General features: G+C 64.9%; 59 protein-coding genes and 2 tRNA genes (2 of these 61 cut by a window edge). 29 read left to right on the forward strand and 32 right to left on the reverse strand.

The annotated features are described in order from the left end of the window. Positions 1-630, forward strand: partial view of an imidazole glycerol phosphate synthase subunit HisH gene (hisH, locus tag FIU85_RS04675; RefSeq protein WP_152496030.1) — the 3' portion only. It extends 9 nt beyond the left edge of the window; only the last 630 of its 639 coding nucleotides appear in the window; the start codon falls outside the window, past its left edge; its stop codon occupies positions 628-630. Positions 631-633: 3 nt separating this feature from the next. On the opposite strand, the gene FIU85_RS04680 is transcribed toward hisH, so the two are convergent. Together FIU85_RS04680 and FIU85_RS04685 are read right to left on the reverse strand one after the other, a co-directional pair. Continuing rightward, positions 634-1017 carry a DUF2147 domain-containing protein gene (locus FIU85_RS04680; RefSeq protein WP_172978794.1) on the reverse strand — a complete coding sequence of 128 codons (384 nt, stop codon included), beginning with the start codon at positions 1015-1017 and terminating at the stop codon, positions 634-636. Positions 1018-1178: 161 nt separating this feature from the next. Next, on the reverse strand, positions 1179-1565 hold the full coding sequence (locus tag FIU85_RS04685) for a DUF2147 domain-containing protein (protein WP_152491848.1): 387 nt from the start codon (positions 1563-1565) through the stop codon (positions 1179-1181). A 139-nt stretch (positions 1566-1704) separates the two neighbouring features. On the opposite strand from FIU85_RS04685, the gene hisA reads away from it, so the two are divergent. Further along, a complete protein-coding gene (gene hisA, locus FIU85_RS04690; protein ID WP_152496032.1) occupies positions 1705-2427 on the forward strand; it encodes a 1-(5-phosphoribosyl)-5-[(5-phosphoribosylamino)methylideneamino]imidazole-4-carboxamide isomerase in 723 nt (240 codons plus the stop codon). 25 nt (positions 2428-2452) lie between these two features. Here the strand turns inward: hisA and FIU85_RS04695 are convergent, their stop codons facing one another. The 3 genes from FIU85_RS04695 to FIU85_RS04705 form a co-directional block, all read right to left on the reverse strand. Next, positions 2453-3595: a beta-lactamase gene (locus tag FIU85_RS04695; RefSeq protein ID WP_254703004.1), complete on the reverse strand. Its 1143-nt coding sequence runs from the start codon at positions 3593-3595 to the stop codon at positions 2453-2455. A gap of 163 nt (positions 3596-3758) precedes the next feature. Continuing rightward, positions 3759-4211: a DUF302 domain-containing protein gene (locus tag FIU85_RS04700; RefSeq protein WP_152496034.1), complete on the reverse strand. Its 453-nt coding sequence runs from the start codon at positions 4209-4211 to the stop codon at positions 3759-3761. A gap of 177 nt (positions 4212-4388) precedes the next feature. Next, positions 4389-5081, reverse strand: a complete 693-nt coding sequence (locus FIU85_RS04705) for a hypothetical protein (RefSeq protein ID WP_152496035.1) — start codon at positions 5079-5081, stop codon at positions 4389-4391. Positions 5082-5252: 171 nt separating this feature from the next. Here FIU85_RS04705 and hisF point away from each other — a divergent pair, with 171 nt between their 5' ends. Genes hisF through FIU85_RS04720 form a run of 3 tightly spaced genes read left to right on the forward strand, consistent with a single transcriptional unit; the run spans position 5253 to position 6612 of the window. Next, positions 5253-6017 carry an imidazole glycerol phosphate synthase subunit HisF gene (gene hisF, locus FIU85_RS04710; RefSeq protein ID WP_152491843.1) on the forward strand — a complete coding sequence of 255 codons (765 nt, stop codon included), beginning with the start codon at positions 5253-5255 and terminating at the stop codon, positions 6015-6017. Then, a complete protein-coding gene (locus FIU85_RS04715) occupies positions 6014-6325 on the forward strand; it encodes a phosphoribosyl-ATP diphosphatase (RefSeq protein ID WP_152491842.1) in 312 nt (103 codons plus the stop codon). Before hisF ends, FIU85_RS04715 begins: the two co-directional genes overlap by 4 nt. Next, on the forward strand, positions 6322-6612 hold the full coding sequence (locus FIU85_RS04720) for a Dabb family protein (protein ID WP_152491841.1): 291 nt from the start codon (positions 6322-6324) through the stop codon (positions 6610-6612). Before FIU85_RS04715 ends, FIU85_RS04720 begins: the two co-directional genes overlap by 4 nt. 15 nt (positions 6613-6627) lie before the next feature. Here the strand turns inward: FIU85_RS04720 and FIU85_RS04725 are convergent, their stop codons facing one another. The 3 genes from FIU85_RS04725 to rlmB all read right to left on the reverse strand — a co-directional run bounded on the left by FIU85_RS04725 (position 6628) and on the right by rlmB (position 8427). After that, on the reverse strand, positions 6628-7101 hold the full coding sequence (locus tag FIU85_RS04725; protein WP_152496036.1) for a CoA-binding protein: 474 nt from the start codon (positions 7099-7101) through the stop codon (positions 6628-6630). A gap of 195 nt (positions 7102-7296) precedes the next feature. Continuing rightward, the gene (locus tag FIU85_RS04730) at positions 7297-7623 is read right to left on the reverse strand and encodes a hypothetical protein (RefSeq protein WP_152496037.1); all 327 of its coding nucleotides are present in this window, start codon (positions 7621-7623) and stop codon (positions 7297-7299) included. Positions 7624-7641: 18 nt separating this feature from the next. Beyond that, positions 7642-8427, reverse strand: a complete 786-nt coding sequence (rlmB, locus tag FIU85_RS04735) for a 23S rRNA (guanosine(2251)-2'-O)-methyltransferase RlmB (protein ID WP_152494423.1) — start codon at positions 8425-8427, stop codon at positions 7642-7644. 113 nt (positions 8428-8540) lie between these two features. On the opposite strand from rlmB, the gene FIU85_RS04740 reads away from it, so the two are divergent. The 6 genes from FIU85_RS04740 (at position 8541) to FIU85_RS04765 (ending at position 14453) form a co-directional block, all read left to right on the forward strand. Further along, positions 8541-8624: transfer RNA gene (locus FIU85_RS04740), tRNA-Tyr, on the forward strand. Positions 8625-8840: 216 nt separating this feature from the next. Next, on the forward strand, positions 8841-10394 hold the full coding sequence (locus FIU85_RS04745; RefSeq protein ID WP_152496038.1) for a PAS domain-containing methyl-accepting chemotaxis protein: 1554 nt from the start codon (positions 8841-8843) through the stop codon (positions 10392-10394). Positions 10395-10414: 20 nt separating this feature from the next. Continuing rightward, positions 10415-11266: a protein-glutamate O-methyltransferase CheR gene (locus FIU85_RS04750; protein ID WP_152496039.1), complete on the forward strand. Its 852-nt coding sequence runs from the start codon at positions 10415-10417 to the stop codon at positions 11264-11266. Beyond that, positions 11263-11748 (forward strand): chemotaxis protein CheD, encoded by a 486-nt coding sequence (locus FIU85_RS04755; protein WP_152496040.1) that lies wholly within the window; start codon positions 11263-11265, stop codon positions 11746-11748. Before FIU85_RS04750 ends, FIU85_RS04755 begins: the two co-directional genes overlap by 4 nt. Continuing rightward, complete coding sequence (locus FIU85_RS04760; RefSeq protein WP_172978795.1) at positions 11748-13382, forward strand: chemotaxis protein CheW; 1635 nt, start codon at positions 11748-11750, stop codon at positions 13380-13382. Before FIU85_RS04755 ends, FIU85_RS04760 begins: the two co-directional genes overlap by 1 nt. 168 nt (positions 13383-13550) lie before the next feature. Next, positions 13551-14453 (forward strand): hypothetical protein, encoded by a 903-nt coding sequence (locus tag FIU85_RS04765; protein WP_152496042.1) that lies wholly within the window; start codon positions 13551-13553, stop codon positions 14451-14453. A gap of 22 nt (positions 14454-14475) precedes the next feature. Here the strand turns inward: FIU85_RS04765 and FIU85_RS04770 are convergent, their stop codons facing one another. From FIU85_RS04770 to FIU85_RS04810, 10 genes are all read right to left on the reverse strand, one after another. Continuing rightward, a complete protein-coding gene (locus FIU85_RS04770; protein ID WP_152496043.1) occupies positions 14476-15138 on the reverse strand; it encodes a DUF1523 family protein in 663 nt (220 codons plus the stop codon). Between the two features lie 13 nt (positions 15139-15151). Then, positions 15152-15418 carry a hypothetical protein gene (locus FIU85_RS04775; RefSeq protein WP_152491832.1) on the reverse strand — a complete coding sequence of 89 codons (267 nt, stop codon included), beginning with the start codon at positions 15416-15418 and terminating at the stop codon, positions 15152-15154. Positions 15419-15421: 3 nt separating this feature from the next. Further along, positions 15422-16834 (reverse strand): DUF6638 family protein, encoded by a 1413-nt coding sequence (locus FIU85_RS04780; RefSeq protein ID WP_152496044.1) that lies wholly within the window; start codon positions 16832-16834, stop codon positions 15422-15424. Positions 16835-16988: 154 nt separating this feature from the next. Further along, a complete protein-coding gene (locus FIU85_RS04785) occupies positions 16989-17357 on the reverse strand; it encodes a hypothetical protein (RefSeq protein WP_152496045.1) in 369 nt (122 codons plus the stop codon). Between the two features lie 21 nt (positions 17358-17378). Then, entirely contained in the window at positions 17379-19322 is a 1944-nt protein-coding gene (locus FIU85_RS04790; protein ID WP_152496046.1) for an ATP-binding protein, read from the reverse strand. Between the two features lie 76 nt (positions 19323-19398). Further along, positions 19399-20523, reverse strand: a complete 1125-nt coding sequence (locus FIU85_RS04795; protein WP_152496047.1) for a hypothetical protein — start codon at positions 20521-20523, stop codon at positions 19399-19401. After that, positions 20520-20771 carry a hypothetical protein gene (locus FIU85_RS04800; RefSeq protein ID WP_152491827.1) on the reverse strand — a complete coding sequence of 84 codons (252 nt, stop codon included), beginning with the start codon at positions 20769-20771 and terminating at the stop codon, positions 20520-20522. Before FIU85_RS04800 ends, FIU85_RS04795 begins: the two co-directional genes overlap by 4 nt. 36 nt (positions 20772-20807) lie before the next feature. Continuing rightward, positions 20808-20969 (reverse strand): hypothetical protein, encoded by a 162-nt coding sequence (locus tag FIU85_RS21910; RefSeq protein WP_172978044.1) that lies wholly within the window; start codon positions 20967-20969, stop codon positions 20808-20810. Between the two features lie 3 nt (positions 20970-20972). Continuing rightward, complete coding sequence (locus FIU85_RS04805) at positions 20973-22049, reverse strand: hypothetical protein (protein ID WP_152491826.1); 1077 nt, start codon at positions 22047-22049, stop codon at positions 20973-20975. 130 nt (positions 22050-22179) lie between these two features. Further along, positions 22180-22671 (reverse strand): hypothetical protein, encoded by a 492-nt coding sequence (locus FIU85_RS04810; protein ID WP_152496048.1) that lies wholly within the window; start codon positions 22669-22671, stop codon positions 22180-22182. Positions 22672-22778: 107 nt separating this feature from the next. Between FIU85_RS04810 and FIU85_RS04815 the strand changes: the two genes are divergently transcribed. The 5 genes from FIU85_RS04815 to FIU85_RS04835 all read left to right on the forward strand — a co-directional run bounded on the left by FIU85_RS04815 (position 22779) and on the right by FIU85_RS04835 (position 30872). After that, complete coding sequence (locus FIU85_RS04815) at positions 22779-23780, forward strand: hypothetical protein (RefSeq protein WP_152496049.1); 1002 nt, start codon at positions 22779-22781, stop codon at positions 23778-23780. After that, a complete protein-coding gene (locus FIU85_RS04820; RefSeq protein ID WP_152496050.1) occupies positions 23780-24181 on the forward strand; it encodes a hypothetical protein in 402 nt (133 codons plus the stop codon). Before FIU85_RS04815 ends, FIU85_RS04820 begins: the two co-directional genes overlap by 1 nt. A 101-nt stretch (positions 24182-24282) precedes the next feature. Continuing rightward, positions 24283-25584 carry an O-acetylhomoserine aminocarboxypropyltransferase/cysteine synthase family protein gene (locus FIU85_RS04825; RefSeq protein WP_152496051.1) on the forward strand — a complete coding sequence of 434 codons (1302 nt, stop codon included), beginning with the start codon at positions 24283-24285 and terminating at the stop codon, positions 25582-25584. A gap of 130 nt (positions 25585-25714) precedes the next feature. Continuing rightward, positions 25715-28738, forward strand: a complete 3024-nt coding sequence (locus tag FIU85_RS04830) for a hypothetical protein (RefSeq protein ID WP_152496052.1) — start codon at positions 25715-25717, stop codon at positions 28736-28738. A 205-nt stretch (positions 28739-28943) separates the two neighbouring features. Next, positions 28944-30872 (forward strand): cation:proton antiporter, encoded by a 1929-nt coding sequence (locus tag FIU85_RS04835; RefSeq protein ID WP_152496053.1) that lies wholly within the window; start codon positions 28944-28946, stop codon positions 30870-30872. A gap of 129 nt (positions 30873-31001) precedes the next feature. On the opposite strand, the gene FIU85_RS04840 is transcribed toward FIU85_RS04835, so the two are convergent. The 5 genes from FIU85_RS04840 to FIU85_RS04860 form a co-directional block, all read right to left on the reverse strand. Beyond that, positions 31002-31511: a CarD family transcriptional regulator gene (locus FIU85_RS04840; protein WP_103762416.1), complete on the reverse strand. Its 510-nt coding sequence runs from the start codon at positions 31509-31511 to the stop codon at positions 31002-31004. Positions 31512-31822: 311 nt separating this feature from the next. Then, the gene (fdxA, locus tag FIU85_RS04845; protein ID WP_152491821.1) at positions 31823-32161 is read right to left on the reverse strand and encodes a ferredoxin FdxA; all 339 of its coding nucleotides are present in this window, start codon (positions 32159-32161) and stop codon (positions 31823-31825) included. Positions 32162-32245: 84 nt separating this feature from the next. Further along, positions 32246-32623 carry an RNA-binding S4 domain-containing protein gene (locus tag FIU85_RS04850; protein WP_152496054.1) on the reverse strand — a complete coding sequence of 126 codons (378 nt, stop codon included), beginning with the start codon at positions 32621-32623 and terminating at the stop codon, positions 32246-32248. A 1-nt stretch (position 32624) separates the two neighbouring features. Beyond that, positions 32625-35465, reverse strand: coding sequence for a helicase-related protein (locus FIU85_RS04855; protein ID WP_152496055.1), 2841 nt, complete (start codon positions 35463-35465; stop codon positions 32625-32627). Between the two features lie 26 nt (positions 35466-35491). Then, on the reverse strand, positions 35492-36043 hold the full coding sequence (locus FIU85_RS04860; protein ID WP_254703005.1) for a tetratricopeptide repeat protein: 552 nt from the start codon (positions 36041-36043) through the stop codon (positions 35492-35494). A 78-nt stretch (positions 36044-36121) separates the two neighbouring features. On the opposite strand from FIU85_RS04860, the gene FIU85_RS04865 reads away from it, so the two are divergent. Together FIU85_RS04865 and FIU85_RS04870 are read left to right on the forward strand one after the other, a co-directional pair. Beyond that, on the forward strand, positions 36122-36409 hold the full coding sequence (locus FIU85_RS04865) for an SCP2 sterol-binding domain-containing protein (RefSeq protein WP_152496056.1): 288 nt from the start codon (positions 36122-36124) through the stop codon (positions 36407-36409). 5 nt (positions 36410-36414) lie between these two features. Next, positions 36415-37434 carry an alpha/beta fold hydrolase gene (locus FIU85_RS04870; protein WP_368372978.1) on the forward strand — a complete coding sequence of 340 codons (1020 nt, stop codon included), beginning with the start codon at positions 36415-36417 and terminating at the stop codon, positions 37432-37434. Here the strand turns inward: FIU85_RS04870 and FIU85_RS04875 are convergent. Beyond that, positions 37358-38188, reverse strand: coding sequence for a fumarylacetoacetate hydrolase family protein (locus FIU85_RS04875; RefSeq protein ID WP_152496057.1), 831 nt, complete (start codon positions 38186-38188; stop codon positions 37358-37360). The two genes, FIU85_RS04870 and FIU85_RS04875, sit on opposite strands and share 77 nt — an antisense overlap. A 102-nt stretch (positions 38189-38290) precedes the next feature. Between FIU85_RS04875 and FIU85_RS04880 the strand changes: the two genes are divergently transcribed. From FIU85_RS04880 to FIU85_RS04890, 3 genes are read left to right on the forward strand one after another with little or no spacing between them, the layout of a single operon-like run. After that, on the forward strand, positions 38291-39313 hold the full coding sequence (locus FIU85_RS04880) for a ligase-associated DNA damage response exonuclease (RefSeq protein ID WP_152496058.1): 1023 nt from the start codon (positions 38291-38293) through the stop codon (positions 39311-39313). Beyond that, complete coding sequence (gene lepB / locus FIU85_RS04885) at positions 39310-39960, forward strand: signal peptidase I (protein ID WP_152496059.1); 651 nt, start codon at positions 39310-39312, stop codon at positions 39958-39960. The genes FIU85_RS04880 and lepB overlap by 4 nt, the downstream gene beginning before the upstream one ends. Continuing rightward, on the forward strand, positions 39957-41552 hold the full coding sequence (locus FIU85_RS04890; protein WP_152496060.1) for an ATP-dependent DNA ligase: 1596 nt from the start codon (positions 39957-39959) through the stop codon (positions 41550-41552). The genes lepB and FIU85_RS04890 overlap by 4 nt, the downstream gene beginning before the upstream one ends. A gap of 56 nt (positions 41553-41608) precedes the next feature. Here FIU85_RS04890 and FIU85_RS04895 read toward each other — a convergent pair whose 3' ends face one another. Further along, positions 41609-42895 carry a Xaa-Pro peptidase family protein gene (locus tag FIU85_RS04895; RefSeq protein ID WP_216647054.1) on the reverse strand — a complete coding sequence of 429 codons (1287 nt, stop codon included), beginning with the start codon at positions 42893-42895 and terminating at the stop codon, positions 41609-41611. Positions 42896-42961: 66 nt separating this feature from the next. Here FIU85_RS04895 and FIU85_RS04900 point away from each other — a divergent pair, with 66 nt between their 5' ends. The 3 genes from FIU85_RS04900 (at position 42962) to FIU85_RS04910 (ending at position 46015) form a co-directional block, all read left to right on the forward strand. Beyond that, complete coding sequence (locus tag FIU85_RS04900; RefSeq protein ID WP_152496061.1) at positions 42962-43846, forward strand: LysR family transcriptional regulator; 885 nt, start codon at positions 42962-42964, stop codon at positions 43844-43846. A 105-nt stretch (positions 43847-43951) separates the two neighbouring features. Next, positions 43952-45772: a M3 family oligoendopeptidase gene (locus FIU85_RS04905; RefSeq protein WP_152496062.1), complete on the forward strand. Its 1821-nt coding sequence runs from the start codon at positions 43952-43954 to the stop codon at positions 45770-45772. A gap of 57 nt (positions 45773-45829) precedes the next feature. Continuing rightward, the gene (locus FIU85_RS04910) at positions 45830-46015 is read left to right on the forward strand and encodes a hypothetical protein (RefSeq protein WP_254703006.1); all 186 of its coding nucleotides are present in this window, start codon (positions 45830-45832) and stop codon (positions 46013-46015) included. A gap of 89 nt (positions 46016-46104) precedes the next feature. Here FIU85_RS04910 and FIU85_RS04915 read toward each other — a convergent pair whose 3' ends face one another. The 4 genes from FIU85_RS04915 to FIU85_RS04930 all read right to left on the reverse strand — a co-directional run bounded on the left by FIU85_RS04915 (position 46105) and on the right by FIU85_RS04930 (position 49664). Further along, on the reverse strand, positions 46105-46374 hold the full coding sequence (locus tag FIU85_RS04915) for a DksA/TraR family C4-type zinc finger protein (protein WP_152496064.1): 270 nt from the start codon (positions 46372-46374) through the stop codon (positions 46105-46107). Positions 46375-46421: 47 nt separating this feature from the next. Next, positions 46422-47447, reverse strand: coding sequence for an alpha/beta hydrolase (locus FIU85_RS04920; RefSeq protein ID WP_254701806.1), 1026 nt, complete (start codon positions 47445-47447; stop codon positions 46422-46424). Between the two features lie 109 nt (positions 47448-47556). Then, positions 47557-48453: an RNA polymerase sigma factor RpoH gene (gene rpoH / locus FIU85_RS04925; protein ID WP_152491809.1), complete on the reverse strand. Its 897-nt coding sequence runs from the start codon at positions 48451-48453 to the stop codon at positions 47557-47559. Positions 48454-48620: 167 nt separating this feature from the next. Beyond that, positions 48621-49664 carry an RluA family pseudouridine synthase gene (locus tag FIU85_RS04930; RefSeq protein WP_152496065.1) on the reverse strand — a complete coding sequence of 348 codons (1044 nt, stop codon included), beginning with the start codon at positions 49662-49664 and terminating at the stop codon, positions 48621-48623. On the opposite strand from FIU85_RS04930, the gene FIU85_RS04935 reads away from it, so the two are divergent. After that, a complete protein-coding gene (locus FIU85_RS04935) occupies positions 49663-49971 on the forward strand; it encodes a DUF6476 family protein (protein ID WP_152496066.1) in 309 nt (102 codons plus the stop codon). The two genes, FIU85_RS04930 and FIU85_RS04935, sit on opposite strands and share 2 nt — an antisense overlap. Positions 49972-50005: 34 nt before the next feature. On the opposite strand, the gene FIU85_RS04940 is transcribed toward FIU85_RS04935, so the two are convergent. Then, positions 50006-50082: transfer RNA gene (locus FIU85_RS04940), tRNA-His, on the reverse strand. Between the two features lie 127 nt (positions 50083-50209). On the opposite strand from FIU85_RS04940, the gene FIU85_RS04945 reads away from it, so the two are divergent. After that, entirely contained in the window at positions 50210-50395 is a 186-nt protein-coding gene (locus tag FIU85_RS04945; RefSeq protein ID WP_172978797.1) for a DUF6324 family protein, read from the forward strand. 82 nt (positions 50396-50477) lie between these two features. Here the strand turns inward: FIU85_RS04945 and FIU85_RS04950 are convergent, their stop codons facing one another. After that, complete coding sequence (locus FIU85_RS04950; protein WP_254703007.1) at positions 50478-50927, reverse strand: MmcB family DNA repair protein; 450 nt, start codon at positions 50925-50927, stop codon at positions 50478-50480. A 157-nt stretch (positions 50928-51084) separates the two neighbouring features. Here FIU85_RS04950 and FIU85_RS04955 point away from each other — a divergent pair, with 157 nt between their 5' ends. Together FIU85_RS04955 and FIU85_RS04960 are read left to right on the forward strand one after the other, a co-directional pair. Beyond that, complete coding sequence (locus tag FIU85_RS04955; protein ID WP_152496068.1) at positions 51085-52380, forward strand: hypothetical protein; 1296 nt, start codon at positions 51085-51087, stop codon at positions 52378-52380. Beyond that, on the forward strand, positions 52377-53159 hold the full coding sequence (locus FIU85_RS04960) for a hypothetical protein (protein WP_152496069.1): 783 nt from the start codon (positions 52377-52379) through the stop codon (positions 53157-53159). Before FIU85_RS04955 ends, FIU85_RS04960 begins: the two co-directional genes overlap by 4 nt. Positions 53160-53555: 396 nt before the next feature. Here the strand turns inward: FIU85_RS04960 and FIU85_RS04965 are convergent, their stop codons facing one another. Further along, entirely contained in the window at positions 53556-53891 is a 336-nt protein-coding gene (locus tag FIU85_RS04965; RefSeq protein ID WP_152496070.1) for a hypothetical protein, read from the reverse strand. Between the two features lie 219 nt (positions 53892-54110). Between FIU85_RS04965 and ribB the strand changes: the two genes are divergently transcribed. Beyond that, a protein-coding gene (gene ribB / locus FIU85_RS04970) for a 3,4-dihydroxy-2-butanone-4-phosphate synthase (protein ID WP_152491802.1) crosses the window boundary here: on the forward strand, positions 54111-54402 show its 5' portion. It continues 860 nt past the right edge of the window; the window shows 292 of its 1152 coding nt (coding positions 1-292); it begins with the start codon at positions 54111-54113; its stop codon lies off the right edge, out of view.

Genomic DNA, 54402 nt, shown 5'->3' on the forward strand with positions numbered 1-54402 from the left:
GTCATCGTCGATTACGAATCCGGCAACCTGCATTCGGCCGAAAAAGCATTTCAGCGCATGGCGTCCGAGGCCGGTGCCGGCAAGGTCGTCGTGACCTCGGACCCCGAGACCGTACGCACGGCCACGCGCATCGTGCTGCCCGGCGACGGCGCCTTCCCGGCCTGCCGGAACGAGCTTTATGACCATCGCGGCCTCTTCGAGGCGATGAAGGAGACGGTCATCGACAAGGGCCGCCCCTTCATGGGCATCTGTATCGGGATGCAGATGCTGGCCACGCGCGGGCTGGAATATACCGAGACGGATGGGTTTGACTGGATTGCCGGGACGGTCGTTTCGGTCGCGCCGTCGGATCCGTCGATGAAGGTTCCGCACATGGGCTGGAACGACCTTGTGATCGACACGCCCCATCCCGTGCTTGACGGCGTCAGCACCGGCGACCACGCCTATTTCGTGCATTCCTACCATTTCGAGGTCGCGGACCTCTCCCAGCGGATCGCCCACGTGGATTATGGCTTGCCGGTGACGGCCGTGGTGGGCCGCGACAACCTCGTCGGCACCCAGTTCCACCCGGAGAAAAGCCAGGCCACCGGCCTGCGCATCATCCGCAATTTCCTGGCCTGGACGCCCTGAGGCCTATTGGATGCGGGTCCAGTTCTGCGACATGCAGACCGGCCCCATGCAGCCCCGGACCGTCATCCGGTCGCCCCGAAGGGTCATGCCCGCGGGATATTCGCGCTGATGGGCCGGGATCCAGGCGCGCCCTTCGTATTTGCCATTGCCGGTCGGCGTGGCGTTCCGGATCACCTTGTGCCCGACGCTCGCGGCCGCCACCTCCTGCCCTTGCGAATTGAAGGTACGCGTGATCTTGCCGCAGACGGCGTTGCCGCAGTCGTACACATTCACATGGGCAATGATGCCCTTCTTGTCGGGCTCGGTCTGCCACGTGCCCGTCGCCGGATCGGCCAATGCCGCACCCGTGGTTCCGATTAACAGTGCAAAAGACATAGCCATACGCATTGGCCGGGCCTCCTTCCTACCTGATTTCAACATATTACAGGTAAGACGTGCGGCCCGGCCAATTCGTTCAATCACAGTTCCGTATCAGGCGGAAAAGGGCTTATTTCACCTTTGTCCACGTGCCGCCGTCGCGGCCTTCGCAACAAACTATGCCATGGACCTCAGTTGACCCGTTTCCAAGTCTGTTTCGCACAAATAAGCCCGCCGGCGACACATCCGCGCAGTTGCAACGTGTTCCCGTTCAAATCAAGCTTTCCAATGTAAACCTTGTTGTTGGACGGGCGCCAGACCTTGCCTTCGTAACGTCCATTGCCTGCCGGCTTCATCTGACGCACGACCTGCTTGCCGATATTCGGTGACTTGTATTCGCCGTTCTCATTGAAGGTCCGCGTGAACACGCCACAAATCGCGTCGCCGCATTTCTGCATTTTGACATGTGCGAAAGAGCCGTCGTCGGGTTCTGTCTGCCAAGTTCCCAGAACAGGGTCAGCCAAGGCGGCGCCGGCACTCATCAAGGTGGCCACGAAGGCCAGTGTCATCGTTCTCATGCGTATCTCCTCCCGCAAATGATGCCACGCAGCATGCGGCCACCGCCCGGCCCCTATCAAGCCTGACGCCACGTCGCGTTGCAAACGCCGTCCCGTTATGGCACATCGCGGCAAAGCCCTTTGCCCGGATGACCCACCCATGATCCTCTACCCCGCCATCGACCTCAAGGACGGCCAGGCCGTACGCCTCTTCAAGGGCGAAATGGAGAAAGCAACAGTGTTCAACGACGACCCCGCCGCGCAGGCGATGGAATTCGTGAACGCGGGCTGCGAATGGCTGCACCTCGTCGACCTCAACGGCGCTTTCGCCGGTGAGCCGGTGAACGCCGCCCCGGTCGAGGCGATCCTGGAACGCACAAAGGTGCCCGCCCAGCTTGGCGGCGGCATCCGCGACATGGCGACGATCGACCGCTGGCTCGGCAAGGGCCTCGCCCGCGTCATCCTCGGCACCGTGGCGGTCGAAAATCCTGCCCTCGTGCGCGAGGCGGCACAGGCCTTCCCCGGCCAGGTGGCCGTGGGCATCGACGCCCGCAACGGCCGCGTGGCGACCAAGGGCTGGGCCGAGGAAACCGATGTCATGGTCACCGACCTTGCCCGGTCATTCGAGGACGCGGGCGTCGCCGCGATCATCTACACAGACATCAACCGCGACGGCGCCATGCAGGGCCCGAACATCGAGGCGACGGCGGCACTCGCCAACGCCGTCTCGATCCCGGTCATCGCCTCGGGCGGTGTGTCGTCCCTCGACGACCTCGTCGCGCTGAGGGATTGCGGCGCCCCACTGAACGGCGCGATCTCGGGCCGGGCGCTCTACGACGGGGCATTGGACCTGAAAGTGGCCCTGCGCACCCTCTCCGCCTGACGCGAGACCGGCACGACGACCCGTGTCACTGTCCTTCAAGAAGGTCCGTCACGAATCCGTGCATCGCCCGCACACGCGCCTCGTTCGGGATGTTGCGATTGGCCAGGTAGACCACGCCAAGATCCTGCGCCGGCAGCAATACGACATAGGCCCCGAAGCCGAAAGTCGCCCCCGTCTTGTTCAGGATCACGTCCTGTCCCGGCGCCCGGGCCGGAGTGATGCGCTCCATCGGCTGCGGCTCCAGTATGAAGTCATAGCTGTTGCCTCGGACCATCCGGTCCGCATCGACCGGCCAAGGATACTCTTCCCAGATCAGGTTCTGTACATAAGCTTCGGTCGTCCCGAACCCTTCACGCGTCCGCGCCAAGGCTTGCGTCAGATCATCACCCGCCTGAGCATGTCCCAGGTAGAGGTCCAGCAGCCGCACCAGATCCCGAGCCGAGGACTTGACCCCGTAAGCCTCGTCACCAAGCACACCGGGACCGACGCGGATCGCCTCTCCCGTATCGCGATCCACTCCATACGCGTAGCGCGGCATCACCGCCTCTGGCACGTCCACAAACGTGTCCCGCAACCCCATCTCGGCAAACAGGCCCTGCTCCATCAGTTCGGCATAGCTCCTGTCGGCGATCCGCGATTCGATATGACCCAGCAAACCGATACTTATGTTCGAATAACTGCGCGCACCCCTCATCGACAGGGCCCAGTCTTTCAGCCAGGAAATCAGTGCATCGATGTCACTTACCCCGTCCGGCACCTGAAGGGGCAAGCCACCGGAATGGTGCGTCGCAAGGTCAGCGAGCGACAGAGCGCCGAACGCGCTTCCCTTCAGCGGTTCAATGTAGGCTGACACCGGATCATCCAGGTCAAGTTCGCCCCGCACCTCCATCAACGCCGCCTGGGTTGCCGTGAAGAGCTTGCTGATTGATCCCAACTCGAACAGGGTATCCGGCGTCACCGCCACGCCGTCGTCCCGCGCCGCAAGCCCGATCGTAAAGAACTGGCTGTCCCCGCCATGGGTTATGCCCAGGGCAATACCCGGAATGTCGTGCGTCTCCATCAGCGGGCCGAAATGCCGAGCCGCCAGGGCATCGATGTCGGACTCCTCGGCCACTGCCGCACCGCAAGCCAAAACGGCGACAAACGCCCCCATCAGTTTTTTCATCATTTTCTCACTCACTGCCTCGATACTGTTGCCGCCCGTCAGTACCCGGCTTTCCCGCTACCGCCAATCCGCGTCTTGCCGCGTGAGCGGGTATTCACTCCGCCACCCGGCCGAATCAGCAAAGGCCGCACGAAGCGGCCCTTGTCATTGCAATTCGAACGCCGGTTTAGCCGCCCGCCGCCTTCTCGGTCAGCTTGCCGAGCGCGCCGGTCATCTGCTGGATATACTCCGCGTCGTCGTCGATCCTGTCCAGTTCGTCGAACATTTCCTCGGGGTCCTCGTAGGCCAGCCAGACCTGCCCATCCGCATCTTCGTACACCAGCACCTTCATCGGCAGGAACAGCCCCGCCAGCGGGTCGGCCTGCATCGCCGGCGTGCCCAGCTTGGGGTTGCCGAAGATCAGAACCTCCGAGGGGGCCAGTTGCATCCCGACACCTTCGGCCCCGCCGGCATGATCGACGCGGGCAAAGACCGTGGCACCGGCACCTTCCACCGCCGCTTCCAGCGCGTCCATCGTGCTGGCCACGTCGCTGCTGGACTGCACCTTCATCAGATCGTCATCTGCGAATGCGGGGCCGGCCAGCGCGGTCACGGCGGCAAGTGTCAGAAATCGTTTCATCTCGAATATCTCCTGCAAGGGGTCCGTCCACCCTTATAGCTAAGCCGACCGCACCGCGTGGAAACAGGTATTCGCGGAATCGGCTCGATCCCGCCGGGCCCCGCCTTCACGCACGCCAACACCCGGCCGAGGACCGGGTGCTGACTTTCCATTGAAGGCGGGCCATTGAAGGCGGGCCTACTGCCAGGTCGTATAGCCAAGCGACAGCGTCTTGGGCGATCCGCCCGACACGGCGTTCACGCGAAACTGGCTGATCCGCCCTTCGTTGGTCTTGGCGCAGATGTAGGACCCCACCGGAATATCCCGCAGCGACACCCGGTTCGCGCTGTACCGCGCAGCTCGACAGCCGTCAAAGCCCCGGTTGCGCCGGTCGCCCACACCCAGCTGCGCGCCATTGCGCGGCGCCAGGTACAAAAGCTCCGCCGTCTCGGCCTGGAACCAGATGTCCACGCCACTGCCGCGGCCCACCGCCCCACGGTCAAGATCCGCGGTCCAGGTCTGCGGGATCTCCAGCGGTCCGGTCGAGAAGGTCCGCGCCCCTGCGCCCGAGGCCGACCCGCGGCTGCACTCGAACTGCCGACCGCGCACCCGGCAGGTCGCTCCGTCCGGCGCATAGCGCTGGATCGACCCTGCGGGTCCGTAGATGCACTGCAGCGCCGCGCGCCCGCCGATATTGGTGACCCGCGCCTCGGTCAGCGAGTTGACGATCGGCGTGTTCCACCAGCCTCCCGGAAGGCCCGTGGTCACCTCGCGCCGGATCTGGCTGTGCGGGCAGGTGATGGTCTCGGCCTGCGCCGGTGCGGCCGGCGCGGCGACGGCGGCGGTCATGGCCAGCGACAGCATGGCGAGGGTGGATTTGAAAGACATCATGGCGTGGTCCTTTCGCAAGGGTTGGAGTAAGGCGCAGAACCGCGCCGACACCTGTCCGTCGCCCATCCCCCCGGCGGGGTTCAAAAATCGCCGCCTGGAGATGCGCGCGCCCAAAGCCCCATTGGCACCGCCCGCCGCCCGCGCTAGAAGGCAGGCGCGAAAGGACGGCCCATGCTCAAGATCCGCATCATTCCCTGCCTCGACGTGGCCGATGGCCGCGTGGTCAAGGGTGTGAACTTCGTCAACCTGCGCGACGCGGGCGACCCCGTGGATGCGGCCCGCGCCTATGATGCCGCGGGTGCCGACGAGCTGTGCTTTCTCGACATCCACGCCACCCACGAAAACCGCGGGGTGATGCTCGACGTGGTCACCCGCACCGCCGAGCAATGCTACATCCCGCTCACCGTGGGCGGCGGTGTCCGTACCGTCGCGGATGTGCGTGCACTGCTGCTGGCGGGGGCCGACAAGGTCTCGTTCAACTCCGCCGCCGTGGCCGACCCCGACGTGGTTCGCCTTGCCGCCGACCAGTTCGGCAGCCAGTGCATCGTGGTGGCCATCGACGCCAAGACGGTCAGCCCCGGCAAGTGGGAGATCTTCACGCATGGCGGGCGCAAGCCCACCGGCATCGACGCCATCGAGTTCGCCAAGCTGGTCGAGGACAAGGGCGCCGGGGAAATCCTGCTGACTTCGATGGACCGCGACGGCACCCGTTCGGGCTTCAACCTGCCCCTCACCCGCGCCATCGCGGACGCGGTCTCGATCCCGGTCATCGCCTCGGGCGGCGTCGGCACTCTCGACCACCTCGTCGACGGCGTCACCAAGGGCGGCGCCTCCGCCGTGCTGGCCGCCTCCATCTTCCATTTCGGCGATCACACCATCGCCGAGGCCAAGGCTCACATGGCCGCGGCCGGCATCCCGATGAGGATCGGCGCATGACCCTCGAAGAGCTGGAACAGATCGTCGCCACCCGCGCCAGCGCCTCGCCCGAGGACAGCTGGACCGCCAAGCTGCTGGCCAAGGGCCCCGAGAAGGTCGCCGAGAAGTTCGGCGAGGAAGCCATCGAGGCGCTGATCGAAGCGGTCAGGGACGACAAACCGCGCTTGACGTCAGAGGCCGCCGACGTGCTCTTTCACCTGCTCGTCATGCTGCACAGCCGCGGTGTCTCCGTGGATGACGTCATGACGGAACTCGCCGCCCGCCAATCGCAGTCCGGCCTCGCCGAGAAAGCCGCCAGGTCCGAATGATTCGCCACATCGTTTTCTTCACCGCCAAGGATCCCGCCGACCTGCCCGAAATTCGCGCCGGTCTGGAAATGCTTGGCCAGATCCCCCACAGCACCCATTTCGAGGTCGGACAGAATATACATGCCGACACCCTGACCGGCGCGGAAGTCGATCTCGTGGTCTATGTGGAATTCCCCGACGAGGCCGCGCTCGCGGCCTACAAGGCCCACCCGATCTATTCCCGCGCCATCGCCCGCGTCAAACCGCTGCGCGAAATGCGCATCGCCGCGGATATCCCCGCCGCCTGAGCGCCGTCATGGCTCCTACAATTTCGATGAAATCACGCCGGTATTGAACCCGCCCATCCGCAACTCGCCGAACAGGCGCTGGTATTCGATCTTCGGACAACGGTTCATCACCACGTCGACGCCCCGTGCCCGCGCCTTTTCCGCGGCCTCTTCGTGCGATACGCCGATCTGCATCCAGATCGTCTGCAGCGCCGGGAACCGCTCCAGCGCCTCGTCCACGATCGCGGGCACATGCTCGGGCCGGCGAAAGATGTCGATCATGTCGAACTCGCCCTCGATGTCGCTCAACGATCCCAGCACCATTGCCCCGAACGCGGTCTTGCCAGCGTGGCCGGGGTTGATCGGAACCACTTCGTAGCCCTTCAGCTTCAGATAGCGCGCCACGTAGAAGCTCGGGCGCACCTCGTTCATCGACACGCCGACGACCGCGATGCGCTTGGTGCGCTTCAGGATATTCCGCAGATGGGACTCTGTGTACCGTTCGTTCATGGCACCACCCTAAAGCGCTTGCGAAAAAGAAAAAAGCGCCCGGGATAACCCGGGCGCCAGTCGCGGAACGAGGGACAGTGAAGAGAAACGCCGGAGTTCCAGTTCGGCGCTTCTGACATGTGAGATAGGTACTGATTTTTAGATAAAAAGAGGTTGTAAAATACGTGTGAAGAATCGGTAAGAATCCGCCGGATCTCAGTCGATGATGTCTTCCACCACGTCCCAGACCTCCTCCAGCAGCCGTCCGAACATCGGCTTGCGCCGCTTTTTCGATTTCTTCTTGCGCCGCCTCGGGTCGGCTCCACCATGCCACTCGGGCTTTTCGGCCACGGGCCGTCCCGTGCGGCGATCCACCGGCGCCTTCTTCTGTCGGACATCCTGCGCCCGGGGGGATCGCGGCATCATCTTCATGTCGTGCAACGGCGCACCGCATGCCCGGCAGGTCAGTTCATGCAGCGTCTCGTCGAACACCAGAACAGCCCGCGTTCCGCAGTAACAGCACGTGGCGATCTTCCGGCCCATCAGCCCCCCGTCGGTTGGTCAGTCGGTTTGTCCTCTCGATGCATATAGGGCCACGGCAGCCGCATTTGAGACATTGAGCGACCCGAACGCGCCGGAAAAGCCGATCCGCACCAATTTGTCGCAGGTCTCGCGAGTCTTCTGCCGCAACCCGGGCCCTTCCGCCCCCAGCACCAGCGCCACGGGACGGTCCTGTACGCCGACCAGCGCCTCTTCGATCGTTTCCCCGGCCGTGCCGTCAAGCCCAAGCACGATGTACCCCATGCCCTGAAGCGCCGCGATGGCGTCCGACAGGTTGCGCACGCGCAGGTACGGCTGCCGCTCCAGTGCCCCGCTCGCCGTCTTGGCCAGCGCCCCGGTCTCGGGCGCGGAATGGTGGCGCGGCGCGATCACGGCCGAGGCGCCGAAGACTTCCGCCGACCGCAGGATGGCGCCCACGTTATGCGGGTCCGTCACCCGGTCCAGCATCATCACGCGCGGCGGCCGGGTTCCGTCGCCCAGGCAGACATCCTCCAGCGTTCCCCAGTCCAGCGGCTTAACCTCCAGCGCGGCGCCCTGGTGCACCGATTGCGGATCCAGCGGCGCGCTGAACTTTCGCGGATCGGCCATCTCCGCCGTCATGCCCGACGTTGCGATGGCGTCCGCCAGTTTGTCGGCGGCGTTCTTCGTCACCACCAGCCGCAGCTTGTGGCGCCGTGGATTCTCCAGCGCATCGCGCACCGCGTGCAAGCCGAACAACCATACCGTTTCCGACGCGGCGGCCTTCTTGGCCTGTTCCTTTTCCACCACCCACTTGGGTTTCTTCATCGCCATCCGGGGGCCTCCTTCACAGGCGCCGGACAATGGCCCCGCACCACCGCAATCGCAAGCGATTTTCCGGTTGACGGGGCAACGGCCCGCTTCTAAACACGCGCCTCAGTGGGCGACAGGCCGCAAGGTGTGGCAGGGGACTGTAACTCCCTCGCGGAGACGCACGCTAGGTTCGATTCCTAGGTCGCCCACCATTTTTCAGGACGCAACACCAAACTTTCGAACGTCGCGGTTGCACTGGAGATCCCCACGGGTCCGCTCCACCTGTGCCCGCCCCTCATCCCCGCGCCTGGATCGACGGTATTTAAGGCATATCCACCGCAATCTGCCTGTTGCGGAAAGGAAAACATTAATCTCCAGCGCGTACGACCTTACCCGAGTGAAGGGACCATTGCGTGTGAGGATGTGCCGTGACCAAGACCAGTACCACCGTGAAAGACGACGCTTCAGGCGACGTTCAGGATGACCGAAACCACCTGACGCAGCTCGAAGGCCTCGCCGACGCCCTGCACCGCGTGCAGGCGGTGATCGAGTTCGAGCTTGACGGCACGATCCTGACGGCCAACGACAATTTTCTCTCCACGCTCGGCTATTCGCTGGACGAGATCGTGGGCAAGCACCACCGCATGTTCTGCAACAGCGACTACGTGCGCTCCGATGCCTATCGCGATTTCTGGATGAACCTTGCCATGGGCAAGTTCGAGGCGGGCGAATTCAAACGCATCACCAAGGACGGCAGAGAGATCTGGATCAACGCCTCCTACAATCCGATCTTCGACGCCACCGGCAAACCGATCAAGGTCGTCAAGTTCGCCACCGAAATTACGAAAAGTAAGCTGGATGCGCTGGAACAGACCGCCAAGCTGGCAGCCGTCAGCCGCGTACAGGCCATGATCGAGTTCACGCCCGATGGCAAAATACTGGACGCGAACGAGAATTTCTGCGCCGCGACCGGCTACACCCTGAACGAAATCCGCGGCAAGCATCACCGGATCTTCTGCGACGATGCATACAGCGCCTCGAAAGACTACACGCGTTTCTGGGAAAAGCTGGCGTCGGGCGAACACGATGAAGGCAAGTACCGCCGCATCGACCGCGACGGCAAGGACCTGTTCCTGCGCGCCACCTACACTCCCATTATCGACGACGACGGCAAAGTCCTGAAGGTGGTCAAGTTCGCCTTCGACATCACACCCGAGGTCGAGCTCGAACAGAACGTGACCCGCATCTCGGGCCAGTTCGCCGAGAAATCCGCAAGCATCACCGAACAGGCTCAGAAAGTGGCGGCAGGCGCTCAGACGCTGGGATGCACCACAGAGGAAATCAGCGCCTCGGTCGAGGAACTCAGCGCCTCGATCGATTCCATCGCCCAGAACAGCCGCCTGTCCGACGACATCGCCCAACGCACCAAGCAGGAGGCCGATATCGGCGCCGGCGCCATCGACCGCTCGATCGAGTCCATGGACCTGATCAACGCCTCGTCCGAGCAGATCAACGAAATCGTGAAGGTGATCAGCGAAATCGCGGGGCAGACCAACATGCTGGCCTTCAACGCCGCCATCGAGGCCGCGCGCGCCGGTGAACACGGGCTCGGCTTCTCGGTCGTGGCCGACGAGGTACGCAAGCTGGCCGAGCGGTCCTCGCAGGCGACGAAGGAAATCACCAAGCTGATCAACGAAACGGTCAAGCGGGTCTCGCAAGGAAGCGACGTCTCGCGCGAGGCCGGAGCGGCCTTCAAGAAGATCCTCGAAGGCATCGGCGAAACCACCGACTCCATTTCCCAGATCACCGTGGCCGTCACCGAACAGCAAACCGCCGCACGCGATGTGGCGGACTCGGTTCAGCAGATCGTCGAAGCCTCCGAGGAGGCCGTCATCGCCTCCGACAACATCGCGGCCGCCACCAACGAACTCAGCACCGGCGCGGAAGACCTCAAGACCGAAGTTTCCAAACTGGGCGTGTGATCAAGGACAGGTGATACACCATGACAGCAGAAAGAGAACTTTCGCTCAGCGAGTCGCAATTCAACAAGATCAGGGGCATCATCCACGACAGCACCGGCATCACGATCGGGGACAATCGCACGTCTCTCCTGCTCAGCCGGCTGCGTAGCCGCTTGCGTGAAACCAGGGACGAGGACTTCAAGGCGTATATCGCGCGCGTGACCTCCGACAAGGCCGAGCTTCAGGAACTGATCAACCGGGTCACGACGAACAAGACGTTTTTCTATCGAACGCCCCGCATCTGGCAACATTTCCGCGATGTCGCCATCCCGGCCTTCATGGAACGCAACACAAGACGCCCGATGCGCATCTGGTCCGCGGCCGCCTCGACCGGCGAAGAGGCCTATACCGCGGGCATGATCCTTGAGCACACGCGCAGCACGCAGGAGGGGTTCGACTACAGGTGCACGGGCACCGACATCTCGTCGAAGGTCCTGAAACAGGCCGAGGCCGGTCTTTACGCCGTGCCGGCCCTCACCCAACTGCGCGCGGATGGCGCGGACCTCTTTGATCGATTCATGGGCGGCGACGATACTGCCGGGTACAAGGTCGACACCCAGATAAGGGGGCGCACCACGTTCAAGCTGCACAACCTGCTGAAACCCTTGCCGGGCGGTGCCAGTTTCGACGCCGTTTTCCTGCGCAACGTTCTGATTTACTTCACCCCCGAGGATCAGGAGGCCATCCTGCGAAACGTGCACACCGCGATGGCACCCGATGCCTTTCTCTATATCGGCGAAAGCGAAAGCATCGCCCGGCTTCGGACCGATTTCGCGATCATCGAACCCATGATCTATCGCCCCGCGCCCAAGCGTGGAAAGCCGCTGACATGATTGGTGAAGATCAGCTCCATGTCCAGATCGGCCAGGTCAAGATCGGTCGCCCGGGACAGACACTGAACGCCATACTCGGCTCCTGCATCGGCCTTGGTTTTGTGGACAAGAAAAACGGCATCTGCGGTCTCGCCCATGCCTTGCTGGCCAAGTCCGAAGGCCCTCCCAAAGCCAAGGGCAGCGGGCGCCATGTCGATCACGCGATCGAGGCGCTTCTGCGCCAGATGAACGTCGCCGACACCGAGCGCCGCAAGATGCGCGTTTTCATCGCCGGCGGCGCAAACATGACCCTGCCCCACGAGACCGAGCCCGAACGCCTGGTCGGCCAGGTCAACGCCGATTTCGCACGCGCCGCACTGCGCGACGCCGGGCTTCGCATCGTGCATGACGATACCGGGGGCACACACGGTCGTCGCGTGGCGATCGACTGCACTACCGGCGATTTCACGATCACGCCCATTCCGCGCCTTGGAGAGGGATGATGTCGCACCCGCCTGAAACGCCCCCCAACGCGACCGCGCCGGGTGGTCCGGCCCCCATACCCGGCGCGTCCTGCAAGGCCGACGCGCCGGCCGCGGCCATGGAAACGGCGCCCGGCGTGCATGCCGCGCGCAACGTCGTCTATGGCTCCTTCTGGCTTGACGAGACCGAGTTCGCGTTGCCCGTCGATGTCATCCAGGAGGTCGTGAACGCCCCCGACAGCTATTCCGAGGTCCCCCTGGCCGCGCCGCACATGGTCGGGCTCTTCTGCCTGCGCAACACGATCGTCCCGGTGATCGACCTGCGTCACCTCCTGGGAATTGCGCCCGCATCCGAAACCTCCGTGCGCAAGGTGGCCATCATCGAGAACGGGGACCTCTGCGTCGGGCTTCTGTTCGACGATACCGGCGCCATCATTCAGGGCATGAATGCCACGCGGGTCAATTTCCTGCGCGACCCGCAGGGATTGAAGGACATCATTGTCGAAGGCGTGCTGAAGCTGGACGACGGCGCCCGCATGGTGCAGCTTCTCGACCCCTACGAGATCCTGCAGATCGAGAAGATCCCGCGCGTCGCCCGGATCGATCACGCTCAGCAACGCAAGACCCATCTGGGCCAGCGCTTCAACTGCATTTCCTTTCAACTCGGTCACACGACCTGCGCCCTGGACCTGCGTTTCGTACAAGAAATCACCGATATGCCGCCGCTGCAGACCTCCCAGCTCGCCCACGGCTACGTCATCGGAAACGTGGAATTGCGCGGACGCACCCTGCCGGTGGTCGATTTTCGCGGGATGATCGGCAACGAGACGCCCTACAAATTCAAGGCCGGCATGCTGGAGAAGCGAAAGCTCCTTGTCCTCGACCTGCCCGCAGGCCGGATCGGCCTGCTGGTCTACTCGATCGACAGCATCATGACGTTCTATGAAAAGGACATCCTGCCCTTCGCGAACGTGGGCCTGCCGCGGCACGACGTCGTGTCCGGCTGCCTCGTGCGCCAGGACGAAACGATCGTCATCCTGCTCGACCATCACAGCCTGCTGAAGGACGAGATGCTGGCGCTCGCCGCGCGCTCCTGCCAGGAAATCTATCCCTCGACGGATGTCGAGACCAAGCCAAAGAACTTCAGGACGGAACGCGGCCGTTCGACCTTTATCCTGTTCTCCGTGGATATCGAGATGGGCTTCGACATCTCCGGCGTCAACGAGGTCATCGACCGCCCCTCGTCGCTTTTGAAACCGCCCTACGCGCTCGCCTTCGTCGACGGTATTCTCAACCTCAGGGGCGAGTTGATCACCCTCATCAACCTGCGTGTCCTCTACGGTTTTCCCGAGACCGGAGCGCAGGCGCACAAGGTGCTGATCTTCGAAAATGGCGGGCGGAAATACGGCATCACCGTCGACTCCATCGACGAAATCGTGACGACCGGCCCCGAGGACCTTTTCGAGGTGCCCACGATCCGCGATCCGGAAGCGGCCCGGCTCGTGTCAGGCGACCTCGCGGGATGCCTGCGGGTTCCCTCACGCCCGTCACACAGCAACCCGGTCCTCGTGCTGGATCAAGCATCGGTTGTCCGCCGCTGCATCGCCGACGCGAGATTCGAAGCGGCAGCACCCGACGTCGCAACGGAAACCTGACCGGCGTTTCCGGCCTGTTCGGTCACGGCCCCTGTCACAACGATCCGTGCACGCGCGCCCGCGCACGGATGCGGGTCTTCGCACCCGGCGAATCAGCGGAATCTTGCGCGGCTGCACCGAATGCGGTAGGATTATTGCATAAAAACAAAACAGGCACCGGGCAGGTCCATGAAATACGTGATCCATCTGGGCGTCCACAGGACGGCGTCCCTGCTGTTGCAGCAAAATCTTTCCTTCAATCGTGAGCAATTGCGGGCACAACGAGTCTTCTACGTGAATGCCGAAATGCCCAAGGCCGTGCAAAGGCAGGTCCGCATGATCCGCCGACGGCACAAGCCCGGCTCCACGCCGCAGGACTATGGCGCTTTCGCCGAGTTGAACGCCGCCATCACCAGCGCTGCCTCGAAGGCCGGCGCGGAAACCGTTCTGATTTCCGACGAAAACCGGCTTGGCCCCACGATGACGCAATCCCTGCTCTGGAACGAGACGAACCCCGCGTTCTATCCGCAGGCTGCGACCAATCTGCGATATGCCCAGGCTGGTCTGCCGCTGGAGGATACCCGGCTGCTGCTCTATACGCGCAACGCCGAAAGCTATCTCGTCAGCCTGTATTCCGACGCCATTCGTCAGAACCACACGACGCTGACCTTGGAACAGTTCTGCCGCAGCGTGAATTTCAACTCCATCGACTTCTCCGCCCTGGAACAGACGCTATGCGCGCTCGCCCCCGGGCTGCAGGTCAAATCGCGCCAGTTCGAGCGCATCAAGCTTGGTCCGGAAACCTATCTGCGCAGCTTCCTGCGCGACATCGGGCTCGACCCCAAGCCGTTCGTCCTGCATCCCGCCGCGCCGCGGCCGCAGCTTGACGCGATGCAGGTCGAGGCCCTTTTGCACATCATGTCCGGACGTCAGTCGAAGCGCGGCGAAATGATCTCCGCCTTGCGCGACCAGGTTCTGAATGGCGCTCCCAACCCGCTGGCTCCGCTGGTCCTGCCGGCTTGGGTGACGGACTCCATGCGCGTGACAGACCAAGGCCGTGTCCTCGACGCCCCCGAGGCAAGAAGCGCCTGACCGGGGTCTCATCCAGGGGGCGTCAGTCCCGGCGCTTGTCCTTCGGCCGCCAGGTATCCAGCCAGCGCCGGACGCGCCCGCGTCGGTCCTCTATCGCATTCCCGGCAGCGTCGAAACGGGCCTCGACCCCGTCCCAGACCGGGTCGAGCCGCCTGGCCCGGAACCCGCGCCAGACCCGCCAGGTGCCGAAGGCCACGATGGCAAAACCCGTCAGGATCAGCAGGTTCAGCCACGGGAAGGGCTTGCCCGCATCCGGCCCCGCAACCGGCCAGATGCTCACACCGTTGGGAAAGATCGACAGGAACTCGTTGCGCCAGCCGTAATGTTTCAGCGCCGCCCATCGCGGCGCCTCGGCGGTGGATTTCAGATCGGCCGCCTCGGCCTGCAGGTTGGACGTGTCAAACTTGAAGTAAGGCGGCCAGCCCCACCCGGTATCCTCGTTGCGATAGACCATCGTGCTGCCATTCGCCCGCACCGTCTGGATGAAAAAGACGTCGCGGTTGATCGGCGTCATGTCGTTGCCGGCATCCGGACTGGCCCAGAACAGGCTGTTCTCGCCGAAATCTATGCGCTTTTCATAGGTGTCCGTCACCCGCACGATATCGGTCTGTGGCAGGGTGTAGTGGAAAAAAGCGGCCACCAGCACCCAGAAGACACTCCAGAACAGCCATTTCAAGTAAACCAACGTCCCACCCCCTTCAGTGAAAATTCGTGAAGTAGATGATCGCCGCCACGATGCTGAACGGGACGACATAGACCCCGAGGATCAGCTTGCGCCGGAGCGATCCGTCATACGCCTCCAGCCCCTTTTCGATGTAGGCGTCCAGGTCGCCGGGCCGGCCTTCCTCCTCCCACCATTCGCGCAGCTTGCCTTTTCGCACGCTCCGGGAATAGATCGACAGGACGACATATAGGATCGTGCAGACGATGAACCCGATGATCAGAAGTCTCGCCAGTGCCGCCATGTCCTATCTCCTCGTCTTCCTGTCCGCCGAATAGGGCGTGCCCTTGCCAGCCCGGCGCGTCACAGGCCCCCAGGGGCCGACCCGCCGCACAACCGCCTCGATCTCCGGCTCGGGCTCGGGCGGTCTCGGCGGCGCCGGCTCTTCCATCGGGGCTTCGTGCCCGAACAGCGCCGCGCGCGTGCCCATCTTGTCCACCTGGTATTCGTTCAGCAACAGGTCCACCACATAGGCCCTCTTGGTGTCCGCCCATGTCTCGTAACGGCGGTAGAAAAGGCTCTTGTGGCAGATGAACAGCTGCCTCACATCCTTCGGCGCCAGCTCCGCCAGAAGCATGTTGACCAGGTCCGCATCCTTGTTCGCCGCGGCCCGCAGCGTGTAGAAATACGCCGGATTGTCCGAGCTTATCACCGGCCAGGGGCCGCCATTCTCGGCCCAGTTCAGCAGCGCGTTGAGCGTGTGAAACTCCTCCGGCAAAAGGTCCGAGTGCCGCCGCGCCAGCCGGCGCATCTCGGCCCGGCTGCGGCCCGCGAACTCCACGCCTTCATCCGCCAGCGCATCGACCAGCATGAAATCCATCTTCTGCCGCAGGATCGCCGACGCATCTATGCCGCGTGCCTTGACGATCGGCTCCACCAACCCGTTGAGATCGAGGAAACTGGCAATCCGGTTCCGCTCGTCGATGCCAAAGACATACTCGATCCGCTCGCCCTCGAAGGGGGTCTTGTCCGAGACGCAGATCACACCCGGCAGTTCGAGGTCCTGAAACAGGTACACGCCGCCGAAATGATCGGTCCAGTAATTGCGCTGCTCGAAACTCATCTCCTTCAGATCGATGGGATTGCGCAGCACGTCCCCGGTCTGCCCGGCCAGCTCGATCATCTCGGCGATCAGCACGTCGTCGAACCAGGCGTCCTCTTCCGACATGAACCGCTCGACCTTTTCATCCAGCTTCTCGGCCTGCCGAAGCGCCCCGTTGGTGGTGTCCGCCTCGATGGTGATACGGCGGATATCGAACAGGCGCGCGGGGCTAGACATGTCATAGACCGAATTGACCAACTCGCCCGCCACCGCGTCCCGCGCCGTCAGAGCAAACAGCGCCGGCTCGTTTTCCTCGATGAACTGCTTAAGGATGCCCCGGCTGGTCGAGAACTGCGCATTCAAGAGCGGCGCGCGCTTCTGCTCCGTGGTCAATAGGATGAACTGCCGGTTCACGCCTGCATGGTTGAGGTAGAGGTCATCGCCCAGCTCATGCCCCACCTCCGGCGAATAGCCCGAGATATCGACATAGAAATCCGTCAGGCTCGTGGTCTTGCCGGTCAGGTGCTTCAGCGCGCGATTGTATCGCTCCACCAGCGCCGGGCTGGCCACATGCACCAGGTTGCCGAACATCAGGCCGGATCTGATCAGACGTTCCATGCATCCCCTCCGTAGGGTGGGTTTTCAACCCACCACCCCCGGCCTGCCCCAAGCGCCACCGCGCCCCGGACCCGATCCGGGGCCTCTCTTTTCCGGCGCCGAGGTCCCGGGTCAAGCCCGGGACGGCCAGGTGCCATGATTGCACACGCGCCTATCACGGCTGCCCCCTCACAACATCCTTCTCCTTCAACCGCTCCACCCGCTGCGCCAGCCCCAGCCACACGAAGGCCAGCACCGGACCCCATACCGCCACCGCCCCCAACGAACTGCGCAAGTACATCCATGCGATGATCCCCTGCCCGGCAAGCGTCTGCCCGCCCAGAAGGCTGCGCTTGTCGAACAGCGCGAACACACCCGCGCTCGCCGCCAGCAGCAGAAGGACCGACAGCACGACCGACACCAGAACCCGGCCATGCGACCGCGTCCCCCGCGGCGTCAAGAGCCACGGCAGCAACGCCGCCAGCCCGCCGATGATGGCCAGCGGCAAGCCGGTGTTCACCAATGTCACGCTCGTGTCGTTCATTGCCGCTTGGCGCACGTGCTCTCACGCACCGCTCTCCTTCTCCGCCATGTACCGCCGCTTGGCCTCTTCCGTCCGACCGAAATCGCGCACCATGGCCTCGATCGCCACCTCGTCGGACTTGTCCGCATAGCGGAATTCGCTGTCCGCGTAGCGGTTGATCTCCTGGATCACCATTTCCACCGTGATCGGCTGACGCAACTCCTCGATCATCCCCTTCTTCTCGTCATAGGATTTGAACAGGAACAGGTCGGGCTTTTCCATCCACTCGTCCGGCAGTTCGAAATCCATCGCCCGCACCTTCACCGCGTCGGTGATGTTCTTGATCGCCCGGCCCGTAAAGCGTTCGTCCGCCTCTTGGATGCCTTTCAGATAGGTTCCCAGCTTGGCAATCGTGTCGAGCGCGCCGATATCCTTCTCCACCCGCTCATAGACCCGGATCAGCCCCTCCTCGTGGGGCAGCGCGTGGCTCTCGAACGAGGCCGCCACGGCCTTCTTGATCTCCTGCGCGGCATAGACCTCGTGCTGGCCCAGCGGAATGTCATGGTTCTTGCCCATCAGCAGGTAAAGGATATCGATATAATCCTCCCGCGTCTGCGGCCCGTCCACCAGGAACCGCGCCCCTGCCCGCTGGCGCAGCGCGTCGTCCACGTTCTCGGGATAGTTCGAGAACATGCCGAAGGTGCAATTTCCCCGCACCACCGTGTTGGCCCCGGCAAAGCTCTCCATCAGCACGGCGGTGATCTCCAGCTGTCCCGCGCTCGATTGCCGGTCGCCGCGCTTGCCCGCCAGCTGGTCGATATCGTCGATCGTGCCGAACCCGATCACGCCGGGATCGATCACGGTGTTGATGAACGCCTTGGCGTTCTGCGCCGACTTGCCCTGGTAGCTGTCGATGCTCTCGGTGCTGAGGTTCTGATACCGAAACGGATATCCCGCGTTGTCGCAATAGCCCTTGATCAGCCCCGCCATCATCTGGATCAGCGTCGTCTTGCCCGTCCCCGGCTTGCCGTCGCCCATGAAGGTAAAGATGAACCCGCCCAGTTCCGCGAACGGGTTCAGCTTTCGCTCGAAATCATAGGCCATCAGCATCTTGCTGAGCTTCAGCGCCTGGTACTTGGCGATATGGTTGCCCACCACCTCGTGCGGCTGCTTGAAGGTCATGGTCAGGGTGCTGGACTTGCCCTTCGATGCCGCGTCAAAGCCGCGAATGGTGAAATCATCCGCCTCGACGCGCCAGCTTGCGCCGGTGAAGGCACTCAACCGCCCGGCATTCTGGGCGCGCAGCGCGATCTTCTCCATCAACTGCTCGGCAAAGGCGCTGACCGTCGCCACCAGCCGCGCATCGTCGCCCGCATGGGCCGCGATATCCTGGTCCAGTTCCCACAACGCGCCATGCAGGGCAAGTTGCGAATTGTCGGTCAGAACCTCCTCGACCTCGCCCACCTCGACGCTCACCTCCGAGCCGTGCGGCGCCAGCAGGAAAGCCGTCGCGTTGGCAAAGACATGCCCCACCGCCAGAGCCTCGGCCCCCAGAAGCTCGGTGAACTCGGTCTTGCGATCCGCGCCCAGCGACCCGGCCAGGTTCGCCCGCCGCAGATCCGCCAGGCCCGTGGCGTCGGAAAACTGCTCTCCCACCGCCAGCGCGATGGCAATCGCCCGCCGCAGGCCATGCAATACCGTCGCCTGCATCGGGCTCACCAGCGGGTCGTCTCCATCGGCAGTCTCGATCCGCTCCACCAGATGCACGCCCTCGGGTCGCGCGGTCGAGCGTGTCACCAGCCCAGGCGTCGTCGTCCGAAACCGCCGCCGCGTGCCTAACCCGGCCGACTTCTCCTCCTGCGGCGCGTCGCCCGGCTTGGCGATGCGCGGCGTATGATCGAACCCCGCCAGCATCGCTGCGGCAGCATCGTAATGCTTGGCGATATCCTCTTCCCGCAATTCCATTGTGTCGGCCGTCAAACTCATCTTCTTCTCCCCGGTGGTGGGTTTGAAACCCACCCTACCAAACTGGCGCAGGGTGAGGTCTCACCCCACCTCGCGTTCAATATCTCAACACCCGGCCGCCCGGGCTGACCACGTACTTGGTGACCGACGAAAACCCCGGCGGGGTCTTCTCGGCCAGAACCTGATAGGGCCGCTCCGGCAGGATGATACTGCGCTCCATCCGCGTCGCCCCGGTCTCGGCCCCTTTCCCCGAGAAGGGGTCCAGCGCGAAAACCTCGCGCTCCACGGTGCCGAACCAGCCCGCGCGCTCCTCGATCACCCGTTCGCTTTCCAGCACCTCGTCGGTCCAGGCCAGTGCCCAGTCCTGCCCCACCGGCGCATCGGCCTGCGCCAGCACCTCGCTCAGCGGCCCGGTCTGCCGCGTGAAGGCATGGCTGTACATCGGACCGACGTGAAACCGACGCAGCCGCTTGGGATGCAGGTCGTCGAAGCTCTCGTCGAACCCCTTGGCGATGGTCAGCAACTTCAATCCGCCCAGGGATTGCGCCATCAGGTGCGCCTGGCATTCCGGCCAGCGCCGCTCGTCCTTGCCCAGCGGCGCCCGGCCCGTATCCTCGACCTCCATCAAGTAGATCGTCGGCAGGTTCACCTGGCTGTCATAGACCGCCCAGTGCAGCAGGTAGCGCCGCCGCTCGTCCAGCCCGCTCACCCATTGGATCTGTGGATCGTTCTGCGCCCAGAAAAGATGCCCGCGCAACATCTCCTCGTAGTAAAGCCGTTGCGACAGCGCGAACTGAAGGCGCGTCGGAATGGTCCGCTCGGAAATGATCTGCTCGACCATTTCGCGCTTCAGCGTTTCGGTATCCGGCATTCCCTCCAGGTGCCGCCGCGCTTGCGCGGCATCATTGGCCATCACCATCAGCTCCGAGAACATGGGAAAACCGCTTTCGGTCACGTCCATCGCCAGCGAGCCGAAAAACTGCCCGGTGTCGCGCCCGACCAGCAGGTATTTCATGCTCAGCGCCTTGAACGTATAGGCGATGCCCTGAACATAGGTGGTCAGAATCTCGACCTCCTTCTTGCCCAGGTTGCCCTCGGCCTGCATCACGGCGGCCACGCGATTCAGATGCCCCGTGATCCGCTCAAACTTGGCGAAGTACCGGCGTGACGCGAAAAGCTCGGTCAGGGCGGCCCGGTCAGATGTCGGAGCATCCGCGATCATTCGCCACCCCCGCCACAGGCGCCGCCACCGCCTCCGCTACCCGCATCGGCGCCGCCGCTGAAACCGCCCTCGGCTCCATTGCCGGACGCACCCCGGCTGGCGATCACCGACCACAGGATCGCGATGAGGCAGACACCCAGCAATACCAGCGCCAGGCTGAAATGCCCCAGCCAGCCCGCCAGCATCATGCCAAGGAACGCTCCGCAGATAACCACGACCTCGATTGGAAACGTCTCTTTTTCGGCCATCGCGACGCCTTTCTCTGCTGTTTGGGACAGACGCACTCACGTCCCGCCTCCGCCACGCCGGCGCGACAACCCGATCAGGATCAACCCTGCAATGCCGAACCCCACCCCGACAAGGTTCATCCAGGCCGGCACGGTAAAGACGAACGACACCACCAGGCAGACGACAGACAGACCAATGGCAAGCGTTCCAAGCCCCATGCCTTAGCCGCCATACGCGTTGGCGTCATGCTTCTCGATGATCTTGGAGAACCGCCGCGCGAACCGCTCGTCGGCCTTGGCCTTGGCCTCCAGCACCTCGCGGGCAAAGACCATGTGATCCTCGTGCGCCTCCAGCATGTCGGCCATCTTCTGGTTGGTGGCCGCGCCGATGCCGGCCATGGCGCTCTGCGCCTCCTGGTCGGTCTTGACTCCGATCTCGTTGATCCGGTGCGCCACGTCCTGCTGCTGCGCGGTCTTCAACGACTTGGTCAGAGCATCATAGAGCACGACCCGCTGCTTGGTGTCCGTCTGCAGCTTGTTGATCAGCACCATCTGCGTCGCCGCCTGGTTCTGCAGCGAATCGACCCAGGTCTTGCCCTTCTCGATATAGCGCTCCAGCGTCTGCGATTTGGCCAGCTTGACCTGCTCCTGCTGCACCATCTCGTTATACTTGGCGTTCATCTCCGCCAGTTCGCTTTCCAGCTTGGTGCGGGCGGCCGCGTCGGTCTCGTTGGCAATCTTGTTCTCCAACTCGATGATCTTGGGGTCCATCCCCTGGATGTCCGCGCGCAGCGTTTCCAGTTCGCCCACCGTCGCCTCGCGCTCGTCCAGCGTCTCGGTAAGGTTCGTCTCGACCTTCACCTTGTGCTCTTCCAGCGTGCGCAGCTGACCTTCCAGCAATTGCACGATGATGTCGGATTTGGAAATCAGGTCCTGCAACTTGTCGTCGATGCTGGCGGTGCGGATCCGCTCTTGCCGCATGCTGTCGGCCTTATGGCGGTTGAAGATACCGACGAAGCTTTCCCAGCCCGTCTTGGTACGCATCTCGTCGAAATCGCGCGAGAAGCCCGCGGTCACATCGTCCAGCCCCATGATCAGCTCGGCAATGTTGGCGTTCATCGTCTCGGTATGCGCGTGCACCTCATCCAGCGTCGCGTTTTCGATATCGAGGCTCGCATCCTCGCCGCCCTTGATCTTGGACCGCGCGCTTTCGATCTTGCCGGTCAGCTCGGCAATCTTCGCCTGCGCCGATGCGACCTGCTCCTGACTTTCGCGCACCTGCGCATCCAAATTCGCCATCACCGTTCCCTTTCGCGTAAAGTTAATCACCTTAACATCAATATAGGTACGCCACGGCTGATTTGAAGGCGCGCCCGCTCTTTGGGGTTTTCGCAAAACCTTTGGCGCGGGGCAAGAAAGACGTGCGCGTTCAGGGCATCAAAACCTCTTTCCGCCCGAACACCCCCTCCGCCGTGCCAAGGTCGTCATACAGGATCTCGACCGCGATGCTCTCGATCTCGCCGAGACCGAAGCTCTTGTAGATCACCGCATCGTCGGGAAAAGCGTTGGGGGCAGCGGTGTCCGTCTGGCAGGGCGGCAACGGCCAGGCCTCCATCGCGCCGCCGTTCACGCCCACGCGCACCCGGTGCATCCCGCAGCGCCAGCTCAGCAGATGCGTCAGGTACAGCAGGTCCTGCCCATCATATTCGCGCACCGCCACCCAGTTGCCGCGCGTGGCCTCGATGATCGGCCTGATCTCGGCGGCGGTGGTGAACTTGCCGGTGGGCGTCTGGTCCTCGGCCTCGAACCCGGCGGGCGGTTGGCCCCCGTCCCGTGCCGATTGCGCCACGGCGGCCCCGTCCGGGCTCCCCGTTCCGCCGCCCAAGGCCACGGCAAGGCCAACGAAAATCCACTCGATCATCCGAAAATACCTTTCCTTTCAAAAATCTGCGCAACTGCCTCTCGCGCAATCGCAGCACACGGCCTATACTGGCTTCAAAGGGCAGTTCAGGCAGGCGTGACCGGATTATGGCCGCGAAAAAGGCAAAAAACCAAGCGTTCAATATCGTGGTGGTGGGTCATTCCGGCCGGCTTCAGTTCGAGGCGGTGCTGTTCGCCGCTTCCCTGCGCGCCCGCAGCCCCGACTTCAAAGGCCGCCTTTTCGTGGCCGAACCCCAGCCCGGCCCGCTATGGAAGAACGACCCGACCATGCGCGGCGACATCCGCGCCCTCCTGGAAAGCTACGGTGCCGAGACCCTGCCCTTCGAATCCCGGCATTTCGGGCAGGCCTACCCCTATGGCAACAAAATCGAATGCCTGATGGCCCTGCCCGAGGGCGAGCCGTTCGTGTTCTTCGACACCGACACCCTGATCACCGGCGACCTGACGCGGGTCCCCTTCGATTTCGACCGCCCCACCGCCTCGCTCAAGCGCGAAGGCACCTGGCCCGAGATCCAGCTTTACGGGCCGGGCTACACACAAACGTGGAAATCGCTCTACGACAAGTTCGGGCTGGATTTCGAGTCCTCGCTCGACCCGTCCCTGCCCGACGAATACTGGCGCCGCTACCTCTACTTCAACGCCGGGTTCTTCTTCTACAAGTGCCCGCATGTCTTCGGCCAGCGTTTCCTCGACTATGCGCTGGCGATCCGCGACGACCCGCCGCCGGAACTGGTTTGCCAGTCGCTCGACCCCTGGCTCGACCAGGTGGCGCTTCCGCTCGTCATTCATTCGCTGGGCGGCGGGCGCGACACGCTGCCCGACGGTCTCCTCGACGGCGAGGTCACGTGCCATTACCGCATGTTCCCGCTGCTATACGCCCGCGAAAATGACGACGTGGTCGCACTGCTGGAAGACATCAGCGCCCCCAACCCGGTCAAGAAACTGCTCAAGAACTACGACGCCATCAAGTTCATGATCTATCATGGCCGCGGCCACAAGGTGCGCGACCTCTTCGACCGTGAGAATATGCCGCGCAAGGAACAGGCGATCCGCAACACCATCCGCCGCAACGGGTTCTGGATACGCTGATGGCCTTGCGTGACGTACCCGGCCTGACCCGCATCGCGCAGGTCTTCGGCCCGTCCGACGCGATGCTGGCCGTCGCCGCCCTCGAAGGCGCAGGCTTTCGCGTCTTCGTGCCGGGCTACCACACGCTCTCGAATGCCCAGTACCTTTCGGTCGCCCTGGGCGGTGTACCGATCATGGTCGAAACCGCCCGCGCGGCCGAGGCCGCGGCCTTTCTCGACGCCCTGGAAACCTCCGACGTCGAGGTGCTTTCCCACTCCGCGTCGGACAGCATTCCCGATGACGATCTGCCACCGCCCCGCCCACGCGGCCTCATGCGCCGGATCGTGGAAAGCGCGTTCTACCTTCTCACCGGAACCGCGCCCGCCCTGCGCGGACGCTACGGGCGCGTCCCGAAAAAATAGCCATTGGTCCGGCTCTTGTCCGCGCAAGACCATGTCAATACGCTTGTCCTGCGTCCCGCCATCGCTTACCCAAATGACAAACGCCATAAGGGAGGCTTTCCATGTCCGACGACGACCGCATTCACCAATTCGGCTTCGACACGCTGCAAATCCACGCCGGCGCCCGGCCCGATCCGGCCACGGGCGCGCGCCAGACACCGATCTACCAGTCGACCGCCTACGTGTTCCGCGACGCCGAGCACGCCGCCGCCCTCTTCAACCTCCAGGAGGTGGGCTACATCTATTCCCGCCTGACGAACCCCACCGTCGCGGTGCTTCAGGAACGCGTCGCCACGCTCGAAGGCGGTGCCGGCGCCGTCTGCTGCTCCTCGGGCCACGCGGCCCAGATCATGGCGCTGTTCCCGCTGATGGGCCCGGGCAAGAACGTGGTGGTCTCCACGCGGCTCTATGGCGGCTCGATCACCCAGTTCAGCCAGACCATCAAGCGCTTCGGCTGGTCGGCCAAGTTCGTCGATATCGACGACATGGACGCCATAAAGTCCGCCATCGACGACGACACCCGCGCGGTGTTCTGCGAATCCATCGCCAATCCAGGCGGCCACATCGCCGACCTGCGCGCGGTGGCAGACGTCGCCGACGCCGCCGGACTGCCGCTCATTGTCGACAACACCTCCGCCACGCCTTACCTCTGCCGCCCCATTGAACATGGCGCCACGCTGGTCGTGCATTCCATGACCAAGTTCCTCACCGGCAACGGCACCGTCACCGGCGGCGTCGTGGTGGATTCGGGCACCTTCGACTGGTCCGCGTCCGACAAGTTCCCCTCGCTCAGCCAGCCCGAACCTGCCTATCACGGCCTGAAGTTCCACGAAACGTTCGGCCCGCTCGCCTTCACCTTCCACGGCATCGCCATCGGCCTGCGCGACCTCGGCATGACGCTCAATCCCCAGGCCGCGCACTACACCCTGATGGGGATCGAGACGCTGTCGCTGCGGATGCAGAAACACGTCGAGAACGCCGAAACCGTCGCCGCGTGGCTGGAGAAGCACGACGCGGTCGAGGGCGTCACCTATGCCGGTCTCAAATCCTCGCCCTACCACAAGCGCGTCAAGACGGTCTGCCCCAAGGGCGCGGGCGGCCTGTTCACCGTGGCACTCAAGTCGGGCTACGAAGGCTGCGTCAAGCTGGTCGACAGTCTCGAACTCTTCAGCCACGTCGCCAACCTCGGCGACACGCGCTCGCTGATCATCCACTCGGCCTCCACCACCCACCGGCAGCTGACCCCGGAACAGCAGACCGCCGCCGGCGCCGCCCCCAACGTGGTGCGCATTTCCATCGGCTGCGAGGATGCCGACGACATCATCGCCGATCTCGAACAGGCGCTGGCCAAGGCGGGCACCTGACCGTCGGGGGTCTCCGCCGATCGCGGCAACCGTGATCGGTGTTTGCCTTTCCCTCGGCGGTAAGCTGCTGTAGAATCCACGTGCGGCAGGGGGCTACCCCTGCCGGGTCCGTGGTGCCAGAGCGTTGTGAATGAAACCGAATTTTGCCCTGACCCTGTCCTTCGAAGGCATCAGCCTTCTGCATCGTGCCTTCCCCGGTTGGCACATGGTGGGCGAGGTCAGTCTCGACAGCAGCGACCTCGCCGGTGCGCTGTCCGACCTTCGAAACCGGGCCGGGCAACTCGACAGCAACCCGATCCGCTCCAAGCTGGTCATCCCCAACGACCAGATTCGCTTCCTGCAGTTCGATTCCGAAGGGCTCGAAGCGGACGAGATCGCCTCGGCCGTGCACCGCGCCCTCGATGGCGCGACGCCCTACGCGGTCGACGACCTTGCCTATGACTGGTCGATTTCCGCCGGGCAGGTGCATATCGCCGCCGTCGCCCGCGAAACCCTGGCCGAGGCCGAGGCCTTTGCCACCGAACACGGCTTCAACCCGCTTTGTTTCGTCGCCGCCCCCGAAGGCCGCGATTTCGTGGGCGAGCCGTGGTTCGGCGAGACGAAAAGCGCCCCGTCTCTCCTGCCCGAAGGCGGACGCATAGAGCGCGACACCGCCGCCATCCGGGTCATCGGCACGGCCCCGCTGCACGGCGCGGCGGCCCCCGCTTCCGGCGCCGCGCCAGAGGCCGCCCTCGAAGGCGCGACCGACGCCGCCGATGCCGCGCGCCCCCCCGCACCCGAGCCAGACTTGCCGCCCGAAGTGCCGCCCGCGCCAGAGCCCGATCTTCCGCCACAACCCGAGCCGGAGGTTCCGCCCGCGCCGGACCCCGAGATCGAACCGGAGATTCAGCCCGATCCCGAGCCTGTGCCGGAGGTCCCTCCGACGCCACAACCCGACATCCCACCGGAGCCGATGCCGCAACCGGACCCGGACATTCCGCCGAACCCGACGCCCGGCCCCGCGGTCGCGGAAACGGACGTGCAAGACGGTGACGGTGTCGCAAATGCCGGTACGGATCCGGACGCGAAAGACGAGCGCACCGACGCTGCCGGAAACACGCCTGCAGCGCCTGTCGCCTTCAGCTCGATCCGCGCGCAGCGGGACACGTTGCCGACCGCCCCGCGCCGCCTCAGCGGCGCGACCCGCGACGGCGCGTCGCCTGCCGCCGAGACCCCGTCCCGAGAGACGCCGCGCGCCGAACCCACGCTGACGGCCGCGACGCCGTCCGTCACCGGCCCCGCCACCGGCACTGGCACTGGCACCGGCGCCAAGGTGACAGGCAAACCGCAAGACGCGCTGCCTGCCGATGCCGCCGCCCGGATCGGCGCCACGCTACGCGCCTCCGACGACACGCGCCTCACCCCACCCGATGCGGAGCCTTCCACCGCCGAGGGGCCGCCCGGGCGCGCGCACACAGATGTCGAGGACGACGGCAGCGATATTCCGCCGCCCCCCGCCTTCATGGCCGACCGCACCGGGCCCGCGCCGTTCGACCTTCCCGAAGACACCCCCAACGCGCCCCTCGCCGCGCCTGCCGGCAAAGGCCAGGCTGCCGCGTCCTCCGGCGCCCTGTCGTTCTTCTCGCGCCGCAAAACGCCCAAGCCCGACAAACGCCAGCCCGCGCGCACCGCCGCAAGCCCCTCGCCCGAGGCCCAGCGCGAGCAGGAGCGCCAGCGCATGACCGTCTTCGGCGCGCGCAAGACCGCTTCCGTCGGGGGCAAGCCGCGTTTTCTGGGGTTGATCCTGACCGCGGTGCTGCTGATCTTCCTCGTGGGCGTGGCCGCCTGGGCGTCGATCTTCCTCGAAGACGGCATCTCCCGCGTCCTGCGCGGCGGTCCCGATCCCCGGGAACAGATCGCCGCGACACCCGACGCCGAGGTCCCGCCCGGCGATACCGACGGCGCCTCTGCCTCGGGTACCGGCGAGACGGACGAGGGCGAAAGCGTTCTCGCCGCCCTGCCCGGCGTCACCTCCGACGGCGCCGAGACGCCCCGCGCAGACCCGCAGCCCGCGCCGAACCCGGCCGAACTGACCGAGCAACAGGCCCGCACGCGCTATGCCGTCACCGGCATCTGGCAACGCGCCCCCGACGCGCCCACCGATCCCGGCACGCAAAGCCTCGACGATTTCTACCTCACCTCGATCGACCCCAAGGTCGTCGAGCAGGACGCAGTTGCCCTGCCCGCGCCCGAAAGCCTGCGCGGCGACACGCGCCCCGACACGCCGGCCGATCCCGCCGCCGCCGACACCATGTTCACCATGGACACGCGCGGCCTGGTGCAGCCGACGCCCGAAGGCGCGCTGACCCCCGATGGCGTTCTGGTCTATGCCGGTCAGCCCGCGCTCGTGCCGCCGGACCGCCCGGCAGAGACCCTGGCCCAACCGGGCGAGGACCCCGCCGAGGCCGCCGCCCGCATCGAGGCGCTCGAACGCATCGCCGCGTTGCGCCCCCGTGTCCGGCCCGGCGACCTGTCCGAAACCAACGAACGCGAAACCCTGGGCGGCCGCACCCGCAACGAACTCGCCACCCTGCGGCCCCGCCTGCGCCCGCAAAGCGCGCAGGAACTGGCCGAAGAGGCCGCCGCGGCCTCGGAAGCGGCCACCGAAGCTGCTGCCGCGACGCCCGATGTCATCTCGCCCGATCCCGATGCGGTCACCGCCGCGCTTCAGGCCGCCGCCGCGGTCCCGGCCCCAGATCCCTTCGCCGGGGCGACGGCCCAGGCGGTCAAGGTCTCGGCCAAGCCCAACGCGCGACCCCGGAACTTCAACCGAATCGTCCAGCGCAGCCAGCGCCTGGCCGAACAGCAGGAAGCCCGCACCGCCGCCGTCGCCGTGCCTCGCAACCAGCGCATTTCGCCCAGCGACCCGACGCCCACCACCGTCGCCCGCGCCGCAACCGAAAAGAACGCGCTGCGCATGCGCCAGGTCAATCTCATCGGCGTCTACGGCAGCAATTCCAACCGCCGCGCGCTCGTGCGCCTGGCCAATGGCAGCTACAAGAAGGTCAAGGTCGGCGACCGGCTGGATGGCGGGCGCGTCGCCGCCATCGGCACCAGCGAACTGCGCTACGTCAAATCCGGGCGGCAGGTGACGCTCACCATGCCGCGCGGCTGAGCCTCGGCGGCGCCCGCGCCGTTTCCTTCCGGCCTGAAAAATCCTCGCCGAAGGCTCCGACGACGCCAATCCGGACCAACGCCCGAAAAAACGCCTCCCGCGTCCTCGCGCCCGCACCAAGTCGTTTGCACAAGCGTCACCTGCGCCGCATACTCTGCCTCAAGGCGGTGCCCCGCCCGTGCTCCGAATTCCGCAAAGGACCCCGATGGAAGGATTTTTCTTTCAGGCCACCGTGTTTCTCGCAGCCGCCGTGATCGCGGTGCCCCTGGCCGCTCGTCTGGGGCTGGGATCGGTGCTGGGCTATCTCGCCGCCGGTATCGCCATCGGGCACATTCCGGGCCTGCTGGGCGGCCACGACGCCGAGGAATTGCAGCATTTCGCCGAATTCGGCGTGGTCATGATGCTCTTCATCATCGGGCTCGAGCTGGAACCCAGGGCGCTTTGGGACATGCGGCACAAGTTGATCGGGCTGGGCGGTTTGCAGATCACGCTCACCACGGCCGCCGTCATGGCAGGCTGCATGGCGCTTGGCGTGGTTTGGTCAGTGGCGCTGGCGATCGGCATGGTCTTCGCCCTGTCCTCTACTGCCATCGTCCTGCAAACCCTGTCGGAAAAGGGCCTGATGCAGACCGGCGGTGGGCGCTCGACCTTTTCCGTGCTGTTGACCCAGGACATCGCCGTCATCCCGATGCTGGCCTTCCTGCCGCTTCTGGCCCTGCCGAAAACCCCCGACATGATCCTGGGCGAGACCCTGCAACGGCTGGCCGACGAAGGCCACGCCGCCGAGGGCGACCATGGCGGTGCCCCCGCACAGGTGGCGCAGTCCATGATCGACAGCCTCCCGGGCTGGGGTGTCACGCTCCTGACGCTGGGGGCCGTGGCCGGCATCATCATCTTCGGCGTCTATGCCACCCGCCCCGTCTTCCGCTTCATCCACCACGCCCGCCTGCGCGAGATGTATACCGCGCTGGCGCTCCTGATCGTGGTGGGCATCGCTTTCGTGATGAGCCTCGTGGGCCTGTCGCCGGCCCTCGGGGCGTTCCTCGCGGGCGTGGTCCTGGCCTCGTCGGAATTCCGGCACGAGCTGGAAAGCGATATCGAACCCTTCAAGGGCCTGCTCCTAGGCCTCTTCTTCATCACCGTCGGCGCGGGTATCAACTTCTCGATCCTCTTCGCCTCGTTCTTCACCATCATGGGGCTGGCCTTTGCCGTCATCCTGATCAAGGGCGGCATCCTCTATGGTCTGGGGCGCATCTTCGGCCTTACGGGCCGCAACCTCTGGCTCTTCACGCTGGGTCTGGCGCAGGCCGGGGAATTCGGCTTCGTGCTGATCAACTTTTCCGGCCAGAACAACGTGATCCCGCCGGAACTGCGCGAAACCCTGCTGCTGGTCATCGCCATCTCCATGCTGATCACGCCGCTCTTGTTCATCCTCTACGACCACCTGTCGAACCGCATGACCGACCCGTCCGAGGCACAGGAAGCCGACGAGATCGACGCGAAAGGCCCCGTGATCATCGCCGGCATCGGGCGCTTCGGGCAGATCGTCAACCGCATGGTCCGCTCCTCGGGGTTCGACACCGTCGTTCTGGATCATGACCTTGCCGCCATCCAGCGGATGCGCCGCTTCGGCATCAAGGGCTTCCTGGGCGATCCCGGCCGACCCGACCTCCTGCACGCGGCGGGCCTCGCCGATGCCAAGGTGCTCGTGGCCGCGCTCGACGATCCCGACGCCACGACCCGGCTCGTGGCCTTCGCCCGACGCGAACGGCCCGACCTGCACATCGTCGCCCGCGCCCGCGACCGCACCCACGTCTTCCGCCTCTACAAGGCCGGCGCCGACGACATCGTGCGCGAGCTTTTCGACAGCTCCCTGCGTGCCGGCCGCTACGTGCTTGAAAACATGGGACTGACCGAGTTTGAGGCGGCAGAGCTGCAAAAGACCTTCTACCACCACGACCGCGATTCTGTCCGCGACCTGGCGGCCCTGTGGGACCCCAATATTCCCACCATCCAGAACGGCGCCTACATCAAGCGCGCCAAGGAACTGGAGGCGGAATTGCAGACCATGCTGCTGTCTCAGCTGGAGGAAAAGGCCGCAGAGGACATCTCGGACGACCGCAAGGAGGCGTGAGCGCCTCATTCGCGCGGCCCAACACCCTCACGTCATCCCGGACCTGATCCGGGATCTCTCGGCGCAAGACACGAAAAGGAAAAGCCGCGCCCACCGGCACGGCCCTTCCGTTTCAGATGTCGGCTCGCATCACGCCGCGCGCGAGATCAATACCTCGTCGACTTCCTTGGCCGCCTGCACCTCGTCGCCACCGCTCACGGCAGCCACTTCGCGGGTCAGACGCTCCAGCGCCGCCTCATACAGCTGGCGCTCGGAATAGCTCTGCTCGCGCTGGTCGTCAGTGCGGTGCAGGTCGCGCACCACCTCGGCAATCGCGATCAGGTCACCCGAGTTGATCTTTTGCTCGTATTCCTGCGCCCGGCGCGACCACATCGCCTTCTTCACCTTGGCCTTGCCTTTCAGCGTGGTCATCGCCTTCGATACCACATCCGGGCTCGACAGGCTGCGCATGCCGATTTCGGTCGCCTTATGGGTCGGAACCCGCAGAGTCATCTTGTCCTTCTCAAAGGAAATCACGAACAGTTCCAGTTCGATCCCGGCGATATCCTGCTTCTCGATCGACATGATCTGGCCGACGCCGTGCGCAGGGTATACGACGTAATCGTCAGGGCGAAACTCGGACTTCTTCGATTTGCTCATTCAGGTTTTCCTCACAAGCTTCCCAGTTCAAACTTGGCGGAGCATCCCCTCGGCAGCGGGCCATCGGGGCGTGGCGTCAAGCACAAAGAAATCCACCTCCCATGCGTCAGCGCGGGCAGATGGATAATATATGGGCGGTGTCTACATTTGTAACGGTAGTGTATCACAAAAAAGGGGCCACTGAAAGCGGACTCAGCAGGTCAGGCTGATTATACCTGCGGCGTCAGGTGGTTACCGCGCGTTCTTGTCCCAAAACCTGAGCCATCGATCGTTTGATCAAACGAATCGGTTTGCGCCCGCAGCCCCTCGCGTCAGCCGCCTTCGCCCGGCGCTTCCGAGAAGTACTTCTCCAGCTTGCCGTCTTCGCCGTCACGTTCGTCCGCTTCGGGCAGCGGGTCCTTCTTGGTGACGATGACCGGCCACATCTCGGAGTATTTCCGGTTGAACTCGACCCATTTCTCCATGTCCGGCTCGGTGTCGGGACGGATCGCGTCGGCGGGGCACTCGGGCTCGCAGACGCCGCAGTCGATGCATTCGTCGGGGTGGATCACAAGCATGTTCTCCCCCTCGTAGAAACAATCCACGGGGCACACCTCCACGCAGTCGGTGTATTTGCACGCGATGCAATTGTCATTGACGATATAGGTCATCTTTCGCCCCGGTCGTGATCTCCTCGCGCTGACCTAATCCAGTCCGGCGGATCATTCAAGCGCCAGACGCCCTTCCGCGGCGCACTATCGCGTTTCCTGATCCATCTTGCGGCGATCCTTCTTGGTGGGCCGCCCCTTGCCTTCATAACGCGGGTTTTGCGGCTTCGCCTGCCAGTCACGCGGCTTCGGCGGATCCAGATCGTCGTACAGCGCCTGCGCTTCCGGTGCAGGCCCCCGCCTTTCGCCAACCGCGACGATGCGGATCACCCGGATATCTCGTTCCTTCGGAAACGTCAGCACGTCGCCCGGCTTCACCGAAGAAGATGCTTTCGACACCCTTTGCGAATTGACCCGCACATGACCGCCAGTGACCAGCTTCGTGGCGAGGCTGCGGGTCTTGAAAAACCGCGCGTGCCAAAGCCACTTGTCCAGCCGTATCTTCGGCTGGCCCGCGTCACTCATGTCACGACTTGTCCTTCAGCCCCATCAGGGCGGCGGCAAAGGGGTTGTCAGGGTCGATCTTGTCTTTCTTGGCAGGCTTCGAGGAGAAGCTCTTGGCGCCCTCCTCGCGGCGCGGCTTGCCCTTGCCTTTGGGCTTGCCGCCCTTGGGCCTCGGCTTGCCACCCTGCGGCTTGCCACGCCCCTCGCCGCGGGCCTTCGCCGCGCGCCCGGCCCAAGTGAACGTGTAGAAGACCTCCATCTCGGTCTCGTCCTTGGCCGCATCCGGCACGTCACCGACCGGCACCTCGGTCTCGGACATCTCGGGAATGTCCGGCGCGACCTCCGGTTCCTCGGGCGGCACCTCGGTGACGGGCGCAAGACCGTCTTCGGCGATCTTTTCCACCGCCTCCTCGGCGGTCGTAACCTCGTCCGGCGCGCCCGTCTCCGACGGCTCCGGCGCGTCGTCCAGCGCCGCATCCACCGGCTTGACCTTCTCGCGCTCGCCCTGCTCGGCCTTGTAGCCAAGGCCCTGCATCAGGTCGGCGAACTGTTCCAGCGTCATGCCGGTGATCGACAGCATATCAGCGTTGGCCTCGAACCCGCCGCGGCTGTCCTCGGACCGCAACATATCCGCCAGCCGCTCCAGCATGTCGATCCGGATCGCCCGCTCGCCGGCGGCGCGGTACCCCGACATCGAGTGAAACCCGCGCGGCGCAGAGCTTCCGGCCGGAACCGTCACCAAGCCCGGCGGCGGGGCCTCGGGGAATTCCTGCAGCCCCATCTTCAGCGACCACAGCACAAGCCGCAGGCGCGTCGGCGCCGGCTTCAGCAGAAGCGGCATGAAAATCGTGAACTGTCCGAAGCGCACACCATGCTTGCGCAACTGCCCGCGGGCATCCTGGTCCAGCGCCTTGACCTCGTCGGCCACCTCGCCGCGCGGGATGATCCCGAAATTCTCGACCAGCTGAAAGCCGAAGCCCCGCGCCAGCCCGCTCAGTTCCTCGTCCCGCTGGATGTTCAACAGCGGCTCGAACAGGGTCGCCACCTTGCGGTCGATGAAATGCTGCAACCGGCGCTGCACCTTTTGCATCACCTCGGGTCCGGCGGTGTCGTCGACAAAGGCCTCGACCTGCGGTTTCAGCGGATCGGCACCGGCCACCAGCTTGCCGACGGCGCTTTCGCCCCACATCAGGCCGCCCTGCTCGGTGAAATCGATCTCGGTATCGGGCGCGTTATAGAACTTGTCCGCCCGCAGGTGGAAATGCGGCGCAAGGGCTTGCAGGCTCGCCTGCGCCACCGCCTTGGCCTCCTGTCCACCCGCCGTCTTGTCCTGGCGGAACCGGAACCCTTCCAACCGTCCGACGAATTCGCCCTCGACGGTCACTTCACCCTTGTCATTCACTTCGGCCACGATGGCGTCCTTCTGCTTGAGCCGCCGCATCAGCACGCTGGTGCGCCGGTCCACAAATCTTTGCGTCAGCGCGTCATGCAACGCATCCGACAGGCGGTCTTCTACAGCGCGGGTCGTTTCGCGCCAATGGTTTTCGTCCCCGACCCAGCCCTTTCGCTGGGCAACATAGGTCCATGTGCGGATATATGCCAAACGCTTGGAGAGCGTGTCGATATCCCCTTCCGTCCGGTCGATCCGCGCCACATGCCCGGCCAGCCACTCCTCGCCAACCCGGCCATGTTCGTGCAGGTCACTGAATATACGCTCCAGCAGCCCCGCATGTTCCGCATGGCTGATCCCGCGAAAGTCCGGAACCCGGCACACATCCCACAGCAGCCGCACCGAAGCGCCGTCGCTGGCCCGTGCCGCGATCTCGGCATCCTCGGCCAGCGTGCGCAGCACGACAAGGTCATCCGCCTCGCGGGCGCGCACCAGCCAGTCGTTCTCGGGCTTTTGTTCCAGCGACGCGATCAGCGCGCCAACCGTCCCGAACTGCAGCGACGCGTTGCGCCATTCCAGCTTGCGGATGGGGGTAAAGCGATGGTCCATGATCGCCTGCGCCATGTCGTCGGGCAGCTCGGGCGCCTCGCCCGTCACCCCGAACGTGCCGCTGGTCATGCCGCGCCCCGCGCGCCCGGCGATCTGGCCCAGCTCGTTGGGCGCAAGGTTGCGCATCCGCCGCCCGTCGAACTTCGTCAGGGACGAGAACGCAACGTGATTTATGTCCAGGTTCAACCCCATGCCGATGGCATCGGTGGCCACCAGGTAATCCACGTCGCCATTTTGGTATAGGTCGACCTGCGCATTGCGCGTCCGGGGGCTCAAGGCCCCCATCACGACCGCCGCACCGCCCTTCTGGCGGCGCAGAAGTTCGGCAAAGGCATACACATTCTCAACCGAAAACCCCACGATGGCCGAGCGCGCGGGCATCTTGCTTATCTTTTTCGAACCTGTGTAGGTCAATTGGCTCATCCGCTCGCGGCCGACGAACTCCGCCCCCGGCACCAGCGCCGCAATCGCCCCGCGCATGGTGTGCGCGCCCAGGAACTGCGTCTCCTTCTGGCCCCGTATCCGCAATAGGCGGTCGGTGAACACATGCCCCCGCTCGGGGTCGGCACACAGCTGGATCTCGTCCACCGCGACGAAATCCGCGCCCATCCCTTCCGGCATCGCCTCGACCGTGCAGACCCAGTATTGCGTCCGCGGCGGCACGATCCGTTCCTCGCCGGTGACCAGCGCCACCACCGACGGGCCGCGCACCGCGACGATCTTGTCATAAACCTCCCGCGCCAGCAGGCGCAGCGGCAGGCCGATCACGCCGGTGCGATAGCCCAGCATCCGCTCGATCGCGAAATGGGTCTTCCCGGTATTCGTCGGGCCCAGGACCGCCAGGATCCTCGACTGCTCGCCCATGGGACTTGCCTCTTGTCTTCTTGCGCTTACAGGTCCCGCCCGCCGATTTCACGCTCGACCATCGGCAGGATTTCCTCCACCTCCTGATGATGCGGATGAAGGGTCAGCACAAGGTCGAATGCCTGCTTGGCCTTCGCGTAGCTCTCGACGTGATAAAGAATGCCGCCAAGGCTGGCGATGGCATTGTAATGCCGCGGGTTCAGCGCCAGCACCCTCTCGATATCGGCCAGCGCGGGGCCGAACATGTCGGCATCTGCATAGGCCATCGCGCGCAGGTGATATCCTTCGGCGAAATCCGGCGCATGATCCGTGAGCGCGGTGAGATGTTCGATCGCTGCGCGGGTATCGCCGGCCTCCAGCGCATCGCGTCCGCGTTTCAGCAGCAGGTCCGCCGTGGCCGAACCCGACCGCGTCCAGGCCAGTTCGATTTCCTTGGAAATCCGGCTGGCCTCCCTCGGCTCTGCAGTCTTCAACTGCTCGAACAGCGAATCCAGCGCCGAATCCTGCGCCGCCGCGGGTAAGGAAAACGTGACTAACAGCACAAATGCCGCCACGATATGTTTGGAAAGTCGGTTCATAACGCCCATAACACTCCCAGTTTAGCGCGCATGGCCGGGAATCAAAGCCCCCGGTCGATCAAATCTGGAGGAACTGACATGAGCGACGTAACCAAATCCGCGGTCGAGGCCCTGTCCGCCAAGATGAACGGCAGCTTCGACGGCAGCGCAAAGTTCGTGATCGAGAACGAGGGCTCCATCGTGATCGACGAGTCGGGCGTGCGCGAAGGCAATGACGAAACCGACGTCACCATGACCGCCGACGCCGACACGTTCCAATCCATCCTCGATGGCGAACTCGACCCCACGGCCGCCTTCATGTCCGGCAAACTGGCCGTCGACGGCGACATGGGCACTGCGATGAAACTCGGCTCGGTCCTGTCGTAACACCCATGCTGACGGACGCGCCCTTCTTTGCCGATATTGCCGATGGCCCCGACGGTGGCCGCGCCTTCTGGTGCGACACCGCCGACGGGGTGCGCATCCGCCTGGGACTCTGGCGCCCGCAGCAGGACGCCGGCGAAAGTGCAGGCACGCTCCTGCTCTTTCCCGGTCGCACCGAGTATATCGAGAAATATGGCCGCACCGTCCGGCAATTCGCCGCCGCGGGTCTGACCACACTCGTGATCGACTGGCGCGGCCAGGGCCTGGCCGACCGTCTGATCGAAGACAAGATGTCGGGCCATGTCCTGCATTTCGACGATTACCAGCACGACGTCACAGCCATGGTCGACGCCGCGCGGCAGTTGGACCTGCCCAAACCGTGGTTCGTTCTGGGCCATTCCATGGGCGGCGGCATCGCGCTCAAGTCGGTGATGGACGGCCTGCCGGTGGCGGGCGCGTCCTTCTCGGCGCCGATGTGGGGCATCCGCATCTCCGCCGCGCTCCGCCCCGTCGCCTGGTCGCTGGGCTGGAGCAGCCGCAGCGTGGGGTTCGATCACGTCTACGCCCCCGGCACCTCGCCGCAAAGCTACGTGCTGGCCGAACCGTTCGAGACAAACCGCCTGACCACCGACGTCGAAAGCTATCAGCACATGATCGCCCAGGTCACCGCGCACCCGGAACTGACCATCGGCGGCCCGTCCCTGCGCTGGCTCTACGAATCGCTGATGGGCACACGCCGCATGTGGCGCCGCCCGTCGCCCGACCTGCCCTGCCTGTGCCTTCTGGGGTCCGAGGAGGATATCGTCGACGTCTCCCGCGTGCATGATCGCATGTCACGCTGGCCCGGCGGCGAACTGGAAATCGCCCAGGGCGCGCGGCACGAGGTGCTTCAGGAAGCGCCCGGAATCCGCGACGCCCTGATCGGCAAGCTGATTGACTTCTACGCAAGCGTCAGGGATCGGCGCGCACCGTCTGGCGCTGACGCCCAAGCCCCTGAATCTGCAACTCCATCACGTCGCCAGGCTTGAGATAGCGCTTGGGGTCCCGCCCCATGCCCACCCCCGGCGGCGTGCCGGTGGCAATGATGTCCCCGGGCTCCAGCCGCATGACCTCGCTCAGATGCGCGATGATCTGCGCGACGGTAAAGATCATGGTCGACGTGTTGCCGGTTTGCATCCGCTCGCCACTCACATCCGCCGACATATCAAGACTTTGTATGTTGCCCACTGCCTCCGGCGTCACCAGCCAAGGCCCGACCGGCCCGAACGTGTCGCAGCTCTTGCCCTTGGTCCATTGCCCGCTGCACTCGATCTGGAAATGCCGCTCCGAGACGTCGTTGACGATGGTGTAACCCGCCACATGATCCAGCGCCTCGGCCTCGGTCACATATTTCGCCTCGCGCCCGATCACCACGCCAAGCTCCACCTCCCAATCCGCATGGGTCGACCCGCGCGGCAGGACCACGTCGTCATCCGGACCGACGATGCTTGACGTGGCCTTCATGAAAACAACCGGCTCTGCGGGCGGCTCGATCCCGATCTCCGCGGCGTGGTCGCTGTAATTCAGCCCGATCCCGATCAGCTTGCCAATCCCGGCAACCGGCGGCCCCAGCCGCGGCGTGCCCTCCACCAGCGGCAGCTTTTCCGGGTCCAGTTTCGGCAAGCCCCCCAGCACGGCACCCGAAATATCCGCCACCACGCCGCTCAGGTCGCGCACCCGCCCTTCGGCGTCCAGCATCCCCGGCTTTTCCCGCCCCGGCTCTCCGTATCTGACAAACCGCATGGCATTCTTTCCCTGTCGCTTTTGCGCGACCATACCGCGACTCCACGTGACGGCAAGCGTTCATCCTCTGGCCCCAGCCTGCAGCTACGCTACCTCCCTCGCATGGTTCTGCAATTCAAACCTCAGGGCATCTACTGCCCCGCCGGCGATTTCTTCATCGACCCGTGGCGCCCCGTGGACCGGGCGCTGATCACCCACGGCCATGCCGACCACGCCCGGCCCGGCCACGCCCGCTATCTCTCCACCGCCGCCGCGGCGCCCGTCATGCGCCACCGCCTGGGCGAGATCACCCTCGACACGGTCGACTATGGCGAGACACGCCGGATCGGCGATGCACGCGTCTCGTTCCACCCCGCAGGCCACGTTCCCGGCTCCGCCCAGATCCGGGTCGAGGTCGAAGGCGAGGTCTGGGTCGTCTCCGGCGACTACAAGACCGAGGCCGACCGCCTGTCCGAGCCGTTCGAGCCGGTGCGCTGCCACAGCTTCATCACCGAATGCACCTTCGGCCTGCCGGTCTTTACCTGGACGCCCGAAGAAGATTCGGCGCGTCAAATCAACGACTGGTGGGCCGCCAACGCCGCCGCCGGCACGTTTTCCCTGCTCGGCGCCTACTCGCTGGGCAAGGCGCAGCGCGTCCTGTCGCTGCTCGATCCCGCCATCGGCCCCATCCTGACCCACGGTGCGGTGGAAAACACCAACGCCGTCCTGCGCGACCAGGGCCTCGCCCTGCCCGACACGCTTCACGTCACGCCCGACCTCAAGGCCGAGGACCATCCCGGCGCGCTCGTGCTCGCGCCACCCTCCGCCCTGGGCAGCACATGGGCCCGCCGCTTCCGCCCGGCCTCCACCGGCTTCGCCTCTGGTTGGATGCGCCTGCGCGGAGTGCGCCGCCGCCGTGCCGTGGATCGCGGCTTCGTCATGTCGGACCATGCCGACTGGCCCGGTCTGATCTCTGCCATCAAGGCGACCGGCGCGGAAAACATATATGCCACACATGGTTACACCGATATCTTCGCGCGATACCTGAATGAGGAAGGCTGGAACGCCCAAGTTGTCCCCACAGAGTTTACCGGCGAGTCCCTCGACTCAGCCGATGACGATCAGGCAGGAGACTCAGCGGCATGATCCGACTTGCTGCCCTGCTCATTCTGCTGGCCGTTCCTGCCGCCGCCCAGCCTGTCTGCGTCTGCCTCAAATGCCTCACAGGCCCCTTTGACAGCTACTGGGCGCCCGCCGGCTCCATGAAGCCCACTATCCTGCCCGGCCAGTGCTTCATCAGCCGAACCGATGTCACACCCGCAGACCTTGTCCCGGGCGCCGTAATCACTTTTCGGCACCCGGTCACCGGCAAGGCCTTTTTCAAGCGCATCGTCGCCACCGCAGGCCAGACTGTCCAAATGCGTTCGGGCCGTCTCTTCATCAATGGCGCGCCCGTTCCAACTGAGGAGTCCGGTCCCTTCACCGAACCGAACATACCGCAAGGCCCGGACGGCGCCCGTCCGCGGTGTTCCAACGCCCCGGTGGCGGACGGTGCGGACTGCCTCAAAGAGATGCGCACCGAAACGCTGGGCGGTACGGCCCATTACATTCTCGACATCGGCCCGGGCCGCCTTGACGACACACAGGTCTTCACCGTGCCGGCCGGCCATCTCTTCGTGCTCGGCGACAATCGGGACAACTCCATCGACAGCCGCGTGCCGCAAGCCGTTGGGGGCCTCGGCTTCATCCCGGTCGAAAACGTCACAGGCATCCTCGAAGAGGTGCGCCCGTGAAACGCTTCACCGCTCTTTTCACCACGCTCGACCAGACCACCAAGACGAACACCAAGGTCGCCGCGCTGGCCGAGTATTTCGCCACCGCGCCCGACGCCGACAAGCTCTGGACCGTCGCGCTCTTTTCCGGCCGCCGCCCCCGCCGCGCCATCACCACGACGAAACTGCGCGAATGGGCCGCCGAACGCGCCGGCATCCCGCTCTGGCTCTTCGAGGAAAGCTACCCCATCGTCGGAGACCTGTCGGAAACCATCGCCCTCGTCCTGCCGCCTCCCGCCCGCGACCATGACGACAGCCTCGCCACCTGGATCGCCCGCCTCCGCGCCCTCGACGTCGAGACCGAAGAGGCCCGCAAGGCGGCCATTCTCGATGCCTGGGACCAGATGCAGCCCCATGAACGGCTGGTGTTCAACAAGCTGCTCACGGGCGGTTTCCGCATCGGCATCTCGCGCAAGCTGATGACCCGCGCGCTGGCGCAGGCGACCGGGCGCGACGAGGCCGAACTGGCCCACCGCCTGATGGGCGACTGGACGCCCGACAACACCTCCTGGCACGCGCTGATCGAGGCGCATGACGCCAGCGCCGACCTCTCGCGCCCCTATCCCTTCTGCCTGGCCTATGGCCTCGACGACGAGGAACCCGAGTCGCTGGGCGACCCCGCGGACTGGCTGGCCGAATGGAAATGGGACGGCATCCGCGGCCAGCTGATCCTGCGCGGGGGCGAGCATTTCACCTGGTCGCGCGGCGAGGAGCTGATGACCGACCGCTTTCCCGAACTGGCCCGCGCCCGCGACTACCTGCCGCCCGGCACCGTGCTCGACGGCGAGATCCTGGCCTGGGACGGCACCGGCCCGATGTCCTTCAACGCCCTGCAAAAACGCATCGGGCGCAAGACCGTGCCGAAGAAACTGCTCAAGGACGCGCCGGTCATCCTCTACGCCTACGACCTTCTGGAGCAGGATGGCGAAGACCTGCGTGAAACGCCGTTCGCCCAGCGTCGCGCTCGGCTCGAAGCCCTTCTGCAAGACCTTTCGCCCGAAGCGCCCATCCGCCAGTCCCCCCTGATCCCATTCACCACCTGGGACGACCTCCGCGAAACCCGCGCGACCGCAAGAGACGCGCGCGCCGAGGGCCTCATGCTCAAGCGCAAGGACTCCCCCTACCATTCCGGCCGCAAGAAAGGCGACTGGTGGAAGTGGAAGCTCGCCCCCCTGACCATCGACGCCGTGATGATCTATGCCCAGCAGGGCAGCGGCCGGCGCGCCAATCTCTTCACCGATTTCACCTTCGCCGTGCGCGACGGCAACGACCTCGTGCCCTTCACCAAGGCCTATTCCGGCCTCACCGACACCGAATTTCGCAAGATCACCGCCTGGGTGCGCAAGAACACCCTGCAACGCTTCGGCCCCGTTCGGCAGGTGAAGGCAGAGCACGTTTTCGAGATCGCCTTCGAGGGCATCATGGAATCCACCCGCCACAAATCCGGCGTCTCGCTGCGCTTCCCCCGCATGAAACGCTGGCGCCACGACAAACCGGTGCAGGAGGCCAACACGATCGAAGACCTCCGCGACATGCTAACCCACTACGGCTAAAGAAAATTCGTACGAATTTTCTCCCCCAAGATTATTCGTACGAATAATCTACCCGCTCACCGCAACAAATCATCCTCGAACGGAAAGCGCGAAAGCAGCTCCACGCCCGTCTCGGTGATCAGCACCTGCTGCTCCAGTTTCACGCCCTCCGTGCCGCCCTCGGCACCGATATAGCTCTCCACGCACAGCGTCATGCCGGGCGCGATCACGCCGTCATAGCCCGCATCCGGGAAATCCCCGTGGTGATAGAGGTACGGATACTCCCCCGTCATTCCGCAGCCATGCGCCGACAGGTAATAGCGGTTGGCGTAATACTCTTCCGGGATGTCCCAGGCCGCGTCGGCATAGTCGCGGAACGTCATGCCGGGCCGCAGGATGCCCATGTTGTGATGCACCTGCTCATACGCCACCTTGTACAGCTCGCGCTGTGTGGCGTTCGGCTTGCCAGGCCCCGAATGGAAGGTGCGCGAGAAATCCGAATAATAGCCGTGGCACCCCACCACGTCCGTATCCAGCGCAATCAGTTCATTCACCCCAATCACGTTCTCGCTCGTCTCCTGGAACCACGGGTTCGTCCGCTCCCCGGCATTCAGCAGGCGGGTCTCCACGTAATCCCCGTTCTGCGCGATGATCGACTGGTGCAGCACCGACCACAATTCCGCCTCGGTCATCCCCGGCCGGATCGCCGCGCGCAGCTTGGACACGCCGATCTCGGTCGCCCGCAGCGAGGCATTGACGCATTTCATCTCTTCCGCCGACTTGATTGCCCGCGCCATTTCGACTGGTTCCTGCGCATCCACGATCCTCAGCCCCGCATCGCGCAGCGCAATGGCACTCCCGGCATTCAGCCGCTCGATCCCCAGCGTCGCCCCCTTGCCCACCAGCGAGGTCACCAGGTCCGCCATCTCGGCGGCCCAGGCCCGTTCCCGCCTGGCAATATCCGGCCCCGCCGCCACGAAACTCGCCGTGCGCGCGGCGCGCACCTCGTCGATCGTCTCCAGCCCGTCGGCCAGATGCGCGCAGCCGGTGAACTCGAACAGGATCGAGCGGCTTTCAGTCAGCAGCAGGTACCGCGACGGCGCGTTCCGCTGGCTGAACACCTGCATGTTTCGCGCCCCCGTGGCATAGCGGATGTTGACCGGATCGGACAAAAGAACCGCCGCGATATCCCGCTTGCGCATCTCCGCCCGCACCCGGCCCAGCCGGTAGCCGCGCACCGCCACAAGGTCGATCCCCTCATCCTCCGGCGCTCGGTCCAGCAGAGCCAGCTCCGCAAGGTCCGCGCGTTCCGCGTGCCAGTCCAGTTCCGCCATGTCATCCTCCTCGGGGTCACGTTTTGTCATTCCATATCCGACCAAGCGCACCTCGAAAACGCTGGAAATTCTCACGCTCATGGATAACCTGGAGGAATGAATCAGGACCGCCGAGACCTTCCCCCGCTGGAAACTCTCATCTTCTTCACCACCGTGATGAAACGCGGCGGCTTCTCCGCCGCCGCGCCCGAGCTCATGGTCTCCCAGGCCGCCGTCAGCAAACGCATCCGCCAACTCGAAGACTGGCTCGGCACGCCGCTTTTCGACCGCGGCGCGCGCCACGCGGTGCCCACCGACACCGCCCGCCGCCTGGAAGAGCCCGTGCGCCTCGCGCTCGACTACCTGACGGCATCCCTCGATACGGCCCGTGTCACCGACACCCGCACCCTCCAGATCGCCGCCAACGGCGCGGTCTCGATGTTCTGGCTCTACCCGCGCCTCCAGGCCTTCGCCACCAGCCCGGATGCCTGCAATGTCAGCGTGCTCACCGCCGACGACCCCAGTGCCCTCACCGCCGACACGCTCGACCTCGCCATCCACTACGGCGACGCACCGCCGCCCGGCTGGACCGGCACACCCCTTTTCAACGAAACGATCACCCCCGCCGCCACGCCCGCCATCGCCGCCACCTTTTCCGACCGGCCCGATCTGCCCCTGCTGGACTATCCCCGTCTCGCACCCGACTGGATCAACTGGCGTATTTGGCACGACCGCAAGCCCGGCTCTCCCCTCTCCGCGCGCCCCGTCGAGACCTGCCGCAGCTATGGCCATAGCATCGGCCGCGCCCTGACCGGCGATGGCATCGCCCTGGCCAGCCTGCCTATGCTCGACACCCTCGTCAGCAGCGGCCAGTTGGTCCCGGTTGGCGACGACACCCTGACCACCACCCGCCGCTATTGGCTGAACCACCGTGTGACCGCGCCGTTCTCGCCCAATGCCCTGCTCCTGCACCGTGCCCTTGCGGGTCCCGACACCGTCTGAGGCGCGCCGCGGCCCTTGTCAATCGGCCCCGCGTCCAATCCACCGCTTGAGCCTGCCCGCCTCGCCCCCTATGTCTTGGCCAGCCACGCATTTCAGGAGATCCGCATGTTCCAGCTTCCCAAACCCGCCTTCGACGTCAACGCCGCCTCCGGCTCCGACAACCTGGGCGATCTGCCGGAATGGAACCTCGACGATCTCTACACCGCGCCCGACGCGCCGGAACTCAAGCGCGATCTCGACTGGCTGGAACAGGCCTGCGCCGACTTCGCCCGCGATTACGAAGGCAAGCTGGCCGATCTCGACGCCGCCGGTCTGTTGGAATGCATCCAGCGGAACGAGAAAATCTCGTCGGTCGCCGGCCGCATCATGTCCTTCGCCGGGCTTCGTTATTACCAGCAGACCACCGATGGCGAGCGGGCCAAGTTCCTCTCCGACTGCCAGGAAAAGATCACCAATTACACCACGCCTCTGGTCTTCTTCACGCTCGAACTCAACCGGCTCGACGCCGACACGCTCACCGAGATGTATGCCGAAAACGCCGATCTGGCCCGCTACGCGCCCGTCATCCGCCGCATCCAGGCGATGAAGCCCTACCAGCTCTCCGACGAGCTCGAAAAATTCCTGCACGACCTCGGCGTCGTCGGCGACGCCTGGGAACGCCTCTTCGACGAGACCATCGCCGGCCTCACCTTCGACGTCGACGGCGAGGACCTGGGCATCGAATCCACCCTCAACCTGCTCACCGAACAGGACCGCGACAAACGCGAATCCGCCGCCCGCGAGCTTGCCCGCACCTTCCAGGCCAACATCCGCACTTTCGCCCGTGTCCACAACACCACCGCCAAGGAAAAAGAGGTCATCGACCGCTGGCGCGGTATGCCCACACCCCAGACCGGGCGGCACCTTTCCAACGATGTCGAGGCCGAGGTGGTCGAAGCCCTGCGCAACGCCGTGGTCGACGCCTATCCCAAGCTCAGTCACCGCTACTACGAATTGAAACGCAAGTGGCTCGGCCTCGACCGGATGCAGGTCTGGGACCGCAACGCCCCCTTGCCGATGGAGGCGCCGCGCAAGATCGACTGGCCGGCCGCCCGCGGCATGGTCATGGACGCCTATTCCGATTTCGACCCGCGCATGGGCGACCTGGCCGAGCCGTTCTTTGACAAGGGCTGGATCGACGCCGCCGTCAAACCCGGCAAGGCCCCCGGCGCCTTCGCCCACCCCACCGTGACCGACGTGCACCCCTACGTCATGTTGAACTACCTCGGCAAACCGCGCGACGTCATGACGCTGGCGCATGAACTCGGCCACGGCGTGCACCAGGTGTTGGCCGCCGAACAGGGCGAGCTTCTGTCGTCCACCCCCCTCACCCTTGCCGAAACCGCATCCGTCTTCGGCGAGATGCTTACCTTCCGCAAACTGCTGGATGCCGCCAAGGACAATGCCGAGCGCAAGGTGCTGCTGGCCGGCAAGGTCGAGGACATGATCAACACCGTTGTCCGCCAGATCGCCTTCTACGATTTCGAATGCAAGCTGCACGACGCCCGCCGCGGCGGCGAGCTGACCGCCGAGGACATCGGCGCCCTCTGGATGTCCGTGCAGGGCGAATCCCTCGGCCCCGCCTTCGACTTCATGGACGGCTACGAGACCTTCTGGGCCTACATCCCCCACTTCGTCCACTCGCCCTTCTACGTCTACGCCTACGCCTTCGGCGACGGGCTGGTGAACGCGCTCTATGCCGTCTACGAGGAAAATCCCGCAGGCTTCCAGGACAAGTATTTCGACATGCTCAAGGCAGGCGGCTCGATGCACCACAAGGAACTTCTGGCCCCCTTCGGCCTCGACGCCTCGGATCCGGCCTTCTGGGACAAGGGCCTCAGCATGATCTCCGGCTTCATCGACGAACTGGAGGCGATGGAGGACTGAACCCTGCCCCGCCCACGCGGCCCCCACAGCCTGCGCACCCGGCTCAGACGCGCCCTCGTGCGCATCCGGTCGCGCGTGCCCCCGGGGCTGCGGCTGGTGCTTGGCATTCTGCTCATCATCGGCGGGATCTTTGGCTTCCTGCCGGTGCTGGGCTTCTGGATGATCCCGCTGGGCATTGCCGTGGCCTCGCTCGACGTGGTCCCGGTCTGGCGCCGCCTCACCGGCCGTGCGCCCAGGTGCTGAGCCCATCTCTTCCTCTGGCCAAAAATATCCCGGGGGGAGCGGCGAAACGCAGTTTCGCCGTGGGGGGCAGAGCCCCCCGCGACAGCCGCCTATTTCAGCTGGCTGTCTTTCGAGCCCCGCCGGTTGATCCCGCCCCGCGCGTGCTGCGCGCCGTCACGCTCCTGGCTGCAATCGATGCACAGCTTCACGCCCGGCAACGCCTCGCGCCGCGCCTGCGGGATCTCCTCCTCGCATTCGGCGCAATGAGTCAGGCTCTCGCCCACCGGGCGTTTCGCGGCCTTCATCCGCGCCAATTCGTCCTCGATCGAGGCTTCGATCTGTTCGGAAACCGCGCCGTCGCGCGCCCATCCACCGGCCATGTCAAAATTCCTCCTGAACGGCATATATAGGATGCCGCGGGGCCATGTCACGGTTGCGCCTCCAGCACCATGTAATCCTCGAACGCATCCCGCCCCAGTGACGCCTGCTCCAGCATCCCGTTCAGCACCGAAATGGCCGAGGGCGAGGTGATCGCCACCGCGTGGTCCAGCCCCTCGCCATCCGCCAGCGCGGTAAAGTCGATCACCTTCACCGGCAGCCCCGCCACCGCCTCCGGCCCGTCGATCACCCCAAGCCGCTTCTTGCGCCCGGTGATCAGGCTGGCAAGGCTCAGCGCCCTGTCCTGTTGCGTGACGAATATCAGGAACGGCTGCGGCAGCTCGCCGATCGCCTCGGCCTGCCGGCGAAACACATCGGGGTCGATGTCGGGCGACATCAGCACCACGCCGCTGATCCGGTCCAGAAGATGCCGGTCGCCTTTCAGCGCCGCCTGCCGCATCACCTCCATCACCAGCTGCGCCCCCATGGAATGCGCCAGCAGCGTCACCCGGTCCCGCGGCCCGCTGGTCAAGGCGTTCAGCAGATCCTCCAGGTCATCGCGGGCATAAAGCACGCTGTCGCGGTCATAGACATAGCCTCGCGGATCCCCGGCCGAGGCCCAGGCGAACAGCACCGACGGTGCCGCCACCTCGAAATCCTCGCGCATCTGCGCCAGCCGGTAAAGACTGTCGGACAGCGTCGTGTTGTAGCCATGCACGAAGACCTGCGTCTCGCGCCCCGGCCGCGCCCCCTTCACGTCGCCAAGGAATGCCGCGGCGGACGGATAGACATCCGTCGCCGCCACGACGAAATCGGTCGCCGCATCCGGCGGCCCGTCGGGCCACTGGACGTGACCGGCCTTATGTGTCGGGGGGATCGAGATATCGGCTCGGAAATATCGCACCTCGCCCGAGCGCTTCGCGCCAAAGGTCTGCCCGGTACGGTCCAGCGCCTTCTGCGTCGCGACATAAAGCGTCTGCAGATGCGCCTCGGGCACGCTCGGCGCATAATGCGCCGCGGGACGCGGCGCGCAGGACGCCATCACGAACAGGCATAAAACAGACAGCGCGCGCAACGGACGCCTCCTTCGGTTCCGACTCACCTGGCAACAATAAGGCCCCTCCCGCAATGCGGAAGGGGCCAATTTTCGGTGCCGTCGCGTGAGTTGCGTGCGCTGCCCGGGATCAGGCGGTCGCCATCATGCCCTTCTCCGCGGCCAGCGACCGCATGCGCTTCTGCAGCTTTTCAAAGGCACGCACCTCGATCTGCCGGATCCGTTCCCGGCTCACGTCGTACTGGCCGCTCAGATCCTCCAGCGTCACCGCCTTTTCGCTCAGCCGGCGCTGGGTCAGGATATCCTTCTCGCGGTCGTTCAGCACGTCCATCGCCTCGGCCAGCAGCTCGCGCCGCGCCTCCAACTCGTCGCGCTTCTCGTAGTCGCCCGCCTGGTCGGCATCCTCGTCCTCCAGCCAGTCCTGCCACTGCATCGTGCCTTCACCCTCGGCACCCACCGTGGCGTTCAGCGACGCGTCGCCCCCGGACATCCGGCGGTTCATGCTGATCACCTCGTCCTCGGTCACGCCAAGGTCGGTCGCGATCTGCTTCACCTTGTCGGGATGCAGGTCACCCTCTTCCAGCGCGCCGATGCGGGCCTTGGCCTTGCGCAGGTTGAAGAACAGCTTCTTCTGCGCGCTCGTCGTGCCCAGCTTGACCATGGACCAGCTGCGCAGGATGTATTCCTGGATGCTCGCCCGGATCCACCACATCGCATAAGTCGCCAGGCGGAAGCCCTTCTCGGGGTCGAACCGCTTGACCGCCTGCATCAGGCCCACATTGGCCTCGGAAATGACCTCGGCCTGCGGCAGGCCGTAGCCGCGATAGCCCATGGCGATCTTCGCCGCCAGGCGCAGGTGGCTGGTGACCATCTGGTGCGCGGCCTCGGTGTCCTGTTCCTCGACCCAGCGCTTGGCCAGCATGTATTCCTCTTCCGGCTCCAACAGCGGGAATTTCCGGATTTCCTGCAAATAGCGGTTCAGCCCGGCTTCGGGCGACGGCGCAGGAAGATTTGCATAATTGCTCAACCCTGTGACCCTCCAATGTTTATTGTCTTAACATCCATATGGGCAGCCATCAGCCCGGATTCAAGACAGGTGAACCGAATGGTTTAATTATTTATGAATCAAACCAGACCGGTTTTCCAGTGATGTGACGTTTGCTCACGCACACGTGCTGTGCTGTCATATTAACGTCAGGCCGGCGCGCCCAGTTCCTGCAGCAGGTTTGCCATGTCCTCCGGCAGCGCCGCCTCAAAGCGCAGCATCTCCCCCGTACCCGGATGCTCGAACCCCAGCAGCGCCGCATGCAACGCCTGCCGTGGGAAACTTTGCGCGGCGTCCAGCGCGCCCGGCGACAACGCCTTCGCATTCAGCTTGCGCCGCCCTCCATAAACGGGGTCGCCGATCAGGCCATGCCCCGCATGCGCCATATGCACCCGGATCTGATGCGTGCGCCCCGTCTCCAGCCAGCACTCGATCAGCGCCACCTGCGGCGGCACCCCGAACGGGGTGACAACGCGCGCCCGCGTCACCGCGTGCCGCCCGCCCTCGAACAATACCGCCTGCCGTTGCCGATCGGTCTTGTGCCGCGCCAGCTGCGTCGTCAGTTTCAGGATGTTGCCCGCCTCGAAACTGGCCCCACGCACGCCGCGCAGCCGCGGATCTGCGGCATCCGGCACCCCGTGCACGACGGCCAGGTACTTGCGCTCGACGCTATGCGCCTCGAACTGCGCGGCCAGCCCGTGATGCGCCCGGTCCGACTTCGCCACCACCAACAGACCGCTGGTCTCCTTGTCGATCCGGTGGACGATGCCGGGGCGCTTCTCTCCGCCCACGCCCGACAGGGCGCCGCCGAAATGATGCAAGAGCGCGTTCACCAGCGTCCCGTCCGGGCTGCCGGGTGCGGGATGCACCACCATGCCGGCAGGTTTGTCGATCACGATCAGGTCGTCATCCTCGAACACCACGTCCAGCGCGATCTCCTGCGCCACCACGTCCACCTCGGCGGCGACAGGCACGGTGATTTCGATGATGTCCCCCTCGACCACTTTCGCCTTGGGATCGTCGACCACCGCACCACCCACGCGCACCGCGCCCTCGGCGATCAGCCGCGCCAGCCGCGTGCGCGACAGCGACGCTTCCTCTGGCACATCGCGCGCAAGCGCCTTATCAAGGCGCGGCGGCGGATCGGCCCCGATCCGCACGGTGACACTGGACTCAAAGGGGGCAGCGCCCATGAACGACACTCCTCAGCCGCCGTCGGTCGACCCCAAGATGGTGCGCTACCTGCGCACCCTCGTGACCGTCCTGACGGGCGTGATGATTCTCGGGTTTCTAGTGATCGTCGCACTCTTTGTCACCAAGTTCTCCGGCGCGTCCGGCCCGGCACTGCCCGAAGAGATCACCCTGCCCGACGGCACCACGCCCACCGCCTTCACCCGCGCCGATGGCTGGTACGCGATAGTCACCGACGCCGACACGATCCTGATCTTCGACGAAACCACGGGCGAGTTGCGCCAGACCATCGACGTCACCACCGACTAGCCGCGCAACGGGTTCGATCTGCAAGAAAGGGGGATGGTACCACCTCCCCGGCTCGAACGGGGGACCTCCTGATCCACAATCAGGCGCTCTAACCAACTGAGCTAAGGCGGCACGCGGCACGGATTTAACTTTCCCGGCCCGCGATTGCAAGCCTCTTTGACACTTCCCCGCCCATTCCAACCCGCTTGCCTTCACGCGGCCAAGGCGGTAGGCCATTCCAATTATCCAGGAGGCGGCCGTGGGCATCAACGACGAACGCGACATCGAGGCGAATCTGCAGATCGGTCCCACCGACCAGGGCATGGTACGCCTGTTCATCATGGCAGGCGCCACCGAGATCCCCATGGATTTCGAGCCCGACGAGGCCCGCGAGATCGCCGAGGAAATCCTCGCCGCTGCCAAGGCCGCCGAGACGAAACGCTAGCCGCCCGCACCCAAAATTTACGCAAATTTTGGAATAGAAAATACGCATTTTCTATCCCGTTTTCTGCGCAGAAAACGCCGTCCTACAGCCCCGGATCCCGCGCCCCCTGCAACCGCAGCGCCGCCTGCCGCGCAAACCGCCGTGTCAATGCCGTGCGCCGCGCGCCCGCCAGCTTGTGTTCCGGTGCCATCCGGATGATCTGCGCATCATAGGCATCCGCGATGATCAACCCCGTGCCCTCGGGCAACAGGTCCGTCGGAAACGCCTCGTCCACCGCCCAGAAATACCGATCGCACCACTCAAGATATCCGTCCCATTTCAGGTCCGAAGTGAAATCGGCCCGGCTCGACTTGCACTCCACAACCCAGATCTCGCCCTTCGGCCCCAGCGCCATCACGTCCACGCGCTTGCCCCGCTCAGGCGAGAATTCCTCGACAGTGGCGAAATCATACCCCAGCAAATGCCGGCACACCCCGCGCGCCAAAAGCTGGCCGGGCTGCATCGCGGGAATATCCGTTGCAAAGTCCTGCATCTGGCCAATTTATGAACAATACGTGAACATTGGCAACCCCCTGCACGGGAAATGCACATCACGCAGCCTTGTCTTGTGCTATTTGTTAACCATTTCATACTGATGTTCCGGGGTCTGGCACGGTCGCGCCCCTTCCTGTCGTTGCAAAAGGTCCGCCATGCCCGATCCCGTCACAGACTCCGCCCGCACCCGCGGCGCCCGCTATGCGCGCGATCTCGAAGGCCATATCGACTGGCTGGAGACGTTCTCCGGCACCGCCCTCGGCGTGCTGGCCGTGGCCTCGGGCATCTACACCTATCTCGGCGTGTCGTCCCTGCTGGACGACACCGGCGTCATGTCCACCTTCGCCGCACTCGCCTATTCCGTCGCCGTCTCAGTGGGCATCTTCGTGTTCTGGTCCTATCTTCTGCGCCTCTTCCCCGCCGTCACCACAGCCCGCGCCCGCGTGGGCCTCCTGGGCGCGATGGGCCTCGGCTCGGTCGCCATCATCGCCATGTCCAGCTGGCTCAACGCCGCCGCGCTGGCCGGGTCGGCGGCGGTCGAACAACACCTCGCGGAAACCGTGCAGGACTACCAGCAAAGCCTCGAACGCGCGCACGAGATCGCCCTCTCCGGCCAGGCCCTGGGCCGCGACGTCGCCCGCGTGCGCCAATCCTTCGAGGATCTCAGCGAACAGGAGGCCACCGGCAATCTCTCCGGCCTTGCCGGCCGCGGCGCCGTCTTCCGCGTCCTGCGCCAGAAATCCGCCGAACTTGCCGCGCTCGAGGCACAGATCGCCGAACAGACCCCGCTCGTCGACACCGCCTTCGCCGAAGGCAACACCATCCTCAGCCGGATGCGCTCCCTTACCGTCGAACCGGGGCCCGTCGAGGCCCGCTCGGTCGAGTTTTCCGAGGCCGCCGTGCGCCTGCAGGGCCTTATCACCCAGATGCGCCAGCTGACCGTCGCCCCCCTCGTGGAGCGCGCCGCGCAGGATCTTTCGGCCTCCGTCGTGCTGCCCGAACTCGACAGCCGCACCGAGGCCGGGCGCGGCGACCAGGCCGCCACCATCACCTCGGTGCTCGAGGTCCTGGGCCAGCGCGCCGCCACGCTGGAACGCGCCGCACAGGAGGTCGCAGCACTCGAACCCGCACCAGAGGTCACCTACACGCCCGTCTCGTCGGCCGACGCGGTCATCCTCTATGCCCGCAACTTCGTCCCTTCCTGGGCCGGGGCCATCGCCATCGACCTTCTGCCCGCCGTCCTCGTGCTGATCCTGTCGATCACCCACGGCATGATCCGCTCGATGCGCGACGGCACCGATATCGAGGACACCATGACCGTCGCCGAACTGCGCGCCGCCATCGCCGTGGCCCACGAGATCGAGGACACGCCCGCCCCGCGCAAACCCGGGCAGGAGGACACGCGGGAGGATGGCCACAAGGTCAAGCGCATCACCGGAACCACGCCATGAGCGACGCCGACCGGGACGAAAAAACCAAGAGCAAGCACGGCCCCCCCGTCGCACGCATCCTCACCGGCGCGCTGATCTTCCAGATCGGCATCGGCGCCCTGCTGGTACTGGGCGATGTCAGCGTCTCGGGCCTGCGTCTGCCGGGCATGGCCCCCGACGCCCCCCGCCTGACCGAACCCGTGCGCCCCGGCGACCAGCGCCGCCTCTTCCGCCCCGACCGCGACCGCCCCGCCACGCGCCCCGCCCGCGATCCCGGCGAGCTGCCCGAGCGCCTTGTGCTGACGCAGGAAGACGGCACTACCTACCGGCTCGAGGGCGGCATTGCCGAGGGCGACGCAGCCCGCATCATCAAGCGGCTCGACGAAAGCGAACCCGCCCCCGAGACCCTCATCCTGCAATCCCCCGGCGGCACCGTGTCCGAGGCGCTGGCCCTGGGCCGCCACTTCCGCGACACCGGCCTGACGACCCGAATGCTTGCGGGCGAATACTGCTTCTCCGCCTGCCCCTACATGCTCGCCGGCGGCGCCACGCGCGAGATCGACGAAGCCGCCCAGGTCGGCGTCCACCAGCACTATTTCGGCGAAAGCACGATCCTCCCCGCTTCCTTCGCGGTCGAGGATATCCAGGCGGGCCAGGGCGAAGTCATGAGCTATCTCGACGAGATGGGCATCGATCCGATGGTCATGACCCACGCGCTCGCCACACCGCCCGACGAGATCTACGTCCTGCTCCCCGAGCAGTTGCGGGACTACGGATTTATTTCGGATGCCGCGGAATAGCCCCTTGCCGCACCGCCTCCGACGCCTTACCTCAATGGGGTGACGGGTGCTGCCCTTCTCGTGAACGGTTGCATTCCGGTGGCCTTAAGCAATTCCGAGGGAGCTGGCTCTGTCCGGGCCCTGGTCCGGTTACCCGGCGCCCACCTGTATATACAGGTCCTCGGGAATGAGAGAACCAAACGGTTGCGTGCGGGCCCGTCACACCTTCCGCACAGTGCGCCGCGCCGTGGCTTGGAATCATACCCTTATCCCGGATGGCCCGACGCCAGAGATCCTCGGGTCAAGCCCGAGGATGACGTGGATGACCGTAGGGTGGGTGAAAACCCACGCGCGCGACGCTTGCGCAACCCCGACGCAATCCGAACAGCGTGTCTCACAAATTCAATTCGAAAAAGCCTACCGCTTGCTCCAGAACGGACGCTCGCCCTGATCCACCCGCACCGGGATGGTCGCATGGTCCCGCCGCATCACGTGCTGGCGCAGCCCGCCACCGGGGCCGTCATCGTCGTCATCGTCCTTCATCCGCATCACCGCGATGCCGAACTGCACGCCCGCAAAGACGATCCCGTTCGACACCCACAGCAGCAGGACCGCCAGCCAGCCCTTGTCGGAATGGCTGACCAGGTGCCACAGGTTGGCGATATCGAACCACAAGAGCATCCCCACGAAGACCGCCGCAAGGCCAAAGCCGATGGCGACGTTCATGATATACATGCGGATGAGCTTGGGCATTGGACGACTCCTTTGCGCGTTGCACATAAGTGTAGCACAACGTTCCCGCTCCTCAAGGAAAAGCACCCGCGCCACCGGCTGATCGGTGCCGTTCCGCCGCGACATGTCGTCCGACGGACACCTCCGAACCCGTCAGCCGGGGGCCTTAACCCGACATCCCCTCTGGCCTTCCGCAAACCCCTGCGCTATCTGGCGGGCCTGTAACCCCAGAGGCGCCAGATGTCCGAAACCCAAGCTTTCGAAAAACCCGGTCCCGTCGAGGCCGAACTGCGCTCCGCGATCTCTCCCACCGAGGAAATCATCGCCGAGGCGCGGGCCGGCCGCATATTCATCCTCGTCGACCACGAAGACCGAGAAAACGAGGGCGACCTGGTGATCCCCGCCGAATTCGCCACGCCAGAGGTGATCAACTTCATGGCCACCCACGGCAAGGGTCTCATCTGCTTGCCCATGACATCCGAGCGCATCGACCGCCTTGGCTTGCCCATGATGGCCGTGAACAACTCGTCAC

This window comes from Roseovarius sp. THAF8 (assembly GCF_009363735.1).
Classification (GTDB): domain Bacteria; phylum Pseudomonadota; class Alphaproteobacteria; order Rhodobacterales; family Rhodobacteraceae; genus Roseovarius.

Coding starts and splice junctions, on each gene's coding strand:
- FIU85_RS04800 (WP_152491827.1), bottom strand. CDS start 20,771: ATGGCCGAAAAAGAGACGTTTCCAATCGAGGTCGTGGTTATCTGCGGA.
- FIU85_RS04855 (WP_152496055.1), bottom strand. CDS start 35,465: ATGGGCGAGCAGTCGAGGATCCTGGCGGTCCTGGGCCCGACGAATACC.
- FIU85_RS04935 (WP_152496066.1), top strand. CDS start 49,663: ATGAACGACACTCCTCAGCCGCCGTCGGTCGACCCCAAGATGGTGCGC.
- FIU85_RS04930 (WP_152496065.1), bottom strand. CDS start 49,664: ATGGGCGCTGCCCCCTTTGAGTCCAGTGTCACCGTGCGGATCGGGGCC.
- FIU85_RS04725 (WP_152496036.1), bottom strand. CDS start 7,101: ATGAACGAACGGTACACAGAGTCCCATCTGCGGAATATCCTGAAGCGC.
- FIU85_RS04760 (WP_172978795.1), top strand. CDS start 11,748: ATGTCGCACCCGCCTGAAACGCCCCCCAACGCGACCGCGCCGGGTGGT.
- FIU85_RS04835 (WP_152496053.1), top strand. CDS start 28,944: ATGGAAGGATTTTTCTTTCAGGCCACCGTGTTTCTCGCAGCCGCCGTG.
- FIU85_RS04705 (WP_152496035.1), bottom strand. CDS start 5,081: ATGATGTCTTTCAAATCCACCCTCGCCATGCTGTCGCTGGCCATGACC.
- FIU85_RS04900 (WP_152496061.1), top strand. CDS start 42,962: ATGAATCAGGACCGCCGAGACCTTCCCCCGCTGGAAACTCTCATCTTC.
- FIU85_RS04785 (WP_152496045.1), bottom strand. CDS start 17,357: ATGAACGACACGAGCGTGACATTGGTGAACACCGGCTTGCCGCTGGCC.
- FIU85_RS04955 (WP_152496068.1), top strand. CDS start 51,085: ATGCCCGATCCCGTCACAGACTCCGCCCGCACCCGCGGCGCCCGCTAT.
- FIU85_RS04815 (WP_152496049.1), top strand. CDS start 22,779: ATGGCCGCGAAAAAGGCAAAAAACCAAGCGTTCAATATCGTGGTGGTG.
- FIU85_RS04950 (WP_254703007.1), bottom strand. CDS start 50,927: ATGCAGGACTTTGCAACGGATATTCCCGCGATGCAGCCCGGCCAGCTT.
- FIU85_RS04870 (WP_368372978.1), top strand. CDS start 36,415: ATGCTGACGGACGCGCCCTTCTTTGCCGATATTGCCGATGGCCCCGAC.
- FIU85_RS04755 (WP_152496040.1), top strand. CDS start 11,263: ATGATTGGTGAAGATCAGCTCCATGTCCAGATCGGCCAGGTCAAGATC.
- FIU85_RS04860 (WP_254703005.1), bottom strand. CDS start 36,043: ATGAACCGACTTTCCAAACATATCGTGGCGGCATTTGTGCTGTTAGTC.
- FIU85_RS21910 (WP_172978044.1), bottom strand. CDS start 20,969: ATGGGGCTTGGAACGCTTGCCATTGGTCTGTCTGTCGTCTGCCTGGTG.
- FIU85_RS04750 (WP_152496039.1), top strand. CDS start 10,415: ATGACAGCAGAAAGAGAACTTTCGCTCAGCGAGTCGCAATTCAACAAG.
- FIU85_RS04720 (WP_152491841.1), top strand. CDS start 6,322: ATGATTCGCCACATCGTTTTCTTCACCGCCAAGGATCCCGCCGACCTG.
- FIU85_RS04880 (WP_152496058.1), top strand. CDS start 38,291: ATGGTTCTGCAATTCAAACCTCAGGGCATCTACTGCCCCGCCGGCGAT.
- fdxA (WP_152491821.1), bottom strand. CDS start 32,161: ATGACCTATATCGTCAATGACAATTGCATCGCGTGCAAATACACCGAC.
- FIU85_RS04730 (WP_152496037.1), bottom strand. CDS start 7,623: ATGGGCCGGAAGATCGCCACGTGCTGTTACTGCGGAACGCGGGCTGTT.
- hisA (WP_152496032.1), top strand. CDS start 1,705: ATGATCCTCTACCCCGCCATCGACCTCAAGGACGGCCAGGCCGTACGC.
- FIU85_RS04850 (WP_152496054.1), bottom strand. CDS start 32,623: ATGAGTGACGCGGGCCAGCCGAAGATACGGCTGGACAAGTGGCTTTGG.
- FIU85_RS04895 (WP_216647054.1), bottom strand. CDS start 42,895: ATGACAAAACGTGACCCCGAGGAGGATGACATGGCGGAACTGGACTGG.
- FIU85_RS04915 (WP_152496064.1), bottom strand. CDS start 46,374: ATGGCCGGTGGATGGGCGCGCGACGGCGCGGTTTCCGAACAGATCGAA.
- FIU85_RS04700 (WP_152496034.1), bottom strand. CDS start 4,211: ATGAAACGATTTCTGACACTTGCCGCCGTGACCGCGCTGGCCGGCCCC.
- FIU85_RS04790 (WP_152496046.1), bottom strand. CDS start 19,322: ATGAGTTTGACGGCCGACACAATGGAATTGCGGGAAGAGGATATCGCC.
- FIU85_RS04695 (WP_254703004.1), bottom strand. CDS start 3,595: ATGATGAAAAAACTGATGGGGGCGTTTGTCGCCGTTTTGGCTTGCGGT.
- FIU85_RS04875 (WP_152496057.1), bottom strand. CDS start 38,188: ATGCGGTTTGTCAGATACGGAGAGCCGGGGCGGGAAAAGCCGGGGATG.
- FIU85_RS04960 (WP_152496069.1), top strand. CDS start 52,377: ATGAGCGACGCCGACCGGGACGAAAAAACCAAGAGCAAGCACGGCCCC.
- FIU85_RS04680 (WP_172978794.1), bottom strand. CDS start 1,017: ATGCGTATGGCTATGTCTTTTGCACTGTTAATCGGAACCACGGGTGCG.
- FIU85_RS04685 (WP_152491848.1), bottom strand. CDS start 1,565: ATGAGAACGATGACACTGGCCTTCGTGGCCACCTTGATGAGTGCCGGC.
- FIU85_RS04795 (WP_152496047.1), bottom strand. CDS start 20,523: ATGATCGCGGATGCTCCGACATCTGACCGGGCCGCCCTGACCGAGCTT.
- FIU85_RS04715 (WP_152491842.1), top strand. CDS start 6,014: ATGACCCTCGAAGAGCTGGAACAGATCGTCGCCACCCGCGCCAGCGCC.
- FIU85_RS04865 (WP_152496056.1), top strand. CDS start 36,122: ATGAGCGACGTAACCAAATCCGCGGTCGAGGCCCTGTCCGCCAAGATG.
- FIU85_RS04820 (WP_152496050.1), top strand. CDS start 23,780: ATGGCCTTGCGTGACGTACCCGGCCTGACCCGCATCGCGCAGGTCTTC.
- FIU85_RS04780 (WP_152496044.1), bottom strand. CDS start 16,834: ATGGAACGTCTGATCAGATCCGGCCTGATGTTCGGCAACCTGGTGCAT.
- FIU85_RS04965 (WP_152496070.1), bottom strand. CDS start 53,891: ATGCCCAAGCTCATCCGCATGTATATCATGAACGTCGCCATCGGCTTT.
- hisF (WP_152491843.1), top strand. CDS start 5,253: ATGCTCAAGATCCGCATCATTCCCTGCCTCGACGTGGCCGATGGCCGC.
- FIU85_RS04805 (WP_152491826.1), bottom strand. CDS start 22,049: ATGGCGAATTTGGATGCGCAGGTGCGCGAAAGTCAGGAGCAGGTCGCA.
- FIU85_RS04840 (WP_103762416.1), bottom strand. CDS start 31,511: ATGAGCAAATCGAAGAAGTCCGAGTTTCGCCCTGACGATTACGTCGTA.
- lepB (WP_152496059.1), top strand. CDS start 39,310: ATGATCCGACTTGCTGCCCTGCTCATTCTGCTGGCCGTTCCTGCCGCC.
- FIU85_RS04905 (WP_152496062.1), top strand. CDS start 43,952: ATGTTCCAGCTTCCCAAACCCGCCTTCGACGTCAACGCCGCCTCCGGC.
- FIU85_RS04825 (WP_152496051.1), top strand. CDS start 24,283: ATGTCCGACGACGACCGCATTCACCAATTCGGCTTCGACACGCTGCAA.
- rlmB (WP_152494423.1), bottom strand. CDS start 8,427: ATGAAGAAACCCAAGTGGGTGGTGGAAAAGGAACAGGCCAAGAAGGCC.
- FIU85_RS04810 (WP_152496048.1), bottom strand. CDS start 22,671: ATGATCGAGTGGATTTTCGTTGGCCTTGCCGTGGCCTTGGGCGGCGGA.
- FIU85_RS04775 (WP_152491832.1), bottom strand. CDS start 15,418: ATGGCGGCACTGGCGAGACTTCTGATCATCGGGTTCATCGTCTGCACG.
- FIU85_RS04765 (WP_152496042.1), top strand. CDS start 13,551: ATGAAATACGTGATCCATCTGGGCGTCCACAGGACGGCGTCCCTGCTG.
- FIU85_RS04830 (WP_152496052.1), top strand. CDS start 25,715: ATGAAACCGAATTTTGCCCTGACCCTGTCCTTCGAAGGCATCAGCCTT.